This is a genomic window from Mesorhizobium sp. P3_A2 (assembly GCF_056403115.1).
Genome location: NZ_JBFUGC010000002.1, coordinates 224,226 through 278,661, shown reverse-complemented (window position 1 = coordinate 278,661; position 54,436 = coordinate 224,226). Strand labels below are relative to the sequence as shown.

Genomic DNA, 54,436 nt, shown 5'->3' with positions numbered 1-54,436 from the left:
AACTCGCCGTTCTTCCGATGCAGATCTCCGCAGCACCGTCGCTCAATGTGCGTGGTAAGACTGCGACGGCGGAGCCAGCGGAGTCTGATTTGACTATGCCTTCTTCTACCACCAAGCGTGCGCTGATCACGGGGGCGGGTGCTACCGACGGCATCGGCTTTGCGATTGCGAGGCAGCTCGGCCTTGCCGGTCATGCCGTTTTCCTGAACGGTGCCAGCACGCGTGTACTCGATCGCGCCGCCGAGCTTTGCGCCGAAGGCATCAATGCCAAAGCCGCGGTAGCCGATCTCACCATCGCAGCCGAAGTCGCGCAGCTGCGGGCTGATGTCGGCGCTGTCGACATCCTGGTCAACAATGCCGGCATGGGCTCGCTGGCATCGCCCTCGGTTGATAAGGCGTTTCTCGCCATGACCGAGGCCGACTGGGACCAAGGGATCGACGTCAGCCTGAAGACCGCGTTCCTGGTCACCCGCGCCTTTCTGCCGGCGATGGTGGAGGCAGGCTATGGGCGCATCGTCAATGTGGCGTCGGTTACCGGGCCGCTGGTGTCTTTCGAAGGCACATCAGCCTATTCGGCCGCCAAGGCCGGCATGGTCGGCCTGACGCGCACGCTGGCCCTCGAAGTGGCAAGAAGCGGCATCACGGCGAATGCCGTGGCCCCCGGCTGGATCGAAACGGGCTCGTCGAGCCCAATGGAGCGGCAAGCTGCCCTGCACACGCCACCGGCGCGGGCTGGGCGACCGGACGAGGTCGCCGCAGCGGTGGTGTTCCTGGCATCGGAAGGCGCCAGCTACGTCAACGGCGCCCTGCTGGTGGTCGACGGCGGCAACAGCCTTCAGGAGCGCAAGGGCTGAATGCGAAAACGACCGGTCGTTCACGATGGGTTCGCGGGGCTATGCCAAGCACGGCCTGTTGCGCCGGTAGCTCAGCTGGATAGAGCACCAGACTACGAATCGGGCGGTCAGGAGTTCGAATCCCTTCGGGCGCGCCATTTGACTCTAAATCGTCCTGACTTGCGAACGCCATAGACCGCCGTTTCCCGTCATCGAGCGTACCGGCGGTCCCAGCACGACTAGCCGCCTTGCCTGGATGGAACCACCATCGGCTGTGGGAGGCGGCTGATCCGGTGGAATGACCAAAGGAGGAGAGGGCAAAGGAGGAGCGCGGCAGCGCCGAAATCGAGCGCGACGGCCGCGGTGCCGGCCCAGGTTGCAAGTTTGCCGCCGATCGCCGGCCCAGCCAGCATGCCGGCATAGTAGACGGTGTAGAACACTCCCATCCCGATCGACCGCGTCTTCTGATTGAGCACGCGCGTCGGCAAGCTCATGATCGCGCCGGCAGGCAAGCCGCCTGCGATTCCCATGGCGATGATGAGGGCTAGCACTGGTCCGCTTCGCGACAGAAGGAGCATCAGAAATGCAAAGCCTACACAGCCCGTAGCGAGAACCGCGCCGCCGCGCTTGGTGCGATCGGTCAGGAAGCCACCCAGGGGGACCGAAAGCGTGGCCAGCCAAAGCACGACGCTGATCGTCGATCCCGCTGCAGAGTTGGACCACCCGCGCTCGACGAGCATCGACGGACCGAAGCTGAAGACCATTGCGAAGCCGACATTGTAGAGGCACCAGATCAGGCCGGCGGCGATGAGGGCATAGGTTGTCCCGGCCGAAATGCCAGAGCGCTCGACGCCACCGGCGGGCGATACCTCCGGGGCGCGATAGATGAAGATCATCAGGCCGATGCCGACAATGACCAGAACCGAAACGGCAATGCCCACGGCGGTTACCCCGAATGTCGTTCCGATTGCCGGCAGCAGCATGAGAGCGATAGCGATGCCCGCTGGCCACGAGTTGATGTAGATGGCCATGGCCGTTGCGATTTCCCGGCCGGCAAACCAGTCGGCGACCATCTTGGTCATCAGGACGTTCAGGAGAACGCCGCCAGTGCCGCTTATCAATCGGCCGCCGATCTGCAGGCTCCAGAACGGCGCCGCCGCCATCAGCATTTCACCCGCCAGCATCATCAGGAGCCCGGCGAGAACGGTCGCCTTATCACCATAGCGCTGGCCGACGGTCGCGCCAGGCAGGGCCAATGCGACTCCCGGTGCAAGATAGAGGCCGATTAGAATGCCGATGTCGGCCAGGCTCGCACCGACGCTGTCGCTGATAAGAGGCGCGACGGCGCCGACGCTCTGAAACTGAAACGCCATTGCCGCGCGGGCGACAAACAGGACAGCAAGGATCGTCCAGCGGCTGCGCACGGTTCCCCCTGATATTCCGAACTATTCGGGCCTGATATTCTGGTTCAGTCGGAAGAAATTGGTCGGGTCGTATTGCTTCTTGATCGCGGCGAGGCGTGCATAATTGCCACCGTAAGCATCACGCACGCGCTCGTCACCCTCATCACCAAGATTGTTGGCATAGACACCGCCGGTGGAGAATGGCCTGACCGCATTCCACAGGCCGCGCGCCCAGCGGATGTTCACCTCATCATCGACCGGATCGTCCCAGATCGCGATCGGGAAGCAGTCAAGGGCCGCATCGCGATTGGCGTAGGGCGAGTGCGATGCGGGCACGCGAGCGATGGCGCCGCCGACCTGCTGGAAAACCAGCAGCGAGAAGCGATTGGGAGCCCTCGCGTAAGCGTCGAGCAGGGCCTCGATCGCGCCATCGCTGATCTCGCGCATGAACTGCGCTTTCCAGTAATAGCGTCGCCCGCGTGGAAAGAGGCTGTCGCCCGCCGATTGGATCTGAAGATAGGGAATGGCTTGAAGGCGACTGTCGATGGGGGATCCGAATTTCATCAGCGGCGCGATGGCTGGTTCGCCCGCTTCGGGCGACCCGACATAGCAAGCCGAGATGTTGAAGGCACGCTCGCCTGAGGGCAGCGTGACGAGCGCGGCATCGACGCTCACCTCGTCCGGGGCGTCGCGGGAGAATTTATCGTAAAACCGCATGGCCTCGCGCGCATGATTGTAATCGTGAAGCACCGAGCCCACGAGAAGCGCCGGGCCGAGCGGGTGCAGCCGGTATTCGAATGCCGTCACGATGCCGAAATTACCTCCGCCGCCTCGCAAGGCCCAGAACAGATCGGGATGCTCGCTGGCGCTTGCCCGCAACAACCGTCCGTCGGCGGTGACGATTTCAGCCGTGATCAAATTATCGCAGCTCAGGCCGTGCTTTCGCCCGAGCTTGCCGAAGCCTCCGCCCAGCGTGAGGCCGGCAATACCGGTGTCGCCGTTGACCCCCATGGTTGTGGCGAGGCCGTGGGCCTGCGTGGCTGCGTCGAACTCGCCGAGGGTCAGACCAGCTTGGGCCCTTGCAATGCGACGCTCAGGATCGACTTCGATCTTCTTCATGCGGGATAGATCGATCACCACCCCATCGTCGCAGACGGATAGACCGGCGACGTTGTGGCCGCCGCTGCGAACTGCCACGAGACAGCCTTCTGACCTGGCATAGGTCACGGCATGGACGACGTCATCAGGGTCAGCGCAAAAGACAATTGCAGCAGGGTGTTTGTCGATCGCCCCGTTCCAGACCCTGCGCGCCTGGTCGTAGGTAGCGTCCGTCGGCAACACCAGTTCGCCCCGTAAGCCTCGCCGTAGCTGTTCAATCGCCGCACTCGGAGAATGAGATCGGCCCGATAGCGCCTCGGTCTGTCGTGGAATCTCCATCGATATCGCCCTCGGTTCTGGCAAGACTATGTTCTCACAGAGACGCAACCCTCTGCAAAAGCGAAATTCTTAGCTGCTGGATGAGAGGAATTCATCTACACTCCCGGCATGAGAAACTACCCGCCTCTCCGCGCTTTGCACGCCTTCGAGGCCGCCGCTCGGCACGGCAGCTTCAAGGCCGCAGCGGCGGAACTCGGCGTGACGCCGACAGCGATCAGCCACCAAGTCCGCCTGTTGGAAGATATATGCGATCGCAAGCTGTTCCAGCGCCGACCGCGCCCGCTGGTGCTGACGAGCGCGGGAGCGCGACTGTTTCCCATCCTCCGCAACGGCTTTGATCTTCTCTCCGGCTCGCTTGCCGCAGTCGCCGAGCCGGATTTTCAAGCGCCATTGCGGGTGACAAGCCCAAACGCTTTCGCGAGTCGATGGCTGGTGCCTCGATTGCCGAAATGGCGAGAGGCCAACCCGGCCGTACCACTGGATATCATCGGGACGGACGCAGTACTCGATCTACGCGCCGGCGCCGCAGATGTGGCGATCCGCTACACACGTCGCCCGCCTCTGGGCTTTGCCATGCAGGAGATATGTCGCGATTCCTTCTTTCCCATTTGCAGTCCCCGACTATTGGCAAGCGACGAGCGAACGATTGAGCGTGCTGCCGATCTCCTGCGTTATCCCTTGATCCATTTTGACTGGATGAACCGGGATCCGGACGCTCCCACCTGGACCCGGTGGCTAGCAACGGCCCGTTCGATCGATCCAGATCTAATCCCGCACAAAGCTTGGGATTTGAGCTTCCGCGAGGAACTGCATGCGATCGATGCGGTGGTCGCCGGGCAAGGCATTGCGATCTGTAGTGACGTCGTGGTTGGCCGTGAACTGGAAAACGGCTCGCTCGTCAAAGCGCATCAATTATCCTTGCCGGGCTACAGTTTTTATATTGTTTGGATGCCCCACAGTCCGAGATCCGCGGTGATAGAGTCCTTCCTGGCGTGGATGAGAACCGTCGCATGAGACTGTCGAACCTGGGACATCAAGCGCAAATACGCGCTGTTTGCGCCCCTGATATTCCTGAACAAAGGCGCGATCTCTCGCGACCTCCGCTACCTCAAGACCGAGCTCGATCGTGCCTGCCTAGACCTCTTGTTTTTGCGTAGTTTCGGACGGAAAACCGCTTCACACTTTTCCTGGAATTGCTGATTGGATTCCCGCCCTCACCAGAAGCCGGGGACCAATCTGTGCCGCACGCGACGGGAATAATCGTCATATCCGGGAAGTTCGGCCCGCAGCAGCCGGTCTTCCCAAGCGGTGCGCAAGACGAGCAGCGCCGACGCCAGCGCGGCGGGCACCAGGGCCCAGAACGAAGCCAGCGCAAGCGCCATGCCGAAGAACAGAAACAGCGCTGCGATATAGCCAGGATGACGCACGAAACGGTATGGACCGGCATCGATCACGCGCTGATGCCGTTCGGACTGGATGCGGACACCCGGCTCGAAGTATGGGTTCACCGCTTGTGCCCATCCGGTCAACGCGACGCCCGCCAGCACGGCGATGTAGCCGCAGAGCACCGCCCAGACGGGAACAGCCGACCAGTGAAAGCGCCCGGCGTCGAGCGCCGCCACCGGCAGGATCGCCACCATCGCCGGCAGAATGACCGCGAGCAGCGCCTTGTCCCAGCCTTTCGTGCCCGGCTGGAACCGGCTACGCGCGCGGTAGATGATCGGATTGACCCGCGCGATCACCAGCGCCGAGACGCCGAACGCCGAAATCAGAACGGCAAGGAACACCCATCCGGGCCACCAGGCAATCGTGCCGGCCGGGACGAAGATCAATCCCAGCAGCCCCAGCGGCAGGCCGATCGCATAGGCAATGCCTGTGCTGCGCGACATAGCGGGCGGCTCCCGGGGCGTCTTGGTCTGTTCCATGGCGCCACCTCCCTCGGCAGATTTGTCTCCGGACTGGAATGCCGACCGATCATGTCGATCGGGATCGCGGCTTCTTCGCGCGCCACTGCCCCAGCGCTGTCTCCATCGCTTGGCGTATCGCCAGGTAGAACGCCGCCATTTCGTCGAGGCGATCGCGCGCTGCTCCCGACGCGACGGCGTCCGTGCTGTTCTTCATGAGATCGGCGAGCGCGTCGAGCAAGCGGTTCTGTTCGGTCAGCATGCCCTCGCAATTGTCGGACACCGCGTACAAAGCGCGCTTGCTTCCGCGCTCGCCGTGGCGCTGGGCGAGCCTGTAGCCTTCCAGCAACCGCGCCGCGACGCTTGCGCTGCTTTTGCTGATCTCGAGGTCTGCCGTGATGCGGTCGAGGCTGACCGGCTCGGCGCAAAGCATCAGGTAGCCGTAGAGGCGCGCCGCTGTCTGGGGCACGCCCCAGGGGATCAGCAACCTGGCCGCATTCTCGATGAAGCGTTGTTCGGCAGGGCGATTGTTTGACATATTCGGCATATCTCGAATATAATGCCGTTAAGGATGATGGATGACAAGGGCCTGCCCTGGAGCCGGTTATGCTTCCCTATCTTGTGGCTGGGATCGTCATCGTCGGTTTGCCGACGATCTATGCGGCGGTGCGATTCCGCGAGTATCGAAAATTTCTGGCCGGCGCGTTCTTCGTCAGCAGCGGCATGCAGTTCTACTTTTATCTGGCGAAGATTCCGATCCCGCTGATGTGGACAAACGCCATTCAGTCCCCCGAACTCAGTGGCGTGCGCGGGACGATCCATTTTGCGCTTTTCCTGATCTGCCTCTACTTTGGCTGGTTCTTCCGCCGCAATCGTGCCACCGACTGAGTGTTTCGCTCAGGTCTTCAGGACGTTGGCAGCCATCGCACGGCCTCGATTCGCTCGCCGGCGACGTCGCCGCCGTGAAAAGCTGCCTTGGCGGGGTCGGCAGCCCTGCGATCCTGGTCGGACATTCCTATGGCGGCACGCTCATCACGCACGCCAGGGCTGATCCGCGCGTGGCGGGGCTGGTTTACATCGCGGCGCCGGCGCAACGCTGCGCCGGCCGTTGGCTGGCGGAACCCAAGCAAGATCTTTCAATGAATTGGAACAGATGCAGCCGGCTGTCGTTTGCTTTCTTTCGTCCATTGAAAGGAAGTCCAATGGCCAGCCCTGCCGAACTCGAAGCCAGGTTCTGGAAGTCGTTGAAATCCGACATGACAATGATGATCGGCCTCGATGGGTCCAAGGTCATCCCGCGTCCGATGACAGCCCAGATTGAGGATCGGAAGGGGCCGATCTGGTTCTTCACGGCCACAGACACCGAGCTTGTCGAGGGCCTGAAAGATGGCAACGGCGCGACAGCTACCTTCACATCGAAGGGTCACGACCTGTTCGCCACAGTGCAGGGGAAGCTTTTTCTGGACAACAACCCAGTGGTCATCGATCGGCTTTGGAATCGTTTTGTCGCTGCCTGGTTTGAAGGCGGGAAAGACGACCCGAGGCTGGCACTGCTTAGGTTCGACCCGCAGGAAGCTGAGATCTGGCTCGACGGCTCAAGCATGACTGCAGGCATAAAAATGCTGCTCGGGTTCGATCCGAAAGAGGAATACAAGGACAAGATCGCCAAAGTGTCCCTGTGAGGAGCTGCAACTTTTATAGCGATGCGGAGTGTGGGGCTGTTGAGCGATGGACACCAAGTCCTCGTTGATCGATACCGAAGCGGCCAATCGTGCGTTGGCGACGTCTGAAGCCAGCAAGGCCGCCATAAGGGCAGAGGATGGGGACCGTGGTCGCGATGCGGCCTGGCCGTCACAGATTCCTGCACTCGGCTGGAGGGACATCTTCTGGCGGCTCTGGGAAGAGTTCAACAAGGACCGGGTCTTGCTGGTCGCGGCCGGTGCCACCTTCTATCTGCTGCTGGCGCTGTTTCCGGCGCTGGCCGCCTTCATCTCGATCTACGGTTTTGTCGCCGATCCTGTGACAGTCGCGGACCATGTCGCCTATCTCGGCGGATTGCTGCCGTCGGAGGGACTGGATCTCATTCGCGGACAGTTGCAGGCTTTGGCCAGTCAGAAACCGGGAGCGCTCGGAACAGGTTTCTTCGTCGGCCTTGCGATCGCGCTCTGGAGCGCGAACAGCGGAATGAAGGCGCTCTTTGACGCGATGAACATCGCCTATGAGGAAAGCGAGAAGCGCAGCTTCATCACGCTCAATCTGATGTCGATCCTGTTCACGATGGGAGCCCTGGTGATCGGCATCGTGCTGTTGCTGACGGTTGGCGTTGTCCCGGCCTTGTTGCGCTTCTTCTACCTTGACGCCTGGACAGAGACCCTTGTTGCGGTGTCTCGCTGGCCGATCCTGACAGGCTTCATCCTTACAGGCATTTCCCTGCTCTACCGTTTCGGGCCGAGCCGCGAACATGCGAAGTGGCGATGGCTGAGCTGGGGCGCCTTGATGGCGACCGCCGTCTGGATCGCGGCATCGTGGCTGTTCTCGTTCTACCTGCAGCATTTTGCCAACTACAACGCCACCTACGGATCGCTGGGCGCTGTCGTTGGCTTGATGATGTGGACATGGATTTCAGTCATCATCCTCATCGCGGGCGCCGCAATCAATGCCGAGATGGAACATCAGACGGCAATCGACTCGACCACGGGTCCCGCTCTGCCAATGGGAGAGCGTGGCGCGGTGGTTGCCGATACGCTGGGCAAAACAGCTGATTAGGTGCTGGATCGCCTATCCGGCAAAGAACCGACTCGTCGCTCGAGAGCTTCAGGTGCCGGTCTGCCCAATCGGCCGAGCCCCTGCCAGATACCGCTCATTGTCGAACGGCTCGGCCTGGTTGCTGTCCGGGCTCCACATATGGCGGTCAATCTCCGTCAGATCGCCGAGATAGACATGCAGTGCGCCGGAGCGGGCGCTGCCGGTGTTGGCGACCGCGTGCACAGTATCAGGGGTCATGTGCACCACGGCGGGGGCCGCGATGTCCTGCCGTTCCGGTGTATCGATCTCACTGCCGTCGACGGGATAGATGAAGTTGGTCTCGCTGCCCTTGTAGATGCCGATCAGCGCATCCATCAGATGGTTGTGCGCCGGATACTGCAGGCCGGGCGACAGCGTGATGTGGTAGATCGTCAAATCAGGGCTGGCATGCAGCAGCACCTCATCGTCTTCCTCTTCATGGGCAAGCACGCCTGAGGCGTGAAAACGATCGGTGTGCTCGCGCAACACCGCCTTGACCCGATCGAAAGCATCAGGACCTTTGGCTGCGTTGACGATATCGGCGGTTACGGCGTAGAGAGGCGAGTTGGCGGAAAGAGGCATTGTCAGTTATCCCTCTTAAGAAGCTTAATATTCATAACTGAGATGCTCAGGCTAGCGAATGCCGGAACCAGCGTCAACTGCCCAGGAAGACCTGACATGATCGCCCCGAAATCCGCAGCCGCGTCACCCTCGACCGCCGACATATTGCGCAGCGAGGAGGCCTACGAGCAGCTGAAGAGCGACATCGTCGCCTGCGTGCTGCGCCCCGGCGAAAGCCTGACCGAAAAGCAGATCGGCGACCGCTACCAGATCAGGAAGGCGACGATCCGCTCCGCCCTCGCCCGCCTGACGCAGGAAGGGCTGATCAAAAGCGAGCCCAGGCGCGGCTACGTCATCGCACCGCTCAGCCTGCGCGACGTCAGCGAGATTTTCGATGTCCGCGGCCTGATCGAGCCGGAAGTGTTCCGGGTGGCGGCCGCCAACATCACCGAGCGCGGGCTCGACGACATCAGGCTGGCGGCGCAGAAGGTGCTGAAGCCCGAGACGCTGCGCAGCCATGTCGCCTTCCTCGCCGCCGACCGCGCCTTTCGCCTGGCGCTGGCCGAGCTCTCGGGCAATCTGCGGCTGGCGCGCCTGCTCGACCAGATCCTCGACCAGTCGGAGCGCGTTCTCCATCTCGGCTTCAAATCGCGCGACTTCACGCAAGTGATCATTGGCCAGCAGAAGGAGCTCGTCCTTGCCTGTGAGGTGGCCGAGGTCTCCGCCATCGCAAAGCTCGCCCGTTCGCAGTGCCTGTCGCTCAAGAAGCAGGTGCTCGAGGCCCTGCTTGCCGGCTCCAAACTGCAGGACGCCAATTTGCAAAGCTTCGCCTGAGGCCTTCGCTCAGCAGCTGGTGGTACTTATTCGTCGACGAAGCGGATGTCCGCGTCGGCAAGGCAATAGGGCGCGTAGCGGAAATCTCTGATATGGCTGACCTTTCCGTCCTGCCAGTCGACCAGCATGAAGCCACGCACGGCATCGTCTCCCGCTTGCGGGTTGCGGATCAGGATGGCCGGCCTGCCGTCGACGAAGCCGAGCGACAGCGCCCAGTCGCTGACGCGGTCGTAATTGCCGAAATAGTTGGAAACCTGCGCCTTGCCGCGCATGCGGGTGCGGTTGACGACTTCGAGCTGGATGTCCTCGGCAATCAGCGCGCGCACGGCGTCGAAGTCGCGCGCGTTGAACAGGTCGACATAGCGGCGCAGGCGCCGCTCGTCGTCGACGTCGAGCTTTGGGACGGGCGTCCGTTCGTCTTGTACCGCCAACAGCCGCAGCTGCGCCCGTCCGCGATGCAGCGCCGCCTTGGTCGCCGCCAGCGTCGCGCCGGAGACCTCGCAGGTCTCGTGCAGGCTGAGACCAAGCACGTCGACCAGGATCACGGCGCTGCGCTGCGCCGTCGCAAGCTGCATGAAGCTGCGCAGGCTGGCAGCGGTGGCGAGCCTCGCATCGGCGCTGGCGGAGGGGTCTTCGATCGTCGTCATGTCGGTCTCGCTCATGCGCGACTGCTCCCGCTGGCGCCGGCGCAAATGATCCTGCGCGGCATTGTGGGCGATGCGGAACAGCCATTGCTCGGGACGCTCGACAGACGCGCCACCGTCAATGGCCTGCAGCGCCTTGATCAGCGTCTCCTGGACGATGTCCTCGCCATCGATCACCGAGCCGGCCATGCGGGCGCAGTAGCGGTGCAGCTTCGGCCGCAATTCGCCGAGCATCGCCTCCAGGGCCACGCGGTCGAGTCTTGCTATGTTCATCCTGTCCATTCCCAAAATGCCGGTCTTGGCAATCAGGCCGGCACGTCCTCGCCGGCCAGCATGCGATAGTTGCCGACGATCTTTGCCGGCGATCTGGCAAGCGGCGTCGAGCGTCGCCCGGCATGATCGGCGCTGAAAGCCTTGAAGGCGGCGAGCCCGGTCAGGCCGTCGCCCTCCTGGCTGACAAGATGGACGAACTCGCCATTCTCCAGTTCCAGGACGAGGTAGCGCACGGATTGCGGCCTGGTTTCGTCGAGCGCCTCGAACACCTTTGCAACCAGCATACGGTTCTGCGCGATGCTTTCATCCTTCACGCCGTAGCGGATGAGATTGTAGCCCATTGTCGTCTCCTGTTTTTCAGGTCTGCAGGGAGAAGACGTTTCGTGGTGTCGAAAAGATTCTCCGCCGCAGCGAATCTTTTCGATCGTCCATGTCGTCTTTCCCCCGTGGACGGCTGCGCGGCGGCCATCGAGGAGCAGGAGAGACCCATCATGCACATCCAGTTTGCCGAGTTGCCTGTCATCGACCAGGATCGCGCCAAGGCCTTCTACACCGATCATCTTGCCTGCCAGGTGACTGCCGACCAGCCGATGGACGATGGCGGCTGGCGCTGGATCGAGCTGACATTTCCCGGTGCCGTCACCAATTTGCATTTCGTCAAACGCTCCGATGACTCTCCGGGCGCCGAACCAGTTCTGGTGCTCGTCGATGACGATGTCGAGGCGACGATCGCCGCGTTGAAGGCGAGCGGCGTCGAAATCATCACCGAGCCGCAGGAAGCGCCGTGGCAGCCGGGCCGCACCGTCGCCGAGTTCCGCGACAGCGAAGGCAACCGCATGGTTGTCGCCAGCAAATGATCGGGACCAGCGCAAAGCCGAACTTTGACATGAGACCAACAGGAGAGACGGACATGATCCCCCCGATCGTCGACGCTGAAAGTGCCGGGCGCCAGCCTCTATTATGAGACGCGCGGCTCCGGCCCCGTGATCAGACGGCCTCCCAGCCTTCCTTGCCGCCGGCGCGGAAGATGGCGTCGATGACCTTCTGGTTGAGCACGGATTCCTCCAGCGTGAAGACGCGCTCCTTGCCGCCCTTGGCCGCCCTGGCAAAGGTCTCGACCTCGCGGCGGTATTGCTGCGTGCCGGGAAAGCGGAACACCTGCGCCTCGGTGTGGTTCTGGTTGTGCAGTTCGATGCGGTGATGGTCGTAGAGCCCGGCATTGAACGGCGAAAACACCTCGATGAAACCCTTCTCGCCATGAAACACCATCACCTGCCGCGCCGCCATCTGCGTCGACAGATAGAAGGACAATTCGAAATCGCCGAAATCGGCGCGGATCGAGGAGTAGATGTCGGTGCCGAATTTCTTGTCGCGCTCGATGGTCGCCTGCACCCGCAGCGGCTCCTTGTCGGTGCAAAACCGTGTCGACACCGTTGGGTAGACGCCGATGTCGGGCAGCGCGCCGCCGCCGAGATCAAGCTGGTTGCGCATGTTGGTGGGATCGACATTGTAATAGGAGAACGCGCCCTGCACATGGCGCAGCCGACCGATGGCGCCGTTGGCGATGAGGTCGCGAACCTTGATCCATTGCGGGTGGTAGATGACCATGAACGCTTCGCAGACCAGCACCTTCTTCTGGTCGCGCAGCTTGATCAGCGGCAGGATATCCTTGGCGTCAAGCGCCAGCGGCTTTTCCACCAGCACATGTTTTCCCGCTTCGATCGCCTTGGCCGTCCATTCGACATGCTGCGAGGTCGGCAGCGGAATGTAGACGCCGTCGACCTCTTTGGAAGCCAGCAGTTCCTCATAGGAGCCGAAAGCGTGGCGGGCGCCGAAACGCTCGCCCAAGGCCTTGGCCTTCGACAGGTCGCGGCTGGCGATCGCCGACAGCACGCCATTCTCTGCCTCGACGATTGCCGGCAGTAACTGCTCGCGGCCGATCTTGGCCGTCGACAAAACACCCCATCGGAACATCAGGCTTCTCCATTCGATTCAGGCGAGGAGGTTTGCCTGAAATTGGGGGAAAAGCCAATGCGGGGGCGCTGGTCTTGCTAGCCCTTCTTCCCCGTCAGCGTCATGTCGAAGTCGACGATGTTGGAATAGATCGGCGTGCCGACATCCATGCCGTAGCGCGAGCGCAGCACCTTGCCGGTGACGTGGAATTTGATCGTGCCGCCCTTCAGCCCGCCGAGCTCGGCGGTGAACTTTTCCGCAAACGTCTTGCCGCGCGCAGTCAGCCGGCCGCTGACCAGCGCCGTGGTGTCGCTGGTGCGCGTCACGCTGGTCGAGCGGAACTGGATTTCCGGATTGTTGGCGGCGTCGAACACCGCGTCCGAGCGCAGGAAGGCGTCGATGCGGCTCTGCCCGGTACCGACGCTTTCGGGATAGATGGTGAAATTGACCTGCGAACGCCCGACATCGCTGTTGTCGATACGGATCGAGCCCTTGAACCGGCCGAAGGCGCCGTTGAGCCCGCCGCCGCCGACCTTGCCGATGGAAAAGCGGATGCTGGAGCTGGCCGGGTTGACCGTATAGCTGCCGGCTGCGTCGTTAAGGTCGACCGCGGCCAAGACAGGCATGGCAAGGCAAGCGGCCATAGCCGCCAATCCGAAGATGCGCGCATACATAGGTTTTGTCCTTCTGGGCAGGCAAAGTCCTGCGTCTTTCCTCCTTGAACGAATATGCGGCGCGCCCTATTCCATGTCGGGCGCTGACGAAGGCGTGATCATGCGCGTGAGCACGTTGTCGCGCAGCCAGAGATGATGGCGCAGCGCCGCCAGCGCATGCAGCACGACCAGCGCAATGCCGGCATAGGCGAGATACCAGTGTACGGCTGCCCAGAAGTTCTCCGCCGTGTCGGACAGGCCGAGCGGCAGGTTCGGCATCACGAACAGGTTGAACGGCATGCTGGGGATCTCCAGCATCGACACCGAAACCAGCGCCCAGCCGGACAAAGGCAAAGCGAGCTGGAAGGCATAAAGCGCCAGATGCGCCAGCGGCGCGGTGCGACGCTCCAGCGCCCCGGTCGAGGCCGGCAAAGCCGGCGCCACATTGCCGAGCCGCCAGCCGATGCGCAGGATGATGAGGCCGAGCAGCAGAAAGCCGAAGGATTTGTGCAGCTGGATGAGCTCGAAGGCGGTGCGCTGGCTGGTCAGCCGCACCATGACGAAGCCGAGTATGAACTGGCCGATGAAGATGATGCCGATCAGCCAGTGGAGGATGATTGCCACCCAGCCGTAGCGGGTTGGAGAGTTGGTGATTGATGCTTGCATGATAAGAAAACGCTTCCAAATAGCGCTTTCTTCCAGACGACAGCGCTGCCCCTCATTGCCCTGCCGGGCATTTCTCCCCGTAAACGGGGAAGAAAGAAGCAGTACCCGCCAGCGGCGCTCTTCCTGCCACGTTGGTGATTGGCGAAAGCGTCGATGAGAGCGTCCCTCGCCCCGTTTACGGGGAGAGGATGCCGGCAGGCAGGTGAGGGGCAGCGCCGCCGTCAGCAGTCCCGTGCTGAAGCGACCATTTCGCTCCTGCTCGCCCTTACCCACCCACCTTGAAGAAATCAACAAACGCCCGCAGCGCCGGGCGCATTTGCCTGCGACTGGGATAGTAGACGAAGAAGCCGTCGAAGGGCGGGCACCAGTCGTCCAGCACGCGGATCAGCCGGCCGTCGGCGAGCGGCGCGCGTACATAATCATCGAAGACAAAGGCGAGCCCGGCTCCGTCGATCGCCGCCTGGGCGATCAGATGGTCCTCGTCGAGAATCAGCGGTCCTTGCGCGGCGATCTCGATCGCCTCGCCGTCCTTTTCGAACTCCCAGCGGTAGAGGATACCGCTGGAGAAGCGGAAGCGGATGCAGCGATGGTCGGCCAGCTCGCGCGGGTGACGCGGCTTCGGCATTTTTTCGAAATAGGACGGTGCACCGACGACGGCGCCGCGAAGGTCCGGCCCGATGCGCACCGCGATCATGTCGCGTTGCAGGCTCTCGCCGAGCCGCACGCCGGCGTCGAAGCCGCCCTTGACCACATCGGTAAAGCGGTCCTCGATGACGATCTCCAGCACGATGTCGGGATAGGCCGATGCAAAGGCGCCGAGTCTGGGCGTCAGCGTAAGGTGCGCGGCCGTGCGCGGCACGGTCAGCCGCAGGTTGCCGGCCGGTCGGTCGCGCGACTCGACCGCCGTTTCCAGCGCCAGGTCGATCTCCGACAGTGCCGGCCGCAGCCGCTCCAGCAACTGCGCCCCTGCCTGGGTCGGCGCGACGCTGCGCGTGCTGCGCGCCAAGAGCCGCACGCCGAGCCGCGCCTCCAGGCTGGACACCGCATGGCTGACGGCCGAGGGCGCTATGGCCAGTTCCCTGGCGGCGCCGCGAAAGCTGCCGCATTGGGCGACGGTGGCCAGCACCGCCAGTTGCGAAAGATGAGTGCGATTCATTGATCTATCTTTCAGAGCAGCCCGTACGAATAAGAGACGATTATCGAACAGGGTTCAAGGCATTACCTCAGTCGCATCGCAACAAGGAGACACGTCATGCAAACCCGCAAGCTAGGAGCAGAATTGAAGGTCTATCCCGTTGGCCTCGGCTGCATGGGCATGAGCTTCGCCTATGGCGGTCAAGCAGAGGCCGACGCAATCGCCACGCTGCGCCGCGCCGTCGACATCGGCGTCACCTTCTTCGACACGGCCGAAGTCTACGGCCCCTATGAGAACGAGATCCTGCTCGGCAAGGCGCTGAAGCCGGTACGCGACAAGGTCACGATCGCCACCAAATTCGGATTCAAGATCTCCGAGGAAGGCTCAGGCATCGAGCGCATGGTCGGCGTCGACAGCCGCCCCGAACACGTCAAGGCGGTGGCCGAAGCCTCGCTGAAGCGGCTCGATACCGATGTCATCGACCTCTACTACCAGCACCGTGTCGACCCCAACGTGCCGATCGAGGACACGGTCGGCGCCATGGCCGAACTGGTGCGCGAGGGCAAGGTGCGGGCGCTGGGCCTGTCGGAGGTCAGTGCCGCGACCATCCGCCGTGCGCATGCCGTGCATCCGATCGCTGCCGTGCAGAGCGAGTATTCGCTGTGGAGCCGCGACCCCGAAGATGAGGTGTTAGACGTCTGCCGCGAACTCGGCATCGGCTTCGTCCCCTACAGCCCGCTCGGTCGTGGCCTGCTCACCGGCACCATCGCCAAGCCGGATGCCCTGGGCGACGACGACTGGCGTCGCACCTTGCCGCGCTTCCAGGCCGACGCCATGGCAGCCAACGCCAAGGTCATTGCCACGCTGGAAAAGCTGGCAGCGCAGAAAGGCGTCACCTCGGCGCAGCTGGCGCTCGCCTGGGTGCTCCACCAGGGCGACTTCATCGTGCCGATCCCCGGTGCGCGAAAGATCGGCCATCTCGAGCAGAACACGGCGGCAGCCGGGATCGAGCTGAGCGCGGCCGAGGTGGCGGCGATTGGCGATGCGCTGTCGCCGGACAAGGTTGTGGGTAAGCGCTACACGGAGGAATTGCTGACGCTGGTGAACGGGTGAGGGCCTTCACCCTCCCCCTTGTGGGGAGGGTCGGCTCGCGGTCGCAGCGAAGCGGAGATAGCGAGACGGGGTGGGGGTAGCGCCCTACGAGAACCCCCACCCCGATCCGCTATGCGGATCGACCCTCCCCACAAGGGGGGGTAAAGTCTCACCATGCCACCACCTCAATCTCCGTCCAACACTCCTTCGCCCGCGCCCCCTTGGCCTCATGCGTCTGCTGATTGTCCATCACCCGGTTCGGCGTGATGCGAAACGAAAAAACATCATCGAGCCCGAACGGCGCCACCAGCTCGAACTGCCCGTCAGCATCGAACCGCACCCCGACCGCATGCGTCTTCGACGCAAAATGGCTGACGGATTCGCTGGAGCTCGTATAGCGCGGGCACGGCCGCCCGAACTTCTGCGGATACCACAGATGCACCCGCGCCTGGTTGCGCACCTCGACCGGCAGCGCCAGCCCCTCGAAATGCCGCGCGGCCCGGCGGATCACTGCGTCCTCGGCCTCGTAGGACAGGTCGCTGTCATCGAAATAGAAGAGATCGACGTCTTTGATGCCGTAACCCGATGCCCTGCCCGTCAAATGGTTCCAGACGCTGTTGTAGAGCGCGCCGGACACCACCAACCAGTCGGGCAATGCAAGCGCGCGAGCCCGCGCCAGCGCGTCGCGGACCAGCGGGTCGGCCGACACGATAGCGAGGAACGTTTCGCGTTGTGCGTCGAACGGCAGCCCAGAATAGCGCAAATGATCCATCGCCCTTTTGGAGGGCGATTCGGCATCACTCGGCAATCCTCAAAAGGCCAATACGTAGAGCGGCGTTAGCCGCGCTACGCCCTCAGCACGCCGCCCGTCTGCTTGCCGACATTGTCGACGATGCGCTTGGCCAGCGCTTCGAAATCCTCGTCGGTCAGCGTCTTTTCGACCGGCTGGATCGAGACTTCGATGGCGATCGACTTCTTGGCGGCACCGAGCGATGCCCCCTCGAAGACGTCGAACACCGAAACGCCTGACACCAGCTTCTTGTCGGCGGCGAGTGCTGCGCGCACCAGCGTGCCGGCCTCGACCGACTTGTTGACGACGAAAGCGAAGTCGCGCTTCACCGCCTGGAAGGTGGAGAGCTCCAGCTTCGGCTTGGTTTTCGTCGGCTTGGCCTTCGGCTCCGGCACGGCGTCGATATAGACCTCGAAGCCGCAGATCGGTCCGGAAACGTCGAGCGCCTCCAGCGTCTTCGGGTGGAATTCGCCGAACGTGCCGAGCACCGTCTTTGGTCCGAGCTTGATCGTGCCGGAGCGGCCGGGATGATACCAGGCCGGGCCGCCGGGCTCGATCTGCAGCCGGTCGACCGGCGCGCCGCAGGCTTCAAGCGCCGCGATCGCGTCGGCCTTGGCATCGAACACGCCGACAGGGCCGGAATTGCCGGCCCAGCTGCGGCCGGAGCCGTCGAGCTTGGCCGTGCCGCGCCGCACGCCGGCGGCAACGCGCCGCTGCTGGTCGGGGCCGTCGCCCTCATAGGTGCCGGAGACCTCGAACAGCGCCACATCGCCGATGCCCTTGTCGGCGTTGCGCTGTGCGGCCGACATCAGCCCGGGCAGCAGCGAGGGCCGCATATCCGACATGTCGGCGGCAATCGGGTTAGCAAGCTTCAAAGCGGTCTGGCCGCCACCGAACAGTTCGGCATGCCTGGCCGGGATGAACGACCAGGTGACAGCCTCCATCATGCCGCGCACGGCGAGCGAGCGCTTGGCGGTGCGGGTGCGCACCTGCAGCGTCGTCAGGATCTTGGAGTTGACTGCGTCGTGGGCGCCCAGCGGCTGCGGCGCGATGTTGTCGACGCCGTGGATGCGCATGACTTCCTCGACCAGATCGGCTTTGCCATCGACATCCGGGCGCCAGGACGGCACCGCGACATCGACGATTTCGCCCGAACCCTGTGGCTTGAAGCCGAGGCGCGACAGGATGTCGAGGCTTTCCGCCCTGGGCACTTCGATGCCGGTCAGCCGCTTCACTTCCGACAGCGGGAAGGCAATGATCTTCGGTTTGTGCCCGGCGTATCCGACCACCTCGGTTTCCGTCGGTTCGCCGCCGCAGAATTCCAGCACCAGCTTGGTCGCCAGTTCGACGCCCGGCGCCATGAATTCCGGGTCGACGCCGCGCTCGAAGCGGTAGCGCGCATCGGTGATGATGCCGAGCGTGCGGCCGGTGCGCGCCGTGGTGATCGGGTCCCAAAGTGCGGATTCGATCAGCACGTCGGTGGTATTTTCATCGCAGCCGGAATGCTCGCCGCCCATGACGCCGGCGATCGATTCGACGCCATTATCGTCGGCGATGGCGCACATGTCAGGCGTCAGCGTGTATTCGCGTCCGTCCAGTGCCATTACCTTTTCGCCGTCTTTGGCGCGGCGCACGACGAGATTGCCGGCGACCTTTTTCGCATCGAACACATGCAGTGGCCGGCCGCGATCGAAGGTGACGTAATTGGTGATGTCGACTAGCGCGCTGATGGGCCTGAGGCCAATGGCGATCAGCCTTTGCTGCAGCCATTTCGGCGACGGCCCGTTCTTGACGCCACGCACCAGCCGCAGCGCGAAGCCGGGGCAAAGCTCCGGCGCCTCGATCGTCACCTTGATCGGCGTCTCGCCCTTACCCTTGATCGCCTCGACCAGCGCGGTCTTGAGCCGGCCAAGCCCGCTTGCCGCCAGATCGCGGGCAACGCCGTAAATGCTTGTCGCGTCCGGCCGGTTCGGCGTCAGATTGATTTCGATCACCGGATCGTCGAGATGCGCGTAAGCTGCGAAGCTGGTGCCGACTGGCGCATCCTCAGGCAGGTCGATGATGCCATTATGCTCATCCGACAGCTCCAGCTCGCGCTCGGAGCACATCATGCCGTGGCTTTCGACGCCGCGGATCTTGCCAACCGTCAGTGTCACATCGATGCCGGGCACATAGGTGCCGGGTGCTGCGAAAGCGCCGATCAGGCCGGCGCGGGCATTCGGCGCGCCGCACACCACCTGCACAGGCGCCTTGCCGTCACCGGTATCGACGGTCAGCACCCGCAGCCGGTCGGCGTCGGGATGCTGCACAGCGGTCAGCACCCTGGCGATGACGAACGGCTTCAGGCTGGCCTTGTCGTCGACATGCTCGACTTCGAGGCCGATCGAAGTCAGCCGCTCGACGATTTCGGCGAGCGTGGCGTCGGTCTCCAGATGATCCTTGAGCCAGGAAAGGGTGAGTTTCATCACTGTGTTCCGTTTTGTCTGTGCCCGTCCGGTCGGGGCACGCTTGTCTTCAAATGGCGCGGCAAATCGTCGGGCATATGCAGGAAAGGCAGCTGCTCGCGCACATGGGCATGGTGCGTCGGTTTGAAATAGGCCGGCATGTCCATCGACCCGAGCATGAAATAAATGTGATCTTCCAGCCGCTCGTCGACATAGGCGATCGGCGAGCCGCAAATGCCGCAGAATGAGCGCGTCACCGGCCCGTTCTCGTACATCTTCAGCGCCTTGCCGGTGAAAGCCACCTGCTCGGCCATGAAGCCGACAAAGGCCGACACCGGTGTGCCGCTGGCCCGCCGGCAATCGCCGCAATGGCAATAGCTGATGTGGTGCGGTTCGGCCGAGGCCTCGAACCGCACCGCGCCGCAGCGGCAGCCACCGGTGTGCGGCGCCGTCATGCGGAGAGGCCTCCGAACAGCGTCGGCATGTCGAGCGGCCGGAAGCCGTAATGCGACAGCCAGCGCACATCGGCATCGAAGAAGGCGCGCAAATCCGGCATGCCGTATTTCAGCATGGCGATACGGTCGATGCCCATGCCCCAGGCAAAGCCCTGGTACTCGTCGGGATCAAGCCCGCCGGCGCGCAGCACATTGGGATGCACCATGCCGCAGCCGAGGATCTCCATCCAGTCGGAGCCTTCGCCGAAGCGCACTTCACCGGGCCGCGAGCGGTCGCACTGGATGTCGACCTCGAGGCTTGGCTCGGTGAACGGAAAGAAGGACGGGCGGAAGCGCATCTTCACCTGCGGCACCTCGAAGAACGCCTTGCAGAACTCTTCCAGCACCCACTTCATGTTGGCGACATTGGCCGTCTTGTCGATCACCAGCCCCTCGACCTGATGGAACATCGGCGAGTGGGTGGCGTCCGAATCCTGCCGGTAGGTCTTGCCCGGAATGACGATGCGGATCGGCGGCTTTTGCTTCTCCATGGTGCGGATTTGCACGGGCGAGGTATGGGTGCGCAACAGCTTGCGCTCGCCCGTCTCGTCCGGCTGGAAGAAGAAGGTGTCGTGCATTTCGCGCGCCGGATGCCCCTCGGGGAAATTCAGCGCGGTGAAATTGTAATAGTCGCTCTCGACATCAGGCCCTTCGGCAATGGCGAAGCCGAGATCGCCGAAGATCGCCGCGATCTCGTCGATGACCTGGCTGATCGGATGGATGCGGCCGCGCTCGGCCGGCGACTGCCGCACCGGCAGTGTCACGTCGACCGTCTCGGCGGCGAGCCTGGCAGTGACTGCCACATCCTTCAGCTCGGCCTTGCGCGCCGTCAGCGCCTCGGTGACGCGGTTCTTCAGCCCGTTGATCGCCGGGCCATTGACCTGGCGCTCCTCGGCGCTCATCGCGCCCAGCGTCTTCAGCATTTCGGAGACCGAGCCCTTCTTGCCGAGGGCTGCAACGCGCACCGCTTCGATCGACGCCTCGTCGCCGGCCGAAGCGATGTCGGCCATCAGGGAGTTTTCGAGAGTTTCCAAACCAGTAGTTACGTCGTTCACGGTCAAACTCGCTACGTTGGAAGTGAAAATCACTTTCAAGGTGAAGGTTCAGGCATAAGAAAAACCCGCGCCAGCCGTGCCAGCGCGGGTTCCCCAGATCAGAATTGCGAATGCTTGGGAAGCGCTGGTCTTAGGCGACAGCGCTTTCAAAAGCATTCGGCGTGGTGTTCTTCAAATATTCGAGCGCGACCTTGGCCTTGGCGACCAGCGCGGCGAATGCCTGCGGCTCATGGATGGCCATGTCGGACAGGATCTTGCGATCGATCTCAATGCCGGCCTTGTTGAGGCCGTCGATGAAGCGGCCATAGGTCAGGCCATGCTCGTGAGTCGCGGCGTTGATGCGCTGGATCCACAGCGCGCGGAACGAACGCTTGCGGTTCTTGCGGTCGCGGTAAGCGTACTGCAGCGACTTTTCCACCGCCTGCTTGGCGATGCGGATAGTGTTCTTGCGGCGGCCGTAGAAGCCTTTCGCGGCTTTCAGGACCTTCTTGTGCTTGGCGTGCGAGGTGACGCCTCTTTTTACGCGTGCCATGTCATGATCTCCTTAAAACGTGTCCGGACCGAATGCCTTAGAGGCCGTTCGGCAGAAAATTCTTGATGACCTTCTTGCCGTCCGGTTCAGCCAGAACCATCGTGCCGCGGGCATTTCGAATGAACTTGTTGGAACGCTTGATCATGCCGTGACGCTTGCCGGCCGCAGCCGACAGGACTTTACCTGTACCTGTGATCTTGAACCGCTTCTTGGCGGCCGATTTGGTCTTCATCTTGGGCATTTTGCTACTCCGTATTGGTGGCGCACAATCGCGCTTCTTGTTCGCTTCGGGCGGACCAAAAGCCCGAAAAGCAAATGAAACCGCCACGGCATGCCCTGCCGGGCGGTTTTTTGGAACGCGGTCCTATACGTCAAAGCAGGCGCGCGCGCAACACCCGAAGGGCTGCGACGCTCTGTCCGTAATTCATGGCGCAGGCTTGAGGTCGGATAGGTGGGTTGAGATTCGGGTCAGGCCGAGTCGAAAACGACTGATGCCGAGAACCGGAGCGGAGCGTACTTAAGTACGTGAGCACCGGAAGCGCAGGTATCAGCCGTTTGCAGGCCGGCCTCACCTGAATATCAGCCTACCTAGGGCAGCCGGAACAATACCGGCAATATACCCGACTGTTGAGCGCCGTCGATGGTCTCGAACACTGGCAGCGCCACCAGAAACACCAGCCCGTCCAGCAAGGTGGTCAGCAAAAGCCGCGGCTTGAAGCTGCCGGTATCGCCTTCCTGGTAGAGCGACAGTTTGGGAAAGAAGCGCGGCACCCGCTCCAGATAGGCCTGGTAAGGGGCGCCGAGCACTTGCTTGAGATATTTCTCTTCGCGCAGGATGACGATTTGGAAGGCGCCGGCGCACAAAAGCGCAAACAGGATGATGCCGGAGAACGAGCCGATCTGCGCTCCGACGCCGGCTGCCGCGACAGTCGAAAACACATAGAGCGGGTTGCGGGTGATCGAATAGGGCCCGCCGGTCACCACTTCGGACGATTTGCGGCCGCCGATATAAAGTGTCGACCACAAGCGGCCGACAACGCCGAGGAAGATCAACAGCACGCCGAACATCTCGATCGTCTCGTGCACCGTGGTGTCTGGCGGAAAAGTCGACTGGCCGAACAGCAGTGCGGCAAACAGCACCACCACCAGCACGGCAAGCACCATCCTGCGCATGTGTTGGTAGCCGCCCAGCTCCTTGACGGGCGCAGGATTGATTTCATTGGCCATGCCGGGAATCCGATCGTGGAAAAGCTTTGCCGGCGATCGCGGCGTCTGCCAAGAAAACAGGCGTCCCGCCGATCGCTGGGACGCCGTGGGCTATGATTCAGGCGGATTTAGAGCGCGACACCACGCCTGAACAGAACGTGATCCAAAGCAATTCCAGGAAAAGTGCGAAACGGTTTTCCGTCCGGAATTGCTTCAAAACAAAGGGATAGAGCGTTTCGCCGTTTCCATGAAAGGGTGAAGCGCTCTAGCGCGGCGCCAGCACCATCATCATCTGGCGGCCTTCGAGCTTCGGTTCGGCTTCGACCTTGGCGATGGTCGACACTTCCTCGCGCACCTTGTTCAGAAGCTGCATGCCGAGTTCCATATGCGCCATTTCGCGGCCGCGGAAGCGCAGCGTCAGCTTGACCTTGTCGCCTTCCTCGAAGAAGCGCCGCACGGCCTTCATCTTGGTCTCGTAGTCATGGCTGTCGATGTTCGGGCGCATCTTGATCTCCTTGATCTCGATGACCTTCTGGTTCTTGCGCGCCTCGGCCGCCTTCTTCTGGTTGGCGTATTTCAGTTTGCCGAGATCGAGGATTTTTACGACAGGCGGCACCGCGTTGGGCGATATCTCGACCAGATCGAGCCCGGCCTCTTCGGCGAGCAGCAATGCGTCGTTGATGGAGACATCGCCTCGGTTCTGGCCTTCGGCGTCGATGAGCTGGACCCGGGGAACCCGGATATCACGGTTGGAGCGCGGGCCATCCTTGGTGGGCGCCGCTGCTTTGAAAGGTCTGCGAATGGTCGTGGTCTCCTTGGCCGTTTCGTTCAGGGTTTCAAATCTAGAAATATTCAGGACGCGCCAATGTGGTGAGCGCGCGGGCGGAGTCAATAGCACAGCGCTAACGGAAAATCACCCTGAACGCGGGCCTGCACCAAACAAAGGATATAGCGGGGCACTTTCCGCTTCGCCTTTGCCTGTGCCAAAAGACCGGCGAGGAAAATCAGGACTGACAGATCGCCATGACCGCGACCACCCCGACCCTGCTGGATGTCCAGGGAATCAGCATCGCGGTGCGCCATGAGGCGGGCGCGACGCCCGGCATTGTCTGGCTCGGCGGCTACAAATCCGACATGCTTGGTACGAAGGCCGAGACGCTGTCTGATTGGGCAGCCGGCGAAGGCCGAGCTTTCCTGCGTCATGACTATTCCGGCCATGGCGAATCCGGCGGCGCCTTTGCCGACGGCACCATCTCGAAATGGCTCGGCGAGAGCCTCGCCGTCTTCCGGCGTTTCACCAAGGGCAAGCAGATCTTGGTCGGCTCCTCGATGGGTGCCTGGATTGCGTTGCGCATGGTGCAGGAGCTGCGCAAGGCGGGTGACAGCACGATCGTTGGCTTGGTGCTCCTAGCGCCGGCGCCGGATTTCACCAACGAACTGGTCGAGCCGGCGCTGACTGCAGCGCAAAAGCGCGACCTCAAGAAGAAGGGTTTCTTCGAGGAGCCATCGGACTATTCCGCCGAACCTTACATCTACACACGCGCGCTGATCGAGGATGGCAGGGTTAACCGCGTCATGACCGGGCCGATCGACACCCATTGCCCTGTCCACATCCTGCAGGGTCTGGCCGATGCCGACGTGCCGGCAAGCCATGCGCTGAAGCTGGTCTCCCTGCTGCCGGCGGACGACGTGACCTTGTCGCTCATTCCCGATGGCGATCACCGCCTGTCGCGGCCGCAGGACCTCGACATGTTGCTCAGGGTCGTGGGCGACATGGTCCAGCGGGCGGGTTAGGCAAGAATGCGCATTTCCATCCCGATATCCGCCTTTGTCGCGGCAATCGTCGGCTTCGGCGGCACGCTGGCCGTCGTCATTGCCGCCGCCAAGGCGGTTGGCGCCACCCAGGCCGAGACCGCGAGCTGGGTGACGGCGCTGTGCCTGGCGATGGCGATCGAGTGCCTATGGCTGTCCTGGCGCACGAAGATGCCTGTTATCACCGCCTGGTCGACACCGGGTCTGGCGCTGATGGCGGCGTCGAGCGGCTTTACCATGGCCGATGCCGTCGGTGCCTTCATCGTCACCGGCATCCTGTTGATCGCCACCGGCCTGTTCAAGCCGCTGACCCAGCTGATATCGAGGATACCGGCGTCGGTGGCATCCGGCATGCTGGCCGGCATCGTCGTCACCTTCGCGCTCAACGCCGTCAAGACCATTCCCGTCGACCCCTGGCTGATCCTGCCGCTGATTGCGGCCTTCTTTGTCATCCGCCTGTTCAACCCGGCGCTCTCGGTGCTGGCGGTGCTGATCGGCGGCGGCACTGCCGCCTTCCTCACCGGTCGCGTCGGCGGCCTGCCGGCGCCGGAACTGTCGACGCTGACGCTGATTGCGCCGCATTTCAGCGCCGCGGCCATCATCGGCCTGGCGCTGCCACTCTACCTCGTCACCATGGCCTCGCAAAACCTGTCGGGGTTGGCTGTGCTGCGCGCCGCCGGCTATCACCCCGAACCCGGCCCGCTGATCGGTGTCACCGGCTTGTTCTCGCTGCTGTCGGCGCCGTTTGGCGGCTCGACCACCAATCTGGCGGCGATTTCGGCGGCGATCTGCACCGGCCCGGATGTCCATCCCGACCCGGCCGAGCGCTGGAAGACCGGCCCGTTCTATGCGCTCGCCTATCTCATCTTTGCGATTTTCGGCGCCTCGCTGGTGGCGATCTTCGCCGTGCTGCCGCAGAGCCTGATCGTGCTGGTGGCCGGCCTGGCGCTGATGGGTTCGCTCGCCAATGCGCTGTCGATCGCGCTCAAGGACGAGGACCAGCGCATGGCCGCCACGGTCACCTTCGTCGTCACCGCTTCAGGGTTGACCTTGTTCGGCGTCGGCGCCGCCTTCTGGGGCCTGGTCGCCGGACTGGTCGTGCTTTTCCTCGAAGCACTCAAAAAGCGATAATCATTTCAGACCCTTGTTCGGTTTTGGCCGGCATTGTCTTGAATCGCCGTTTTTGTCTTCCCATTTCGATTCGACGCAGCCGTTCTTGGCTGTCTCCAACCGAAGGAATGGGAGAAAATGAACACATCCGCATTGATCCGCCCGGCCTGGACGCCGGCGACCATCGCGCTGATGGTGATCGGCTTCATGGTGTTCTGGCCGCTTGGCTTCGCCATGCTCGCCTATATCATCTGGGGCGACAGGCTTGACGGCTTCAAGCGCGACGTCAACCGCGCCACCGACGGCATCTTCGCCGGCTGCCGCCGCGGTTCCGACAAGGCCGCGCGCTGGGGCCATGGTTCGGCTCGCACCGGCAACGTCGCTTTCGACGACTGGCGCGAGAAGGAACTCGAGCGCCTCGCCGAAGAGCGCCGCAAACTCGACGAGATGCTGAGCGAATTCGACGACTATGCCCGCGAATTGCGTCGCGCCAAGGACCAGGACGAGTTCGACCGCTTCATGGCCAACCGCAACAAGTCGACGGCACCGACGACCACGGGCACGACCGAAGCGACCAAGCCCACGACCCCCAAGCGCAAGGGCCCGAACCTGCTTGACGACTGAGATCCTGCGACAGGTCTCGGCATGACAGACGGCGTCGCGCAAGCGGCGCCGTTTCTTTTTTGTTCTCTTTTTGCGTTCGCTCTACTGGCCGTTTTCCTCGAATCGCGTATCGTTCAGCCATGTCCTTCGGCTTCTTTCGCAACCTGACCAAACCAAAGCCCTCGCCCGTCGAAGAGCGAGAGCATATCGTTGCCGGCCGCACGCTGCCGCTCAGGATCGTCGAGAGCGCCCGGGCACGGCGGCTGACGCTGCGCATCGATTCCGGCGGCCAGGGCCTGCGCATCACCGTGCCGCCGGGTCTGCGCTGCGGCGAGGTGGAGAAATTCCTGCACCGCCACCAGGACTGGCTGGAACAGCGGCTGGCCAAGGTGCCGACACGGCCGCAGGTGCGGCCCGGCATAAAGATCCCGATCCGCGGCGTGGCGCATCGCATCGTCCATGAGCCGTCGAAGCGCGGCACCGTCACCGTGTCGCGCGACGAGCGCGGCCCGCTGCTGATCGTGCATGGCGAGCGCATACATCTGCCGCGCCGCATCGCCGATTTCCTCAAGCGCGAGGCCAAGAAGGAGATCGAGAAGCTGGTGGTCAAGCACACCGAAGCGCTCGGCAAGCGCGCCAAGGCGATCCGCTTCAAGGACACGTCGAGCCGCTGGGGTTCCTGCACCTCCGACGGCAACCTGTCCTTCTCCTGGCGCATCATGATGGCGCCGACGCCTGTCATAAACTACCTCGTCGCGCATGAGGTAGCGCATCTCAAAGAGATGAATCACGGCCCGAAATTCTGGAAACTGTGCGAGCAGCTCTGCCCTGACACCGACCGCTGCAAGGACTGGCTGAAGAGGAATGGTGGCGCGCTGCAGGCGATTGTGTTTGACTGAGCCGTTCGCTTCGTCATCCTAGGGTCTGCGCCGCGTCGCTTCGCTCCTTGCTTCGCCCTAGGATGACGAAGTCGAGGGCGTTCCCGCCGTCGGCGCTAATCGTCATTCGCCGCATTGAGCTCCTCCGGCCGCAACCCTTCATCGCCATGGCGCGGCCACGGCAGGAAGTTTTGCTCGAATGCATCGCTGCCGAAATAATCCAGCGCCCGATGCGCCTCGGCGCCGTCGAAGGCGGCTTTGTCGATCAGATGCGCGATGACATCGCGCGCCTGGGCGATCTTCTGCCTGAGTTCGGCAATGCTCTGGTCGGCCATATCATCTGCTCCCGCCTTGGCTTCTCCTTCAATAGGTAGCGCCTTTGGCGTTGTCGGCAAACAGCATGCTTTTTCTCGACTCTTGGCGCTTTTCGTGCCAATCCCCGCGCCATGGCGCTCGACATCAAGATCTGCGGGTTGAAGACCGATGAGGCAATGGCCGCGGCATTGGCCGGCGGTGCCAGCCATGTCGGCTTCATCTTCTTCGCCAAGAGCCCGCGCTATGTCGAGCCTGCGCAAGCCGGCCGCCTGCGCCAGGCGGCGATCGGCAAGGCCAAGGCGGTCGCCGTGACGGTCGATGCAGACGACGCCTTCCTGGACGAGATCGTCGACAAGATGCGCCCCGACATGCTGCAGCTGCACGGCGCGGAAACGCCTGCGCGAGTAGCCGAGGTGAAAGCCCGCTACGGCCTGCCGGTGGTGAAGGTGTTCTCGGTCAGCGAGGCCGCCGATCTCGATCGGATAAAGCCGTTCATCGGCATTGCCGATCGGTTCATGTTCGATGCCAAGCCACCGAAAGGCTCGCAACTGCCGGGCGGCAATGGCGTCGCCTTCGACTGGCGCATTCTGGCCGGCCTTGACGCCGGGCTCGATTACATGCTTTCCGGTGGGCTCAACGCCGCCAATATCGGCGACGCACTGAGGTCAGCCAATCCGCCCGCAATAGACATTTCGTCGGGCGTGGAAAGCGCTCCGGGTGTCAAGGATCCGGCGCTGATCGAGCAGTTTTTCCGGGCAGTCAGGACCGCGCGGGACGACCGCGCCGCCTGAACAATTCTTTCGAACCAGGAGATCGGCGATGGACCAGCCGGCGACACCCAATTCCTTCCGCACCGGACCCGACGAGCAGGGCATGTTCGGCATTTTCGGCGGCCGCTTCGTCGCCGAGACGCTGATGCCGCTGATCCTCGACCTCGAGCGGCACTGGAACGAGGTCAAGAACGATCCGGACTTCAAGGCTGAGCTGACCGATCTGTCGACCCATTATGCCGGGCGGCCCTCGAAACTCTATTTCGCCGAAGGGCTCACAAAACATCTTCGTGAGGTTTCCTCGGCGAAGGGCCTCGGGGGCGGCGCAAAGGTCTATTTCAAGCGCGAGGACCTGAACCACACCGGTTCGCACAAGATCAACAACTGCCTCGGCCAGATTCTTTTGGCCAAGCGCATGGGCAAGAAGCGCATCATTGCCGAGACGGGCGCCGGCCAGCACGGCGTGGCGGCAGCCACGGTCGCAGCGCGCTTCGGCTTTCCATGCGTCGTCTATATGGGCGCAACCGACGTCGCCCGCCAAAGCCCGAACGTCTTCCGCATGAAGCTGCTCGGTGCCGAAGTACGCCCTGTCACCGCCGGCCACGGCACGCTGAAGGACGCCATGAACGAGGCGCTGCGCGATTGGGTGACCAATGTCGAGGACACCTATTACCTCATCGGCACCGCTGCCGGGCCGCATCCCTATCCGGAGCTGGTGCGCGACTTCCAGTCGGTGATCGGCATCGAGGCGCGCGCCCAGATCCTCGAACAGGAAGGCCGACTGCCTGACACCATCATCGCCGCTGTCGGCGGCGGCTCCAACGCCATCGGTCTGTTCCACCCCTTCCTCGACGACAAGGAAGTCCACATCATCGGCATCGAAGCCGGCGGCCGCGGCCTCGACGGCATCGAGCATTGCGCCTCGATGAATGCCGGCGCGCCCGGCGTGCTTCATGGCAACCGCACCTATCTCTTGCAGAATGCCGACGGCCAGATCCTGGACGGCCATTCGATCTCGGCCGGGCTCGACTATCCCGGCGTCGGCCCGGAGCATTCCTGGCTGCGCGATTCCGGCCGCGTGGACTATGTGCCGATCCTCGATGACGAAGCGCTGGAAGCCTTCAAGCTGACGACGCGCGTCGAAGGCATCATCCCGGCACTGGAATCCGCCCACGCCATCGCCCATGCGGTGAAAATCGTACCTGCTATGGACAAGGACCAGATCGTTATCGTCAATCTGTCCGGCCGTGGCGACAAGGACGTGCACACGGTGGCCTCGATGCTCGGCATGGAGATCTGATCATGGTGACCCGCATCGACCGCCGCATGGCGAAACTGAAAGCCGAGGGCCGCCCAGCGCTCGTCACCTATTTCATGAGCGGCGACCCGGACTATGACACCGCTTTGTCGATCATGAAGGCACTGCCCAAGGCCGGCGCCGACGTCATCGAAATGGGCATGCCGTTTTCCGATCCGATGGCCGACGGTCCGGCGATCCAGGCAGCCGGCCTGCGAGCGCTGAAAGGCGGCCAGACGCTGGTCAAGACGCTGCAGATGGCGGCGGACTTTCGCGCTGGCGACAATGAGACGCCTATCGTGCTGATGGGCTATTACAACCCAATCTACATCTACGGCGTCGACCGTTTTCTCAGGGATGCGATCGCCAGCGGCATTGACGGGCTGATCGTCGTCGACCTGCCACCGGAGATGGACGAGGAGCTTTGCATTCCGGCGTTGAAGGCTGGCATCAACTTCATCCGCCTGGCGACGCCGACCACCGACGACAAGCGCCTGCCCAAGGTGCTGCAGAACACATCGGGCTTCGTCTACTACGTCTCGATGACCGGTATCACCGGCTCGGCTCTGGCCGACACCGGCAAGGTCGCCGCCGCGGTCAAGCGCATCAAGGGGCACACCGATCTGCCTGTCTGTGTCGGCTTCGGCGTCAAGACGGCCGAGCAGGCGCGCATCATCGGCGCTAATGCCGATGGCGTCGTCGTCGGCACCGCGATCGTCAATGCGGTGGCCAATGTGCTGGGGCCGAAGGGCGAAAAGACCGCCGACCCGGCCGAGGCCGTCGCCACTTTGGTCAGCGGCCTGTCGCAAGGCGTGCGTTCGGCCCGCCTTGCTGCTGCCGAATAGTCTTCTTACCTTTTTAGCCAACTCTTCGTCAGGACAGGAGCCGAAGCGATGAACTGGATCACCAATTACGTTCGCCCGAGGATCAACTCGATGCTCGGCCGGCGCACCGACATGCCGGAGAATCTCTGGATCAAGGATCCCGAGACCGGCGAGATGGTGTTCCACAAGGACCTGGAATCGAACCAGTTCGTCATCCCGTCCTCTGGCCACCACATGAAGATCTCGGCCAAGGAGCGGCTGAAATTCTTCTTTGACGACGGCAAATACGAGCAGCTTGAGAACCCCAAGGTCATGCAGGACCCGCTCAAGTTCCGCGACGAGAAGCGCTACACCGACCGCCTCAAGGACGCCAAGGCCAAGACCGGCCTGGAAGACGCCATCGTCAACGCGCTGGGCACGGTCGAAGGCCTGCCGGTGGTGGTAACCGTGCAGGATTTCGCCTTCATGGGCGGCTCGCTCGGCATGGCTGCGGGTGACGCCATCGTGCATGCTTTCGAGGTCGCCCTGCAGCGCAAGCGGCCGCTGATCCTGTTCGCCGCCTCCGGCGGCGCGCGCATGCAGGAGGGCATCCTGTCCCTTATGCAATTGCCGCGCACCACGGTCGGCCTCGATCGGCTGAAGGAAGCCGGCCTGCCCTACATCGTCGTCTTGACCAATCCGACCACCGGCGGCGTCACCGCCTCCTATGCCATGCTGGGCGACGTCCACATCGCCGAGCCCGGCGCGCTTATCGGCTTTGCCGGCCCACGCGTGATCGAGCAGACCATCCGGGAAAAACTGCCGGACGGTTTCCAGCGCTCCGAATATCTGATGGAGCACGGCATGGTCGACATGGTGGTGTCGCGGCTGGAACTGCGCTCAACGATTGCGCGGCTGTTGAAGATGCTGCTCAAGGTTCCCGAGCAAAAGCCGCTGGAGCCGGAAATCCTGCCGTCGGCCGTCATCCCGACGGAAGCCCGGCCGCAGGCCTGACGCGACATTCCTGGCCGCTATCAGTGATTGCGCGCGATGTTTCGCGCGGTATCCTCTTGTTACGCATGATCCTTTCCGAAAACCGATTCGTGTTTTTGGGCCCATGCGGTAGGATTCCCTTATGACCACACTTGCCGCAGACCGCGAAATCGACGCCTTGATGGCACTGCATCCGAAAGGCTTCGATCTTTCGCTCGACCGCATCACCCGGCTGCTCGACCGCCTCGGCAATCCGCAGGACCGGCTGCCGCCGGTCATCCACATTGCCGGCACCAACGGCAAGGGCTCGTGCGCCGCCTTTTCGCGCGCGCTGCTCGAAGCCGGCGGCCACCTCGTCCATGTCCACACCTCGCCGCATCTGGTGAACTGGGCCGAGCGCTACCGGCTGGCGGCCGAAGGCGGCGGCAGGCTGGTCGATGACGAGACCTTAGCCGAGGCCATCGCTCGCGTCGCACGGGCCAATGAAGGCCAGAAGATCACCGTCTTCGAAATCCTCACCGCCGTCACCTTCATCCTGTTTTCTGAGCATCCGGCCGCCGCCGCCATCATCGAGGTCGGCCTTGGCGGCCGCTTCGACGCCACCAATGTCGTGGCCCGGCCGGCGGTGTCGGTGATCATGCCGGTGTCGATGGACCACGAAGCCTATCTCGGCGACCGGGTCGAGCTGATCGCCGCCGAAAAGGCCGGCATCATGAAGCGCGGCTGCCCGGTGGTGATCGGCGCGCAGGAGAGCGAGACGGCGCTGCAGGTGCTGATCGAAACCGCCGAGCGGCTGGATTGCCCGACCTTCGTCTACGGCCAGGATTTCCTCGCCTTCGAGGAAAACGGCCGCATGGTCTACCAGGATGAGGACGGCCTGATGGATCTGCCGCCGCCGCGCCTGCCGGGGCGCCACCAGTTCGCCAATGCCGCTGCTGCCATCGCCGCGGTCAAGGCCGCCGGCTTCGAGATCAGCCACCGCGCCACGGAGAAGGCGATGGCCAAAGTCGCCTGGCCGGGCCGCATGCAGAAGCTGGCCCAGGGCAGACTGGCAGAGTTGGCGCCCGCGGGCGCCGATATCTGGCTCGACGGCGGCCACAATCCGGGCGCCGGCATGGTCATTGCCGAGGCGCTGGCCGAGCAGGAGGAAAAGAACCCGCGACCGCTGTTCCTGATCTCCGGCATGATCAACACCAAGGACCAGAGCGGCTATTTCCACGCCTTCAAGGGCCTGGTCCGCCACGTCTACACGGTTCCGGTGAGCCTAAGCGACGCGGGCGTACCGAATGACGAACTGGCGGTGCGCGCGACGGAGGCGGGTCTCACCGCTGAACCGGTCAGCTCCGTCGCCAGCGCGCTGATGCTGCTGCGCGACACCTGGGACGGGCCGGCGCCGCGCATCCTGATCGGCGGTTCCTTGTATCTGGCCGGCGCGGTGCTGGCAGAAAACGGCACGCCGCCGACCTGAAGTCAATGACAGCAAGGAGTCGCGTATGATCAAGGTGAAGCAGCTCGCTCACGTCTGTATCTTCGCGCATGATCTGGAGGCGACGCGAGCCTTCTACCGCGACGTGCTCGGCCTCGATACGCAGTTCAATTTCCTGCGCGACGGCAAGGTCTTCGGCTTCTACCTCAATTGTGGCGGCCGCAGCCATGTCGAGGTGTTCCAGAAGAACGGCACTGCATACAGCGAGCAGAACCAGATCAACCACTTTTGCCTTGAGGTGGAAGACATCGACGCTGCGATTACCCACATCAAGTCGAACGGCGTCGACGTCACGGCCAAAAAGCACGCCTGCGACGACACGTTTCAGGCCTGGATCCGCGACCCCAACGGCGTGAAGATCGAGCTGTTCGAATACACAGCCAAAAGCGCGCAATTCGCCGGCGGTGACCGCATCGCCGACTGGTGATGTTCTAGAAATCCCAAGGCGAGATCAGCTCAAGGTTGGCCGGGCCGAAGTCGTTCAGATTGCGTGTTGCCAGCCGACCACCATTCACGCGTACGATCGCTGCAATCATGCCATCGGGTGCTGACATACCCCGGCCCTGGCGGATGGCGGTTCCCATAATCTCGCCATAAGCCAGAGCCGCCTCCTCCGTCAGCCCGAAAATGCGGCCCGCAAAGCGATGGCGCCATTGGGAGAGACCTTGCTCCAGGCGATCGGCGCGCTCATCAGGCCGTATCTTTTGGATGCCGAAAGCGATTTCGGCTATCGCCACCGTGGGAAGCGCCAGTTCGGCGTCGTTGCGGACCAGCCACGCCATGACAGCCGCGTCAGGCGTCTTTCTGAGGGTTTCCGAAATCACATTGGTGTCGACGAAAATCAAAGGTCCGGCCCTGTATGGACCTTGCGGCTTTCCCGGATGATTTCTTCCAGATCGATATCGACGCCGATGCTTGCCGTCAGGCGGGAGTAGAAGGCTGATGCCGGTTCTCGCCCGGCCTCACGAATCTCATAAGATTCAAGCGCGCGTTCGACGATATCAGCGATCGAGCGGTTTTCGCGACGAGCGAGACGATGCGCAAGATCTCTTGCTTTTGCGCTGCGGACGGAAAGCTGGGGTTCGGCCATTTCAAAATCCCTTTAGGAGAGATATAGCCCCATCGGTCCTTGCCATCAAGATGGCAGCTGATGGCACGCCATCACTTCAGCTCGATCTCGATGAAAGCGTATTCGCCGTCATTGGCGCTGATAACGTCGTGCTCGACGCCCTCCTTACGGAAATAGGGGGCGCCCTTTTTCATATCGGCGAAGGATTCGCCATCCTTGGTCACCAGCTTCACCTTGCCGTCCATCAGCGGCACCACGACATAGTCGTGGCCATGGCGATGCCAGCCGGTGTTGTCGCCCGGCTGGAAGCGGTATTCGGTGACGATGACGCGCTCATTGTCGATGAAAACGGTGGCCTTGGCGGATCCGGTCATTCTGTCTCTCCTGTCCTGCCTCAAGCAGAGGACATGGAGCCGCGCGGCGCGAGGGCCAGAGATGTCAGGCGATGACGCCAAAGAAAAAGCCCGGCGAGGGCCGGGCTTCGATCTCGGAAATTCAGTCAGATCAGGCGAGGCTGCCGTTGATCCAGTGCGACAGCGCGGTCTTCGGCGCCGCGCCAACCTTCATGTCGGCCACTTCGCCGCCCTTAAAGATCATCAACGTCGGGATCGAGCGCACGCCGAACTGCGCGGCAAGCTCGGGGTTCTCGTCGATGTTCAGCTTGGCAATCTTGATCTTGTCGCCGAGCTCATTGGCGATTTCTTCCAGCGACGGACCGATCATCTTGCACGGGCCGCACCATTCCGCCCAGAAATCCACCACGACGGGCTGCGAGGCGTTGAGCACATCGGCCTGGAAATTGCTCTTGTCGACCTTGACGGTGGCCATACGAAAATCCTTTCGAAATTTATCTCGCACCAAATGTGGTGGTTGAGCAGCCCTTCTTCAAGCAGAACTTGTGTCACGCTCCCGTGAGTCGGGCAAGGGCATCGTCCATCGCTTCGGCCGGCAGTTCGATCAGCCTCGGCGCCTCGGTAAACAGCAGCGCCGCTGTCACCGCGCGGCCGGGATAAAGCGGCTTCAGCAGCGCGCGATAGAGCGCCAGCTGCAGGATATAGGCCGGCGGCACCTGCGCCAGCGTCATTGGCGCCGGCCGGTTGGTCTTGTAGTCGACGATCGAGACCTTTTGCGGCGTCACTGCCAGCCGGTCGATCTTGCCGGAGATCGAACGCAATCTGCCCTTGACCTCGAGGCTGCCCATGACGGCGACTTCGGCGCGGGACGAGGGCGAGAACAGCTCGGCAAAACGCGAATCCCCGAGGATCGCCATCACTGAGGCCAGCGCCTTGCTGCGTTCGGCTTCAGTCCAGTCGGCGCCGGCACGGCTTAGATACTGCCCCGCCGCGCCTTGCCGTTCGCCTTCGACGAAGCCGGGCAACATCTGCAGCAATTTGTGCAGCGCCAGTCCGCGCATCACCGCAAAACCGGGCTCCGCTTCATCGTCCAGCACCGGCGAGCGGGTGTCGACGACAGCTTCCTTGCCCTCGTCGATCAGCGCCGAAGCGCCGGAAGGTGACAGCGGGCGCGGCAGCTCTTCGTAAGGCGGCAAGGGGCGGAACAGGTTTGCCGGCAAGAACGGCAGAAGCGGTTGCGGCAGCCGCTTATCGTCGGCAGCAGCCAGCGGCACCGGCGGCAGCTTGGTCATGACGAAGCGATGAACCGGCTCGCCACTGGCGGGGTGGACGCGCTCCGTGCTTTCCGGCGCACCGGTCAGCGCGCGGCTGACGATCGAATGCCAGGTGCCGCTGCTCGGCGCGCGCTTGCCGTGATAGCCGCAGACGATCAGCCGGTCCTCGGCGCGCGTCATGCCGACATAGAGCAGGCGGCGGTATTCGTCGTCGGCAAGCTCGCGCGCCCGGGCCGAGGCCGCCTTGGAAAAGCCGTTGGCGACATCGCTGGCCGAGCGCCAGAGATAACCCTTGCCGTCAAAATTGCGGCCCGAGCCGTCGAACGGCATCAGTCGTGGCAGATGTTGGTCGCTGAACGGCGCCGACCCGCCATCGACCAGGAAGACAACGGGCGCTTCCAGGCCCTTGGCGGCGTGGACCGTCATGACGCGGACCTCGTCGCGCGTCTGGTCCATCTCGCGCTTGATCTCGGGACCGGTGTTTTCCAGCGTCGCCAGAAAGGCCTCTAGTCCCGGCAGGCCGGTGCGTTCCTCGGCCAGGCAAAAACTCAGGAATTCATCGAGGATGTCGCCGGCCTCCGGTCCGAGCCGAGCGATCATCTTCTTGCGCAGACCGTCGCGCGCCAGCACGCCGGCATAGAATTCGAACACCGGCCGGAACGCCGCCTCATTGGCCCAGCCGTCGAGCCGGGTGACGATAGCGGCCAGTGCGGGACTGTCGCCGGCATGCTGTCGCAGCGCCGTTATCAGCGATGTCGCGGCCGGCCTTCCCGCGCCAAGCGCAAAAAGCGTCTCCTCCGACACGTCGAAGATCGGGCTGCGCAGCACGGCGGCAAGCGAAAGATCATCCTGCGCCTGGATGAGGAAATGGCCGAGCGCGATCAGATCCTTCACCGCAATATGGCCAGGCAGACTCAACCGGTCGGCGCCGGCGACAGGAATGTCACGGTCCTTCAGTGCGCGTGACAGCGCATGCACGAAGCGGTCGCGCTTACGCACCAGCACCAGAATGTCGCCGGCCCGCAGCCTGCGGCCCTTGCCCTCGATGATCTCGCGGTCCTTGAGCCAGGCCTGGATCGTCGCCGCCACATGTTCGGCAACGCGCACCGCCGGTGCGCTGGCGTGGTTGACCGGCAACGTCCAGTCGTCGGGTTCCTCGACCGCACCGGCGCCGAGCGACGGCCAGACCTCGACATAGCCCGGCGCATCGTTGCGGATCGCCTTGTGGTCGAGCGGGTCGGGGTCGTGGCTGATGCCGCGCCGCACGCCCGAATCGGCAAAGACACGGTCGACAGCGGCCAGCACATCGTCGGTCGAACGGAACGACCAGGTCAGCTTGAGGTCGGCAAACGAAGCTTCGGCATCGCGCACGCGCCCGGCAAACAAAAGCCGGCTGTCGGCAAAGGAATCCGGCGCGGCGCCTTGGAACGAATAGATCGATTGCTTTTCGTCGCCGACGGCAAACACCGTGCGATTGGCGCTGCCGCGCTGGCCGCGGCCGGCGAAGAATTCTTCCGACAGGCGCTTCACCACCTCCCACTGGTCGGGGCTGGTGTCCTGCGCCTCGTCGAGCAGGATATGATCGATGCCCTGGTCGAGCTTGTACTGCACCCACGGCCCGGCATCGGGCCGCGCCAGAAGATTGACGGTGCGGGTGATGAGATCGTTGAAGTCGAGGAAGCTGCGGCCGCGCTTCAGGCGCTCGTAACGCACGATCAGCCAGTCGGCGATGGTCAGCGCCGCAACCGTGCCTTCCAGCATCCTGAACAGCGCCAGCCGGTCGGAGACCTCTGTTATCGCCTTGACCGCCGCCAGATAGCGCTCGGGAAGGTCAGGCAGCCGGTCGACCAGCGCTTTCTTGAATGCCTTAGTGGGATCATAGGGATCGCCATCGGCCTTGAGGAAGGCTTTACCCAGCATCTGCAGCCGACGGATTGGATCGGTCTCCAAGAAGGCTGGACGGGCGTAGGGCAGAAGATTGTTGAGCACGATGCGGGCGTCGGCAGCTTCCGCCGCACTGGCGAAGACTGCAAAGAAGTCCGGCAGGAAACCCGGCAGTGGCCAGACCGATGCCGCTATGTCTTCTGCACTCTGCCCGTAGCGAAAATGGAATTCGTCGAACAGCGCCTGAAAGCCGGCGCCATCGCGCCGGACCGCATCGATAAAGCCGCGCAGTCCGTCGCGCTTGCGCACGATTTCGGAAAGCAGCGCGTCGAGCCCGTGTTCGCCGCCGCGTTCCAGCACGGTGGCGAAGGCCTCGGCCAGTCCGGCGTCGCCGGCAGACGTGCCCGAAATCATGTCGCGGCGCGCGGCGGCGAACAGCGAGGCCTCCATCTGCGGATCGAGCATTTCGAAATGCGCCGGGATGTTGGCCTCCAGCGGGAACTGGTGCAGCACCGATTCGCAAAAGGCGTGGATGGTCTGGATTTTCAGCCCGCCCGGCGTCTCCAGCGCCTCGGCAAACAGCCGGCGCGCCCGGCGCATCGTGTCGCGGTCGGGCCGGCGATCGTCCAGCGCGGTGATCTTGGCGGCAAGCTCGGCATCACCAAGCGCCGTCCATTCCGAGAGCGTCGAGAACACCCGGTTCGACATGTTGGCGGCGGCGGCCCGCGTATAGGTCAGGCACAGGATCTTCGACGGATCGGTGCCGTTGAGCAGCAGCCGGATGACGCGCTGGGCCAGCACATGCGTCTTGCCGGAGCCGGCATTGGCCGACACCCAGGCCGAGTTCTTCGGGTCGGAAGCGCGCGCCTGGCTGGCGGCGGTCTCGGCTGGGATGGGATAGGCCTTCTTCATGCCTCCCCCGCCTCGTCGTCACTGTCGCCGCCGGCCGACCATTCGAGGACGCGCGCCAGATGGTCGTAATCGCCGTCGCTCTCGCCCTCGCGGAACGGCAGCGCCCGCGACAGGTAGCCGGTCGCCGGGTCGGCATAATGGACAAGAAGCTTTTCCAGCCGCGCCCAGGCTTCTTCGGCGAGGTCTTCGGCGGTCCTCGGCTGGCGGTTGTAATCGAGGATGGATTCCTCGAACACCTCGCCATCGGGCTTCAGCCGCACGAAGGCAAGTTGCGAGGGTTCGCGCGCGCCAAGCCCCTTGAAAGCGCCGCGCCGCAGAAGCGCGCCTTCGAGCGCCAGCTGCGGCGCCAGCAGCGTGTGCGCTTGCGCCTTGGACGGCGAGGAGCCGGTTTTGTAGTCCAAAATGTCGGCCATGCCGCCGGCCAGCAAATCGACACGGTCGGCATAGCCTGACAGCGTCACCCCGGTACGGCCGACAGCGGTCTTTTCTGCGCGCTCCTCGGCATGCCGCCGCGCGACGGCGGGAGCCCTTCCACGCTCCCATTCGATGATGTTGGCGGCGAGCTTTTCGAAACGCGGCCACCACACGGCCTCGACATCGGCGGGAAGGGCTACCTCTGCAAAGCATCTGCGGCCCGCCGAGATAAGCCTCTCCAGGGCTTCCGGCGCGCGCGGATCGGCAACCTCTGTCGAGAACAGGTGCAGTATGTCGTGAAACAGCGTGCCGCGCTCGGCCGCACCTGGATCGCGAATCACCGGTTCGAGCGGCAGGAGGCCGAGAATACGTCGGGCATAGATCGCATAGGGATCGCGGCGTAGCGTCTCGATCTCGGTCACCGAGAAGTGCTGCGGCCGCATCGCCAGCGGCGGCTTCGGCTGCGGCCGTGGCGCGAAGTGTTGCCGCTCGCCGGCGTCCAGCGCGCGGGCCCAGGCCAGCAATTCATCGCCGCGCTGGCGCAGCGCGGTCGCGGGGTCTTTGCCGATGAAGGTGAGGATGCGCTGCAGCCACCGCGACGGCACGGCAGGTGCGTCGCCTGCGCGGGCGGAGCGCGTCAGCACCACCTTCTTTGCCCCCATCGCCATCTGGAAATCGTGAGCGGCAAGGCCGATGCGCCGCTCCGGCGGCTCAAGGTCGATGCCGGTCTTCATCAGCCGCGACATGAAGCGATCGCTCTCCGGCTTGCGCGGCCACACGCCCTCGTTCAACCCGCCAATGACCAGCGTGTCGACATTCTGCAGCCGCGCTTCCAGTGCGCCCCAGATGGCGATGTTGCGGTCGGTGCCTTGTCCCGGCTTCACCGTCTCGGGCGCGATCAGCGCGTCCATGACATCGGGCCATTCGTCGGCCGGGAAGTCGAATGAGGCCGAGGCCGCGACCACGCCGCGCAGCAGCTCGGCGAGTTTCTCGCCGGCATCACCAGCGTAGAGTTCGGCGAGACTGCCGTCCGCCGTGCGGCCGAGATTTTCTAGCGCGGCGACGCTCTCCTTGGTCAGCGCGACGAGATCGGCATTCTCTTCACCACGAAAAGTGGTTAGCGGCGCCAGCGCCGTCGCAAGCCGGCCCAACAGGTCGCGGGCCTCCTCGATACCGCGCACGCTCAGGCGCGAAAACCAGAAGGGCTGGCGCTTGTCGCCGCTCAGCCCGGCCAGCCGCTCCTCGAACAGCGTCGCCAGCGAGGCGATATCGGGACGCCCGGTGCCGCCGCGCAGCGCCACCAGTTCGATGAGCTCGGCGGCATGGCGCACGCCGGCCCGCTCCAATCCGAGCCCGAGCAGCGGATGCTTGAGCAGCGACAACAGGCCGACCGGATCGCCGGGCCGGAACACAGCCTGCAATGTCAGCCGGAGCAAGCTGGCCGCAGGTGTGTTGGCTAGCGGCGTCCCACCGGAATCGTCGGCGACGACGCCGAAGCGCAGAAGCTCGGCCGAGACGCGCCGCGCCAGCGCCCGGTCGCCGGTGACAAGGGCCGCCCGCTGTCCCGGCTGCTCGACGGCTGTCTTCAGCGCAATGGCGATTGCCACCGCCTCGTCGCGTTCGCTGGCGGCTTCAACCAGCGTCACATCGGCGAAGGCTTCGGCGATGTCGCCGGCATTGAAGGCAATGCGCGTCTCGGCCCACAATTCGGTGGTTTCTGCGGGCCGCAGCGCCTCGCCGACAAGCGCGGCACGAAGGGCCTGCGCCCGCTCGGCGGATACGACCTCCTCGACGTCGCCGCGCAGCACGCCGATCTTGCCGATCAGCTTGGCCATGCCGTATTGCGGATGACCGAGCAAAGCAGGCCGAGCGCCCGGCGCTGCTATCGCGGCAAAGGACGCCTCGTCCAGCATCCGGTCGAGACCGGGCAGCACGACGGCGCCGCTGGGCAGGCCGGCGACCGCGGCAAGCAGTTCGGCCGTGGCCGGGATCGAGCCGGTGGAGCCGGCGGCGATCACCGGGCCTTTCGGCGGATTGCGTTCCAGCCGCTTCGCCTCGCGCCGGATCAGCGCATTGCGGTGCGCGGCCGGGTTGGAGCGGTCGCGCTCCTCCAGCAATTTCGGCCAGGCGTCGGTGACGATGCGGAGGAAATCGAGCGTCACCAGCCACCAGCCGGCAAGATTGCCGGTCACCAGATCGGCAAGCCTGGTCCAGTCCGTGCCTTCTGTTTCGATCTCGTCCATCAGCCGGGCAAGGTCGCGCGCCAGCCAGATCGCATCGGCGGCGGAGGCCGGCACGACGATCTCTTCGTCGAACATGGCCAGGACATGCGCCGGCAAGGTGCGCTTCCACGCCCGCACCAGCGGCGCCAAAAGCAGCAGTCGTTCGATGGCTGCGATCGGCGGCGCCATTTCAAGCTCGGTCGGCGCGCCAGCGTCGAAGGCTGTCTCGTCTTCGTCGAACTCGCCGAGCGGGCGGATGACCGGCAGGATCGCCGAACGGCGGCTCGCTCCCGGTCCGGAAAGCGCGTCGACGAAGGCGCCGCGCAGCGCACGCGCTGCACGCCGTGTCGGCACATAGATGGTGACGTCGGCCAGCGCCAGCGGATCGCCATCGAAACGAAAGTCAGGCACCAGCCGTCCGGCCAGCAAGGCCTCGGCCAGAGTCGGCAGGAATGGCGCTCCGGGCGGGATCGAGAGAACGCGGCGCGAGCCGCTCATACCGCTCCTGCGAGGGCGGCGGCGACCGCCGCTTCCGCTTGCGGAATGGCATCGGGCGTACCGACGGTGATCCAGCTTCCACGCATCTGCATGCCGAACAGGCGGCCAGAGGCGATCGCCTTGTCGAAATAAGCATTGAGCGAATGCGCGCCGGCTGGCGCGTCCTTGAAGATGGCGGGATCAACGATCGCCGCCCCCGCATAGATCAGCCCGGCCGGGTCGCCTTTCGAGCGCCGCAGGCTGCCATCCGGCGCCATCAGGAAATCCGTGCCGACACTGTGGCCGGTCGCCGAGTCGAGATCGGTAAGCATCAGCAGAATATCCATTTTCGCGCCGTCCCATGCAAGGGAAAGGCGCTCAAGGCTGGGCTGGCCGCTATCGATCCAGAACGTGTCGGCATTGATGATGTAGAAGGGTTCGGCACCCAGCAGCGGCAATGCCTTGACGATGCCTCCGGCCGAATTCAGCAGCGCATCGCGCTCGTCGGAAATGACAAGTTTCGGCACCTGCCTGTGGGCGACATGAGCAACGATCTGGTCCGGCAGATAGTGCACGTTGACGACGGCTTTCTCGACGCCAGCCGCCGCCAGGCTGTCCAGCCCCCAGTCCAGCAAGGTCTTGCCGGCGATCCTCACCAGCGGCTTAGGCATGGTGTCGGTGATCGGCCGCATGCGTTTGCCGAGACCAGCTGCCAGCACCATCGCGGTGGTCAAGGTCACGGTGCGGTTTCCTCCAGCAGGCGATGCACCATATAAAATTCCTTCAGCTGGGACAGCGCCGGGTGCGCCAGCGCCCGCCTGAGATAGTCGCGGATGCGCGGCAGGTGTTTCAGATAATAGGGCTTGCCGTCGCGCTTTTCGAGCCGCACGAAAATGCCGAGGATTTTCGAATTGCGCTGCGCCGCCATGATTGCATAGGCCTCGCGGAAAGCGGACTCGTCGAAGCCGCCGGCGGCTTGACGCGCCGCGACATAGGCATCGACGGTGTGTTGCTCGATGTCGGGCGAGACGGTGACGCGGGCATCCATGGCCAGCGATGCCACGTCATAGGCCGCCGGACCGATCAGCGCGTCCTGGACGTCGACGATGCCGAGACGATCGTGGCCGGTGCGCTCGCCGCGCCAGATGATGTTGGGCGAATGGAAGTCGCGCAGCATCAGGGTGTAGTCGCGTTCGTTCAACCGGTCGAGAACCGCGTTCCATTCCTTGTGATAGCCGGCGCGCAAGGCTTCGCTTGCCGCGCTGCCGGTCACCATCGGCACATACCAGTCGACCAGAAGGTCAGCTTCGATCAGCATGGCGTCGCGATCGAAGGGCGGCACCTCGTGGAAAACGCCGGGCACTGCCTCCACGCGCTGCGGCCAGGTCTTGCCGTGCATCATCGCCAGCAGCTCGGCCGCCGCCGCGTAGCGCTCGGCCACTGGCTCGCCCTGTCCGTCGAGAAAGCCTTCCGAGCCCAGATGTTCCAGCAGCAGAAAGCCTTGATCGAGATCCTCGGCGTGAATCTGGGGGACGCTGACACCTTGCGCCAGCAGTGCCTTGTCGATGGCGACAAAGGCCGTCACCGATTGCGCGGTGTGGGCGATCACCGCGTAGGGTTTGCCGTCGCGCACCGGCGGTCCGAGCACCAGCCGCGGCGAGTTCATCAGCACGCGGGGTTCGAGGCCCGTGAGCGAGACGATCTCGTAAGAGCGCGCCGAGGCGTCGCCGACGAAATGGCGCCGCGCGGCCTCGCCCCAGCCGGCCGTTTCGAGGAAGTCGCGCATCGCCAGCGATCGCGCCATGCGTTCGAAGGCTGCACCTTCGCCCGACAAGTTCGCTAATCGGCCTTCGCCATGATGGACGAGTTCGATCCAGGTCGACGTCTTGGGTAAGGCGGCCTCGGCCCGCTCCGGCCATTCAACCAGGGCAGCGCCTTGCAGCAGCGCTTCGTCGAAACCTAGTTCGTCGATCTCGCCGGCTGAGGACAGCCGATAGAGATCGAAATGATGGACGGGAATGCGCGTGTCGTAGCTTTGCACCAAAGTGAAGGTCGGGCTCGGCACGTCGAGGCCGGCATCGTCGGCCAGCGCCCGGATCAGAGCACGCGCCAGCGTCGACTTGCCGGCGCCGAGATCGCCCTTGAGCGCCAGCACATCGCCCGGCCGCAGCGCCATGGCCAGGTCCTCGCCGAGCCTTGCGGTCGCAGCCTCGTCGGCGAGAAAACGCTCCAGCACAGCAACAGTCATCGAGCGCGCTACTCGGCCGCGGCGCGGACGCCCGACGGTGCATCGGGGAAGGTGCAGATGACGGTGGTGCCCTGGTCCTTGCCGGTCTCGATGCGCACGCTGCCGCCATGCAGCTCGACAAAGCTCTTGACGATCGACAGGCCGAGCCCGGCGCCGCGCCGGCGTCCGCCATTGGTACGCGGCTCGAAGCGGCGGAACACCGAATCGAGCAGGTCCGGCGGCATGCCGGGACCGTCATCGTGGACGGAGAATTCGACACCTTGTTCCAAATGGCGGCAGGCCAGCGTGATCGTGCTCGCTTCCGGCGCGTAATTGGCAGCGTTGCTCAACAGATTGTAGAGAATCTGGCGGACCCGGGTCTCGTCGCCATGGAAACTCTTCGGCGCGGCCGCGGCGTCGATCCTGAGCTTGATTGCATGCTCTTCCAGCCGGTCGGCGACCAATTCGGCGGCGGCCTGGATGGTGCGATCGACGCTCACCTCCGAAATGTCGAGCTGCATGATGCCGGCGTCGACGGTGGCGAGGTCGAGTATGTCGTTGACGATGGTGAGCAGCACCGAAGACGACGAGCCGACATGCTCGACATATTCGCGTTGCTTGGGGCTAAGCGGCCCGGTCGTTGGCAGCGACAACAACTCGGTGAAGCCGATGATGTTGGTCAGCGGCGAGCGCAGCTCGTAGGAAACGTGCTGCACGAACTCGTTCTTCAGCTGGTCGGATTTCTGCAGCGCCTCGTTCTTGTCCTTCAGGGCGCGCTCGACATTGACGCTGTCGGTGACGTCAACGAAGGTCATCATCACCTGGCCGTTGGGCAGCGGGATGACGGCGTAGCTTAGCACGGTGCCGTTCCTTAGCTCGGTCTGGCCGTGGCGCTCGCGGCGCTCGTCGTCGAAACCGGTGATGGCGGCGACGAACCCGCCCCACGGGCTGTCGACGGCGCGCTGGTCGCTGAGGTCTCGGATCGCCTGGACATGGACGTTGGGCTTGACCACATCCGGGCTCAGCCCCCACAGCGCGACAAAGGCCGGGTTGGACAGACGCAGCCGCCCATCGGGGCCGAACACCGCAACGCCCTCGGCCAGATTGTCGAGCGTCTCGCCCTGGACCCGCACCGCCGTCTGGTAGCGGCTCTCCAGATCCATCTTCTCGGTCAGGTTTTCGAACACCCAGGTCACGCCGCCCTTGGGCTGCGGGTTGGCGACCACGCGGATGGTCTTGCCGTCGGGCAGATGCCACCAGTGTTCCTGCGATTCCACGGCGCGGTAGGCGCCAAGCAGGCCTTCTTTCCAGCGCCGCCATTCCGGCTGCTCGGCGATCTTGCCTTCGCTGCGCAGCCGGTCGAGCAGCAGCGCATTGTCGGGCGCACTGTGCAAGAAGCCAGAGTCCAGCCCCCACAGTTTCTGGAATGCCTGGTTGAAGAAGCGCAGCTTCTCGTCGGTATCGAAGATTGCCACCGCCGTGTTGAGCTGGTCGAGCGTGTCGGCATGGCTGCGCACCGTGCGTTCATATTCGCCGCGAATGGTTTCTGTGGCGCTTGTGTCGCAGGCAAGGCCCGCCGAGCCGTCGCTGCCGGCGAAATCGGTGACGGCGAAGACGCGGCGGTCGCCCTCGATCACCGTCGACAGCGTCTGTTCGAAGACCGGGTGCGACTTGTGTTGTTCAGCGATCTGTTCGCGCGCCTGGCCGCCGAGGAATTCCTTGGCTTCGCGCACGGCGGTTTCGGCGTTCGGGGCCTCGACCGCACCGGCATAGGCGCGGTTGACCCATTTCAGCCGGCCATCGGTGGCGCGCAGCCATGCCGGCATCGGCAAGGCGTCAAGCAGGCCGATCATGGTGTCGTAGTCGGCGGCCAGCCGCTGGTTCTCGATCTTCAGCCTGGCCTGGCTTCGCTGCGTTTCCGACAGCGAGACGAAGCGCACCAGCACATGGGCGGCGCTCTTGCGGCCATGCACTTCGAGCGGCGCCCCGGCCTGCGATTCGATGACCAGATCGAACGGCCTGGCTTTCTCGCGCAGGCCCGCGACGGCATTTTCGAGCGCTGCCGCCGAGCGTGGCATCAGCCAGCGGCCGAAGGCCAGGAACGCCGCGCGGTCTTCCGGTGCGCCGCTTTCGAGCGGCAAAGTTCCGATCAGCTCGGGCTTCTTGTTCTCCGAAGCCCAGACGATGATGCGCTGGTCGCGCAGATTGAGCAGCGCTTCCGAACGCTGCAGCGCCGCGTTGACGTCGGCGATGCGGGCCCTGAGCTCGACATTCTGCGCCGAGGTGCGGGCTCTTTCGCGGATCAGGAAGATGGCCGAGACCAGAGCGGCGCCCATGACGCCAACGAACATGGCGAGCTGGATGACCTCCACCGCGCTGACCGACAGCCCGGCCTTCTGCGCCATGGATGACTCGGCATGCGCGGCAAACGAAGTGAGCGGACCGGCAAGCGCGGACGTGGCGAGAAAGCCCGCGACGCGGGCGCCGACGCGCTTCTTTCGGCCGCCGCCTGTCTTGGCGGAGCCAGTGATATCGGAATCGTCATGGCCGCCGGAAACGGCCCATCCCGCGCGAGGCGGGTTTTCCCCCGGCATGTCTTGGTCCTCTTCGCCGCCTGAATGCAAGACCGCCCAGATGCGTGCGCCGGCCCTCGTCCCCGGCCCGCGAATCACCACAATAGCGCGTGCTGGAATCGGCGTGAAGAATCATTCCGCGCAAAAAAGAAGCCGGTCGAAATGTCAATCGCCCGGCTTCAATATCTAGTGGTGATTTGCGCTATGCTTAATAGCGGTAGTGTTCCGGCTTGAACGGACCCTGCGGGGTCACGCCGATATAGGCGGCCTGTTCGCCGGATAGTTCGGTCAGGCGGGCGCCAAGCTTGTCGAGATGCAGGCGCGCCACCTTCTCGTCGAGATGCTTGGGCAGCACATAGACCTGGTTCTGGTACTGGCCGGGCTTTGTGTAGAGTTCGATCTGCGCCAGCACCTGGTTGGTGAACGAGGCCGACATCACGAAGCTCGGATGGCCGGTGGCGTTGCCGAGGTTGAGCAGGCGTCCCTCGGACAAAAGGATCATCCGCTTGCCGTCCGGGAAAGTGATCATGTCGACCTGCGGCTTGACGTTGGTCCATTTCAGGTTGCGCAGCGACGCCACCTGAATCTCATTGTCGAAGTGGCCGATGTTGCCGACGATCACCATGTCCTTCATCGAGCGCATGTGGTCGAGGGTGACGACATCCTTGTTGCCGGTCGTGGTGATGACGATGTCGGCGGTCGGGGCCGCATCTTCCAGCGTGACCACCTCAAAGCCATCCATTGCCGCCTGCAGCGCGCAGATCGGATCGACCTCGGTGACCTTGACGCGGGCGCCGGCGCCCTTGAGCGAGGCCGACGACCCCTTGCCGACGTCGCCATAACCGCAGACGACCGCGACCTTGCCGGCCATCATGGTGTCGGTGCCGCGGCGAATGCCGTCGACGAGCGATTCCTTGCAGCCATATTTGTTGTCGAACTTCGACTTGGTGACCGAGTCGTTGACGTTGATCGCCGGGAAGGGCAGCAGGCCCTTCTTCTGCAACTGGTAGAGGCGGTTGACGCCCGTCGTCGTCTCTTCGGTGACGCCGCGGATCGCTTCCTTCTGCTTGGTGAAGAAGCCGGGCGAAGCCTTCAGGCGCTTCTTCACCTGGGCGTAGAAGTACTCCTCTTCCTCGCTGTGCGGGTTGGACAGCACGTCCTCGCCGGCTTCGGCGCGGGCGCCGACCAGGATGTACATGGTGGCGTCGCCGCCATCGTCGAGGATCATGTTGGAGAGGCCACCATCGGCCCACTGGAAGATCTTGTCGGTGTAGTCCCAGTACTCTTCGAGGCTCTCACCCTTGACGGCAAAAACCGGGATACCGGCTTCGGCGATGGCTGCGGCGGCATGGTCCTGGGTCGAGAAGATGTTGCACGAGGCCCAGCGGATGTCGGCGCCGAGCGCCTTCAGCGTCTCGATCAGCACGGCCGTCTGGATAGTCATGTGCAGCGAGCCGGTGATGCGCGCGCCCTTCAGCGGCTTCTTGGCGCCGAATTCCTCGCGGCAGGCCATCAGGCCCGGCATTTCGGTTTCGGCGATATCGAGTTCCTTGCGGCCCCAGCCGGCAAGCGAGATGTCGGCGACCACATAGTCCTTGCTACCTGTCATGGCAGTGCTCCGGTGTGATTTGTCTTCAGATGCGCCTGCGCCACACGGCGCGTCCAAGGGCGCGGGAATGCCGGCCTGACTAGCAGATCGCCGCTCAGACGACAATGGGATATAAAGAAATCTTTATGCGCGTATGTGTTTGCGGAGCGTGATCCCGAACCGAAGGGCCGCGTCAGCGAAAAGTGGAAGCCGGTTTTCTCAGACAAAACGGGAACCGTTTTGTCTGGAGATCATGCTCAAACAAAAAGAGCTTCAGCACTCTTCGCCGAAGCGCGAGGCGACCAGCTGCTCCAGCGCATCCATCACCGCGACGGCCTCAGCGCCGCTGGCGGTGACGCGGATCGAATAGCCGGGGCTCGCCGCCAGCATCATCAGGCCCATGATCGAGGTGCCGCCGACCTTGACGCCGTCCTTCTCGACATGGACGATGGCGTCGAAGCCGCTGGCGACCTGGACGAACTTGGCCGAGGCGCGCGCATGCAGGCCGCGCTGGTTGACGATCGGGAACTCGCGCACGACCTTCTCTTGCTCCGGCGACAACGCGTTCATTTGCTGCTCAAGAGCTGGCTGGCGACGTTGATGTATTTGCGCCCGGCGGCCTGTGCCTCGTCGAGCGCGGCCGCCATGTTGTCACCCTTGCGGATCGACGACAGCTTGATCAGCATCGGCAGGTTCATGCCGGCGATGACCTCGGTGCGGCCGGATTCCATCACCGAAATGGCAAGGTTGGACGGCGTGCCGCCGAACATGTCGGTCAGAACAATGACGCCGGCCCCGGTGTCGACGCGGCCGACAGCGTCGACAATATCGCTCCGCCGCTGCTCCATATCGTCATCGGCGCCGATCGCCACGGTTTCGAAATTGTCTTGTGGCCCCACGACATGTTCCACGGCATGGCGGAACTCGGCGGCCAGTTGACCGTGCGTTACAAGCACGAGTCCGATCATTCTATGGTGGCTCCCGTCATCGCCGCTTCACAGGCGCTTTTTATGCTCGCCGGCCATCCCAGGCGGCGGGAGCGCTATCTTGTCGACGCGCGGCGCGTTGACAAGCCCAAAATTGCGCCTGCCATGGCCATTTTGACGCATTGCAGCAAAAAACCGGGGGCGGATCATACGAAAGGCGCAATCGCCAGCCGCGCCATTACGGCCGGCAAAGCTGTCGCAACGTTGCGCTCGATGAGATCGATCCGCGGCACCGGACAGCCCGCGATCGGCTCGCTGAAGTCTTCCTGAAAGCGGTCCCTCTGATGTTTCGGCACCAACCGGATATGGAGGTCGATCACCCCGCCTGGCTCGAACGACAGCGGCCGTGGCATGAATCCCGGCACTTCCGCGAGGCCGGCAATGGTGGCCGGCACGCGGCAGATCAGCCGCCCGGCGCGAGCGGCTGCAAGCAGCCTGTCGTCCCCGATCAGCCGTGAAAACAGCCCGCGCGCCCGGCAATGGTCGATGAGCACCAGCGCCAGCGTCGTCTTGCCGGCGCCGGACGGTCCGGTGATAAGCACACCGCGTTCGCCGATCAGCAGCGCCGTTCCGTGAATGTTTTCAGCCTGCGGGATCATGCCTCGGCCGGCAGCGTCACCACGAAGCGCGCGCCCTTGATGTCGCCCGGCTTGGTGCCGGGGATGTTCTCGGCCGTCAGCGTGCCGCCATGGGCTTCGACGATCTGCCTAGATATCGACAGGCCAAGCCCGGAATTCTGGCCGAACGCCTCGCCGGCCGGGCGGTCGGTGTAGAAGCGCTCGAAGATGCGGTCGATGGCGTCGGCGCGGATGCCGGGGCCATTGTCGTCGACAGTCACGATGTTGACCTTGCCCGAGCGTGCCAGGGAAATGGCGATATGGCCGTGGTCCTCCGGCACGAAGGAGCGGGCATTCTCGATCAGGTTGGTGATGACCTGGCCGATCCTCAGATCATGGCCGGTGACGAAATAGCCTTTGACGCCTTGCGGCAGCTTGGCGGCCTTGAACTCGATCTCGACCGCCTTCTTGTTGCGCGTCGCCTCGCGCGACACGGCGACGAGATCGGTGATGAATTTCTTCAAATCGACGATTGCCGCATCCTCACGCGCCAGCTCGGCGTCGAGGCGCGAGGCATCGGAAATGTCGGTGATCAGCCGGTCCAGCCGCCGGACATCGTGCTGGATGATCTCCATCAGACGCGCGCGGGAATTATCATTCTTCGCCAAGGGCAGCGTCTCCACCGCGCTGCGCAGCGAGGTCAGCGGATTCTTCAACTCGTGCGAAACGTCGGCGGCAAAGCTTTCGATCGCCTCAATGCGGGCATAGAGCGCATTGGTCATGTCGCGCACCGCGATCGACAGATTGCCGATCTCGTCCTGGCGGTCGGAAAAGTCGGGGATTTCCTCGCGACTCTTGACGCCGCGCCGCACGCGCACCGCCGCCGCCGACAACCGCCGCAGCGGATTGGCGATGGTCGACGCCAGCAGCATCGACAGGATGGCGGTGACCAGTGCCGCGATGCCGAACACGCGCAAAATCGCCTTGCGCTCGGCGGCGACGATCTTGTCGATGTCGCCGCCTTCGGTCGACAGCATCAGCACGCCGAGCACGGCGCGGAAGCGCTGGATCGGCACCGCGACCGAGACGATCTGCTCGCCTTGTTCGCTCACCCGCACGATGGTCGACGGGCTGCCGGTCAGCGCCTTGACCACTTCGGGGAAGGCAGCGCCATTACCGCCGGGCTGCTCGTGATAGACGGGCAGGTCCTTGTTGCGGAAGAAATCGAAGACGAATTTTTGCACCCGCTCCAGCATGTCCGGCTGCTCGTCCTCGACCGGCGGCAGGTCGTAACGCAGGATCTGGCCGCGCGAGTAGAGATGGCGTGAATCGAGCAGCAAATTGGCGTCGCGGTCATAGATGCGGGCGCGCGTGCGTGTCGGCGAGATCAGCCGCCGCAAGACCGGCGCGACGCGCTCGGGATTGATCGGGAAATCGAGATTGTCGAGCTGGTCGGAGCCCGGCCCCAGGCTTTCGCCGGCCTGCAGTTCGAGCAGTTTTTCCGGATCGATGCTGATCGAATCCGTCTCGACCGTCGCCGACGCCGCGATCGCGCCGGCGATGATCTCGCCTTGCGTCATCAGGCTTTCGACGCGGGCGTCGATCAGCCCGTCGCGGAAAGTGTTGAGATAGAGGATGCCGGTGACCAGCACGGCCAGGCCGGCCAGGTTGAGGAACAGGATGCGCCGGGTCAGGCTGGAAAAGATGTGATGGCCGAGGAAGCGGCGCATCGGCACCGTGATCCGAGACAGGAATGCTGGCAGAATCCTCGACGGCCGCCTGCCGGCGCCCGCCCGTCTGCCTCGCTCTACGTCAACTGCCATCGAATAGCAGCTCCCGGTCCGGTCTCAGGCTTCGCGGAACCGGTACCCGACTCCGTAAAGCGTTTCGATCATTTCGAAGTCATCGTCGACGGCCTTGAACTTCTTGCGCAGCCGCTTGATGTGGCTGTCGATGGTTCGGTCGTCGACATAGACCTGCTCATCATAGGCCGAATCCATCAACGCATCACGGCTTTTTACCACGCCGGGGCGCTGCGCCAACGAGTGCAGGATGAGAAATTCGGTGACCGTCAGCGTCACCGGCTCGCCCTTCCAGGTGCAGGTGTGGCGTTCCTGGTCCATGACCAACTGGCCGCGCTCGAGCGAACGGGCCTGCTGGCTAGGCGCCTTTGCCGCAGCCTCGCGGGCACTGGCACGGCGCAGCACGGCGCGCACCCGCTCGACCAGCAGGCGCTGCGAGAACGGCTTGCGGATGAAATCGTCGGCGCCCATCTTGAGGCCGAAAAGCTCATCGATCTCGTCGTCCTTCGAGGTCAGGAAGATCACCGGCAGGTCGGACTTCTGCCGCATCCGGCGCAGCAGTTCCATGCCGTCCATGCGTGGCATCTTGATGTCGAGGATGGCGAGATTCGGCGGACGCGCCGCCAGGCCTTCCAGCGCCGACGCCCCATCCGTGTAGGTCTCGACGCGATACCCCTCGGATTCGAGGGCGATCGAGACCGACGTCAGAATGTTGCGATCGTCATCGACAAGCGCGATTGTTGCCATTTCAAGCGGCTCCCTCATGAGCTGTCCCTTCTGTCTTAGAGAAGGGGCTTTTGCAGGACAAATTAGGTACAAAATGTGGCACAGGCTCCATCCGCTATCGCGGACGGCTTTCCAGCGGCCCCATCGGAACCTCTACACGGATTGGACGAACACTGTGTGCCAATCCTTTGGGCAACCACTGTGATTTTTTGCACATATAAACGATTTAAACAACTTTCAAATTTTTTAAATCGATTAATGATTTGATATCATTCGGGTTTTCTGGTTCTGACCGTCTCAGCCACCTCGCGGGCATGCCGGATATACGCCGGCAAACTGCGGCGAATCCAGAAGAAGGGACCCTTGATGTCGGAAGTCGGCAAACGCAATTCCGCCTGCGCGATCGATCGTATCGGCCTGAAAACCACCGGCACGGTTCATTATAATTTTGGTGCGGCCGCCCTTTACGAGGACGCGATCCGCCGTGGCGAGGCCAGGTTGACCGCCGGCGGCGCCCTGCTTGCCGAGACCGGCCAGCACACCGGCCGCTCGCCCAAGGACAAGTTTGTCGTGCGCGACGGCGCCACCGAGGCCCATATCTGGTGGGACAACAACAAGGCGATTTCGCCGGCCCAGTTCGAGACGCTGTTCGCCGATTTCCTTGTCCACGCCGCGGACAAGGATCTGTATGTGCAGGATCTCGTCGGCGGCGCCGATGCCGATCTGAAGCTGCCGACGCGGGTCATCACCGAATTCGCCTGGCACTCGCTGTTCATCCGCAACCTGCTCATTCGCCCCGATGCGGCCGAGCTCGGTGAGTTCGTGCCGGAGATGACGATCATCGACCTGCCGTCCTTCCGCGCCGATCCGGCCCGCCACGGCAGCCGCACCGAAACGGTGATTGCGGTCGACCTGATCCGCAAGATCGTGCTGATCGGTGGCACCTCCTATGCCGGCGAAATGAAGAAGTCGGTGTTCACCATGCTGAACTACCTCTTGCCGGCCAAGGGCGTCATGCCGATGCACTGTTCGGCCAATGAGGGACCGGCCGGCGATGCGGCGATCTTCTTCGGGCTTTCCGGCACCGGCAAGACGACGCTGTCGGCCGATCCGTCACGTACGCTCATCGGCGACGACGAGCATGGCTGGGGGCCGCACGGCATCTTCAATTTCGAAGGCGGCTGCTACGCCAAGACGATCCGGCTGTCGGCCGAAGCCGAGCCGGAGATCTTTGCCACCACGCAGCGTTTCGGCACGGTGCTGGAAAATGTCGTGCTCGACGCAAACCGCGTGCCGGATTTCAACGACGGCCGGTTGACCGAAAACACGCGCTGCGCCTATCCGCTCGACTTCATCCCCAACGCCTCGAAGACCGGGCGCGCCAGCCACCCGAAAAACATCATCATGCTGACCGCCGATGCTTTCGGGGTCATGCCGCCGATCGCCCGGCTGACCCCGGCGCAGGCGATGTATCATTTCCTCTCCGGCTACACGGCCAAGGTGGCCGGCACCGAAAAGGGCGTGACCGAGCCTGAAGCAACGTTCTCGACCTGTTTCGGCGCGCCGTTCATGCCGCGCCATCCCAAGGAATACGGCAATCTGCTGCGCGAGCTGATCGCCCGCCACGACGCCGATTGCTGGCTGGTCAACACCGGCTGGACCGGTGGCGCCTATGGCACCGGCAAGCGCATGCCGATCAAGGCGACGCGCGCCTTGCTGGCCGCCGCGCTCGACGGTTCGCTGAAGGCGGCCGGCTTCCGCACCGATGCCAATTTCGGCTTCGAGGTGCCGGTGGCCGTTCCGGGCGTCGACAGCGCCATTCTCGACCCGCGTTCGACCTGGGCCGACAAGGCTGCCTATGACCGCCAGGCAGCAAGGCTGGTCGGCATGTTCGCCGTCAACTTCGAGAAATTCGAAAGCCACGTCGATGCCGTCGTGCTCGGCGCCGCGCCGCGTCTGCAGGAGGCTGCGGAGTAATCGCGACGTCGCTCTCGGTATGTCGTTGAAAGGCCCGGTCCCGATCGGGCCTTTTCTTTTTCGGTCCGCCGCGCCATGACTGCGGCATGCCGATCGACGACATCATCATTGCCGACGAAGCCGTGATCCACCAGGGCGACCTGCACGAGGATTTCATCCGCTCGTCCGGCCCCGGCGGCCAGAACGTCAACAAGGTGGCCACCGCCGTGCAGTTGCGCTTCGACGCGGCCAATGCGGCCGGCCTGTCGGAGCGCGTGCGCGCACGCACCATCAAGCTTGCCGGCCAGCGCGCCACCAAGGACGGCGTCATCGTCATCGAAGCCGGGCGCTTCCGCACCCAGGAGCAGAACCGGGCCGATGCCCGGGCAAGGCTGACGGCACTGGTCGCCAAGGCCGCCGAACCACCGCCGCCGCCGCGCAAGAAGACCAGGCCGTCGAAAGGCGCGGTGGAGCGGCGGCTGAAAAGCAAGGCCGGGCGCGGCACGATCAAGAAGCTGCGGGGCCGGGTGGAAAACGAATAGGTTGAAGGGTGTTGGCGGCTTTCGGGTCGCCGTTTTTGTTTGGCGGTGGCATTGTTGGCAGGATCAACCTGGGTCCACTCATGCTCGTTCTGCCCAAAGGTGTCCGCCATATGC

General features: G+C 63.6%; 56 protein-coding genes, 1 tRNA gene and 1 pseudogene (1 of these 58 running past the window's edge). 23 read left to right on the top strand and 35 right to left on the bottom strand.

Translation table 11 applies throughout. The annotated features are described in order from the left end of the window. The first annotated feature begins 95 nt into the window (after positions 1-95). Both AC1DXM_RS05840 and AC1DXM_RS05835 read left to right on the top strand, forming a co-directional pair. Positions 96-854 carry an SDR family NAD(P)-dependent oxidoreductase gene (locus AC1DXM_RS05840; RefSeq protein ID WP_477232195.1) on the top strand — a complete coding sequence of 253 codons (759 nt, stop codon included), beginning with the start codon at positions 96-98 and terminating at the stop codon, positions 852-854. Positions 855-914: 60 nt separating this feature from the next. After that, a tRNA-Arg gene (locus tag AC1DXM_RS05835) sits at positions 915-991 on the top strand. A gap of 81 nt (positions 992-1,072) precedes the next feature. On the opposite strand, the gene AC1DXM_RS05830 is transcribed toward AC1DXM_RS05835, so the two are convergent. Both AC1DXM_RS05830 and AC1DXM_RS05825 read right to left on the bottom strand, forming a co-directional pair. After that, complete coding sequence (locus tag AC1DXM_RS05830) at positions 1,073-2,257, bottom strand: MFS transporter (RefSeq protein WP_477232194.1); 1,185 nt, start codon at positions 2,255-2,257, stop codon at positions 1,073-1,075. 21 nt (positions 2,258-2,278) lie between these two features. Beyond that, positions 2,279-3,577, bottom strand: coding sequence for an FAD-binding oxidoreductase (locus tag AC1DXM_RS05825; protein WP_477232193.1), 1,299 nt, complete (start codon positions 3,575-3,577; stop codon positions 2,279-2,281). Between the two features lie 204 nt (positions 3,578-3,781). Between AC1DXM_RS05825 and AC1DXM_RS05820 the strand changes: the two genes are divergently transcribed. Beyond that, positions 3,782-4,687 (top strand): LysR substrate-binding domain-containing protein, encoded by a 906-nt coding sequence (locus AC1DXM_RS05820; protein ID WP_477232192.1) that lies wholly within the window; start codon positions 3,782-3,784, stop codon positions 4,685-4,687. 200 nt (positions 4,688-4,887) lie between these two features. Here AC1DXM_RS05820 and AC1DXM_RS05815 read toward each other — a convergent pair whose 3' ends face one another. Further along, the gene (locus tag AC1DXM_RS05815) at positions 4,888-5,598 is read right to left on the bottom strand and encodes a methyltransferase family protein (protein WP_477232191.1); all 711 of its coding nucleotides are present in this window, start codon (positions 5,596-5,598) and stop codon (positions 4,888-4,890) included. A 49-nt stretch (positions 5,599-5,647) separates the two neighbouring features. After that, complete coding sequence (locus AC1DXM_RS05810) at positions 5,648-6,064, bottom strand: GbsR/MarR family transcriptional regulator (RefSeq protein ID WP_477232190.1); 417 nt, start codon at positions 6,062-6,064, stop codon at positions 5,648-5,650. Positions 6,065-6,183: 119 nt separating this feature from the next. Here AC1DXM_RS05810 and AC1DXM_RS05805 point away from each other — a divergent pair, with 119 nt between their 5' ends. The 4 genes and pseudogenes from AC1DXM_RS05805 (at position 6,184) to AC1DXM_RS05790 (ending at position 8,343) form a co-directional block, all read left to right on the top strand. After that, on the top strand, positions 6,184-6,465 hold the full coding sequence (locus AC1DXM_RS05805; protein WP_477232189.1) for a hypothetical protein: 282 nt from the start codon (positions 6,184-6,186) through the stop codon (positions 6,463-6,465). Further along, positions 6,417-6,704, top strand: a pseudogene (locus AC1DXM_RS05800) (alpha/beta fold hydrolase); the annotation flags it as partial. The gene AC1DXM_RS05805 and the pseudogene AC1DXM_RS05800, both read left to right, overlap by 49 nt. Before the next feature lie 12 nt (positions 6,705-6,716). Further along, the gene (locus AC1DXM_RS05795; RefSeq protein WP_477232470.1) at positions 6,717-7,259 is read left to right on the top strand and encodes a pyridoxamine 5'-phosphate oxidase family protein; all 543 of its coding nucleotides are present in this window, start codon (positions 6,717-6,719) and stop codon (positions 7,257-7,259) included. Between the two features lie 46 nt (positions 7,260-7,305). Next, on the top strand, positions 7,306-8,343 hold the full coding sequence (locus tag AC1DXM_RS05790) for a YihY/virulence factor BrkB family protein (protein ID WP_477232188.1): 1,038 nt from the start codon (positions 7,306-7,308) through the stop codon (positions 8,341-8,343). A gap of 48 nt (positions 8,344-8,391) precedes the next feature. On the opposite strand, the gene AC1DXM_RS05785 is transcribed toward AC1DXM_RS05790, so the two are convergent. Beyond that, positions 8,392-8,943: an autotransporter gene (locus tag AC1DXM_RS05785; RefSeq protein WP_477232187.1), complete on the bottom strand. Its 552-nt coding sequence runs from the start codon at positions 8,941-8,943 to the stop codon at positions 8,392-8,394. A 96-nt stretch (positions 8,944-9,039) separates the two neighbouring features. Here AC1DXM_RS05785 and AC1DXM_RS05780 point away from each other — a divergent pair, with 96 nt between their 5' ends. After that, a complete protein-coding gene (locus AC1DXM_RS05780) occupies positions 9,040-9,756 on the top strand; it encodes a GntR family transcriptional regulator (protein WP_477232186.1) in 717 nt (238 codons plus the stop codon). A 26-nt stretch (positions 9,757-9,782) separates the two neighbouring features. Here the strand turns inward: AC1DXM_RS05780 and AC1DXM_RS05775 are convergent, their stop codons facing one another. Both AC1DXM_RS05775 and AC1DXM_RS05770 read right to left on the bottom strand, forming a co-directional pair. Continuing rightward, positions 9,783-10,673: a sigma-70 family RNA polymerase sigma factor gene (locus AC1DXM_RS05775; protein ID WP_477232185.1), complete on the bottom strand. Its 891-nt coding sequence runs from the start codon at positions 10,671-10,673 to the stop codon at positions 9,783-9,785. A 32-nt stretch (positions 10,674-10,705) separates the two neighbouring features. Further along, complete coding sequence (locus AC1DXM_RS05770) at positions 10,706-11,014, bottom strand: hypothetical protein (RefSeq protein WP_477232184.1); 309 nt, start codon at positions 11,012-11,014, stop codon at positions 10,706-10,708. A gap of 150 nt (positions 11,015-11,164) precedes the next feature. On the opposite strand from AC1DXM_RS05770, the gene AC1DXM_RS05765 reads away from it, so the two are divergent. Beyond that, positions 11,165-11,530 carry a VOC family protein gene (locus AC1DXM_RS05765; RefSeq protein ID WP_477232183.1) on the top strand — a complete coding sequence of 122 codons (366 nt, stop codon included), beginning with the start codon at positions 11,165-11,167 and terminating at the stop codon, positions 11,528-11,530. Positions 11,531-11,660: 130 nt separating this feature from the next. On the opposite strand, the gene AC1DXM_RS05760 is transcribed toward AC1DXM_RS05765, so the two are convergent. From AC1DXM_RS05760 to AC1DXM_RS05745, 4 genes are all read right to left on the bottom strand, one after another. Then, positions 11,661-12,647 carry a Gfo/Idh/MocA family protein gene (locus AC1DXM_RS05760; RefSeq protein WP_477232182.1) on the bottom strand — a complete coding sequence of 329 codons (987 nt, stop codon included), beginning with the start codon at positions 12,645-12,647 and terminating at the stop codon, positions 11,661-11,663. Positions 12,648-12,724: 77 nt separating this feature from the next. Beyond that, positions 12,725-13,300, bottom strand: coding sequence for a YceI family protein (locus AC1DXM_RS05755; RefSeq protein WP_477232181.1), 576 nt, complete (start codon positions 13,298-13,300; stop codon positions 12,725-12,727). Positions 13,301-13,366: 66 nt separating this feature from the next. Next, entirely contained in the window at positions 13,367-13,945 is a 579-nt protein-coding gene (locus AC1DXM_RS05750; protein WP_477232180.1) for a cytochrome b, read from the bottom strand. Positions 13,946-14,210: 265 nt separating this feature from the next. Further along, positions 14,211-15,101 carry a LysR family transcriptional regulator gene (locus tag AC1DXM_RS05745; protein WP_477232179.1) on the bottom strand — a complete coding sequence of 297 codons (891 nt, stop codon included), beginning with the start codon at positions 15,099-15,101 and terminating at the stop codon, positions 14,211-14,213. A gap of 96 nt (positions 15,102-15,197) precedes the next feature. On the opposite strand from AC1DXM_RS05745, the gene AC1DXM_RS05740 reads away from it, so the two are divergent. Next, positions 15,198-16,193, top strand: a complete 996-nt coding sequence (locus tag AC1DXM_RS05740; protein ID WP_477232178.1) for an aldo/keto reductase — start codon at positions 15,198-15,200, stop codon at positions 16,191-16,193. Between the two features lie 148 nt (positions 16,194-16,341). Here the strand turns inward: AC1DXM_RS05740 and AC1DXM_RS05735 are convergent, their stop codons facing one another. The 8 genes from AC1DXM_RS05735 to infC all read right to left on the bottom strand — a co-directional run bounded on the left by AC1DXM_RS05735 (position 16,342) and on the right by infC (position 23,495). Beyond that, the gene (locus tag AC1DXM_RS05735; protein WP_477232177.1) at positions 16,342-16,944 is read right to left on the bottom strand and encodes a nucleotidyltransferase family protein; all 603 of its coding nucleotides are present in this window, start codon (positions 16,942-16,944) and stop codon (positions 16,342-16,344) included. A 74-nt stretch (positions 16,945-17,018) separates the two neighbouring features. Continuing rightward, on the bottom strand, positions 17,019-19,427 hold the full coding sequence (pheT, locus tag AC1DXM_RS05730; protein ID WP_477232176.1) for a phenylalanine--tRNA ligase subunit beta: 2,409 nt from the start codon (positions 19,425-19,427) through the stop codon (positions 17,019-17,021). Continuing rightward, on the bottom strand, positions 19,427-19,861 hold the full coding sequence (locus AC1DXM_RS05725; protein WP_477232175.1) for a GFA family protein: 435 nt from the start codon (positions 19,859-19,861) through the stop codon (positions 19,427-19,429). Before AC1DXM_RS05725 ends, pheT begins: the two co-directional genes overlap by 1 nt. Beyond that, a complete protein-coding gene (gene pheS / locus AC1DXM_RS05720) occupies positions 19,858-20,910 on the bottom strand; it encodes a phenylalanine--tRNA ligase subunit alpha (protein WP_477232174.1) in 1,053 nt (350 codons plus the stop codon). The genes AC1DXM_RS05725 and pheS overlap by 4 nt, the downstream gene beginning before the upstream one ends. 175 nt (positions 20,911-21,085) lie before the next feature. After that, complete coding sequence (rplT, locus tag AC1DXM_RS05715) at positions 21,086-21,487, bottom strand: 50S ribosomal protein L20 (RefSeq protein ID WP_006201247.1); 402 nt, start codon at positions 21,485-21,487, stop codon at positions 21,086-21,088. A gap of 37 nt (positions 21,488-21,524) precedes the next feature. Then, positions 21,525-21,728: a 50S ribosomal protein L35 gene (rpmI, locus tag AC1DXM_RS05710; RefSeq protein WP_006201248.1), complete on the bottom strand. Its 204-nt coding sequence runs from the start codon at positions 21,726-21,728 to the stop codon at positions 21,525-21,527. Positions 21,729-22,075: 347 nt separating this feature from the next. Next, entirely contained in the window at positions 22,076-22,714 is a 639-nt protein-coding gene (locus tag AC1DXM_RS05705; RefSeq protein WP_477232173.1) for a methyltransferase family protein, read from the bottom strand. A 244-nt stretch (positions 22,715-22,958) separates the two neighbouring features. Then, positions 22,959-23,495 (bottom strand): translation initiation factor IF-3, encoded by a 537-nt coding sequence (gene infC / locus AC1DXM_RS05700; RefSeq protein ID WP_112559872.1) that lies wholly within the window; start codon positions 23,493-23,495, stop codon positions 22,959-22,961. Between the two features lie 221 nt (positions 23,496-23,716). On the opposite strand from infC, the gene AC1DXM_RS05695 reads away from it, so the two are divergent. The 4 genes from AC1DXM_RS05695 (at position 23,717) to AC1DXM_RS05680 (ending at position 27,117) form a co-directional block, all read left to right on the top strand. Then, positions 23,717-24,487, top strand: a complete 771-nt coding sequence (locus AC1DXM_RS05695; protein WP_477232172.1) for an alpha/beta hydrolase — start codon at positions 23,717-23,719, stop codon at positions 24,485-24,487. Positions 24,488-24,493: 6 nt separating this feature from the next. Continuing rightward, positions 24,494-25,636 carry a benzoate/H(+) symporter BenE family transporter gene (locus tag AC1DXM_RS05690; RefSeq protein ID WP_477232171.1) on the top strand — a complete coding sequence of 381 codons (1,143 nt, stop codon included), beginning with the start codon at positions 24,494-24,496 and terminating at the stop codon, positions 25,634-25,636. Positions 25,637-25,753: 117 nt separating this feature from the next. Next, on the top strand, positions 25,754-26,239 hold the full coding sequence (locus tag AC1DXM_RS05685; protein ID WP_477232170.1) for a DUF2852 domain-containing protein: 486 nt from the start codon (positions 25,754-25,756) through the stop codon (positions 26,237-26,239). A gap of 119 nt (positions 26,240-26,358) precedes the next feature. Next, entirely contained in the window at positions 26,359-27,117 is a 759-nt protein-coding gene (locus AC1DXM_RS05680; protein ID WP_477232169.1) for a M48 family metallopeptidase, read from the top strand. Positions 27,118-27,212: 95 nt separating this feature from the next. Here AC1DXM_RS05680 and AC1DXM_RS05675 read toward each other — a convergent pair whose 3' ends face one another. Then, the gene (locus AC1DXM_RS05675) at positions 27,213-27,620 is read right to left on the bottom strand and encodes a hypothetical protein (protein WP_477232477.1); all 408 of its coding nucleotides are present in this window, start codon (positions 27,618-27,620) and stop codon (positions 27,213-27,215) included. Here AC1DXM_RS05675 and AC1DXM_RS05670 point away from each other — a divergent pair. The 6 genes from AC1DXM_RS05670 to AC1DXM_RS05645 all read left to right on the top strand — a co-directional run bounded on the left by AC1DXM_RS05670 (position 27,543) and on the right by AC1DXM_RS05645 (position 33,187). Continuing rightward, complete coding sequence (locus tag AC1DXM_RS05670) at positions 27,543-28,202, top strand: phosphoribosylanthranilate isomerase (protein WP_477232168.1); 660 nt, start codon at positions 27,543-27,545, stop codon at positions 28,200-28,202. The genes AC1DXM_RS05675 and AC1DXM_RS05670 overlap by 78 nt on opposite strands. 28 nt (positions 28,203-28,230) lie before the next feature. After that, positions 28,231-29,481: a tryptophan synthase subunit beta gene (trpB, locus tag AC1DXM_RS05665; RefSeq protein WP_477232167.1), complete on the top strand. Its 1,251-nt coding sequence runs from the start codon at positions 28,231-28,233 to the stop codon at positions 29,479-29,481. 2 nt (positions 29,482-29,483) lie between these two features. Further along, a complete protein-coding gene (gene trpA, locus AC1DXM_RS05660; RefSeq protein WP_142868682.1) occupies positions 29,484-30,323 on the top strand; it encodes a tryptophan synthase subunit alpha in 840 nt (279 codons plus the stop codon). 48 nt (positions 30,324-30,371) lie between these two features. Continuing rightward, a complete protein-coding gene (gene accD / locus AC1DXM_RS05655; RefSeq protein WP_477232166.1) occupies positions 30,372-31,295 on the top strand; it encodes an acetyl-CoA carboxylase, carboxyltransferase subunit beta in 924 nt (307 codons plus the stop codon). Between the two features lie 121 nt (positions 31,296-31,416). Then, positions 31,417-32,742, top strand: coding sequence for a bifunctional folylpolyglutamate synthase/dihydrofolate synthase (locus AC1DXM_RS05650; protein WP_477232165.1), 1,326 nt, complete (start codon positions 31,417-31,419; stop codon positions 32,740-32,742). A 25-nt stretch (positions 32,743-32,767) separates the two neighbouring features. Then, positions 32,768-33,187, top strand: a complete 420-nt coding sequence (locus tag AC1DXM_RS05645) for a VOC family protein (protein ID WP_477232164.1) — start codon at positions 32,768-32,770, stop codon at positions 33,185-33,187. Between the two features lie 4 nt (positions 33,188-33,191). Here the strand turns inward: AC1DXM_RS05645 and AC1DXM_RS05640 are convergent, their stop codons facing one another. From AC1DXM_RS05640 to AC1DXM_RS05570, 15 genes are all read right to left on the bottom strand, one after another. After that, complete coding sequence (locus AC1DXM_RS05640; protein ID WP_477232163.1) at positions 33,192-33,605, bottom strand: PIN domain-containing protein; 414 nt, start codon at positions 33,603-33,605, stop codon at positions 33,192-33,194. After that, a complete protein-coding gene (locus tag AC1DXM_RS05635; RefSeq protein WP_477232162.1) occupies positions 33,602-33,850 on the bottom strand; it encodes a plasmid stabilization protein in 249 nt (82 codons plus the stop codon). Before AC1DXM_RS05635 ends, AC1DXM_RS05640 begins: the two co-directional genes overlap by 4 nt. A gap of 71 nt (positions 33,851-33,921) precedes the next feature. Next, entirely contained in the window at positions 33,922-34,203 is a 282-nt protein-coding gene (locus AC1DXM_RS05630) for a cupin domain-containing protein (protein WP_477232161.1), read from the bottom strand. Between the two features lie 130 nt (positions 34,204-34,333). Continuing rightward, on the bottom strand, positions 34,334-34,657 hold the full coding sequence (trxA, locus tag AC1DXM_RS05625; protein ID WP_023672297.1) for a thioredoxin: 324 nt from the start codon (positions 34,655-34,657) through the stop codon (positions 34,334-34,336). Between the two features lie 73 nt (positions 34,658-34,730). Further along, a complete protein-coding gene (addA, locus tag AC1DXM_RS05620) occupies positions 34,731-38,252 on the bottom strand; it encodes a double-strand break repair helicase AddA (RefSeq protein ID WP_477232160.1) in 3,522 nt (1,173 codons plus the stop codon). Continuing rightward, entirely contained in the window at positions 38,249-41,386 is a 3,138-nt protein-coding gene (addB, locus tag AC1DXM_RS05615) for a double-strand break repair protein AddB (protein ID WP_477232159.1), read from the bottom strand. The genes addA and addB overlap by 4 nt, the downstream gene beginning before the upstream one ends. Then, positions 41,383-42,087, bottom strand: coding sequence for a nucleotidyltransferase family protein (locus AC1DXM_RS05610; RefSeq protein WP_477232469.1), 705 nt, complete (start codon positions 42,085-42,087; stop codon positions 41,383-41,385). Before AC1DXM_RS05610 ends, addB begins: the two co-directional genes overlap by 4 nt. A gap of 14 nt (positions 42,088-42,101) precedes the next feature. After that, positions 42,102-43,613: a tRNA (adenosine(37)-N6)-threonylcarbamoyltransferase complex ATPase subunit type 1 TsaE gene (tsaE, locus tag AC1DXM_RS05605; RefSeq protein WP_477232158.1), complete on the bottom strand. Its 1,512-nt coding sequence runs from the start codon at positions 43,611-43,613 to the stop codon at positions 42,102-42,104. An 8-nt stretch (positions 43,614-43,621) separates the two neighbouring features. Continuing rightward, complete coding sequence (locus AC1DXM_RS05600) at positions 43,622-46,186, bottom strand: sensor histidine kinase (protein WP_477232157.1); 2,565 nt, start codon at positions 46,184-46,186, stop codon at positions 43,622-43,624. 187 nt (positions 46,187-46,373) lie between these two features. Next, on the bottom strand, positions 46,374-47,774 hold the full coding sequence (ahcY, locus tag AC1DXM_RS05595; protein ID WP_192255409.1) for an adenosylhomocysteinase: 1,401 nt from the start codon (positions 47,772-47,774) through the stop codon (positions 46,374-46,376). 252 nt (positions 47,775-48,026) lie between these two features. After that, positions 48,027-48,323, bottom strand: a complete 297-nt coding sequence (locus AC1DXM_RS05590) for an HPr family phosphocarrier protein (protein ID WP_477232156.1) — start codon at positions 48,321-48,323, stop codon at positions 48,027-48,029. After that, positions 48,320-48,721: a PTS sugar transporter subunit IIA gene (locus AC1DXM_RS05585; protein WP_477232155.1), complete on the bottom strand. Its 402-nt coding sequence runs from the start codon at positions 48,719-48,721 to the stop codon at positions 48,320-48,322. Before AC1DXM_RS05585 ends, AC1DXM_RS05590 begins: the two co-directional genes overlap by 4 nt. A 164-nt stretch (positions 48,722-48,885) precedes the next feature. Further along, positions 48,886-49,338, bottom strand: coding sequence for an HPr kinase/phosphorylase (locus tag AC1DXM_RS05580; RefSeq protein ID WP_112559894.1), 453 nt, complete (start codon positions 49,336-49,338; stop codon positions 48,886-48,888). Then, a complete protein-coding gene (locus AC1DXM_RS05575) occupies positions 49,335-51,119 on the bottom strand; it encodes a stimulus-sensing domain-containing protein (protein ID WP_477232154.1) in 1,785 nt (594 codons plus the stop codon). Before AC1DXM_RS05575 ends, AC1DXM_RS05580 begins: the two co-directional genes overlap by 4 nt. A 24-nt stretch (positions 51,120-51,143) precedes the next feature. Beyond that, positions 51,144-51,845 (bottom strand): response regulator transcription factor, encoded by a 702-nt coding sequence (locus AC1DXM_RS05570; protein ID WP_010912942.1) that lies wholly within the window; start codon positions 51,843-51,845, stop codon positions 51,144-51,146. 345 nt (positions 51,846-52,190) lie between these two features. On the opposite strand from AC1DXM_RS05570, the gene AC1DXM_RS05565 reads away from it, so the two are divergent. The 3 genes from AC1DXM_RS05565 to AC1DXM_RS05555 all read left to right on the top strand — a co-directional run. Beyond that, complete coding sequence (locus AC1DXM_RS05565; protein WP_477232153.1) at positions 52,191-53,801, top strand: phosphoenolpyruvate carboxykinase; 1,611 nt, start codon at positions 52,191-52,193, stop codon at positions 53,799-53,801. An 86-nt stretch (positions 53,802-53,887) separates the two neighbouring features. Then, positions 53,888-54,322, top strand: a complete 435-nt coding sequence (gene arfB / locus AC1DXM_RS05560) for an alternative ribosome rescue aminoacyl-tRNA hydrolase ArfB (protein WP_477232152.1) — start codon at positions 53,888-53,890, stop codon at positions 54,320-54,322. An 80-nt stretch (positions 54,323-54,402) separates the two neighbouring features. Then, positions 54,403-54,436: the 5' end (the start) of an alpha-ketoglutarate-dependent dioxygenase AlkB gene (locus AC1DXM_RS05555; RefSeq protein WP_477232151.1), read on the top strand. Its footprint extends 587 nt past the window's final position; the window shows 34 of its 621 coding nt (coding positions 1-34); its start codon is at positions 54,403-54,405; its stop codon lies off the right edge, out of view.

Bases quoted from the DNA above. Each gene is read 5' to 3' on its own strand.
- AC1DXM_RS05590 (WP_477232156.1), bottom strand. From the start codon at position 48,323: ATGAACGCGTTGTCGCCGGAGCAAGAGAAGGTCGTGCGCGAGTTCCCG.
- rplT (WP_006201247.1), bottom strand. From the start codon at position 21,487: ATGGCACGCGTAAAAAGAGGCGTCACCTCGCACGCCAAGCACAAGAAG.
- arfB (WP_477232152.1), top strand. From the start codon at position 53,888: ATGCCGATCGACGACATCATCATTGCCGACGAAGCCGTGATCCACCAG.
- trxA (WP_023672297.1), bottom strand. From the start codon at position 34,657: ATGGCCACCGTCAAGGTCGACAAGAGCAATTTCCAGGCCGATGTGCTC.
- AC1DXM_RS05630 (WP_477232161.1), bottom strand. From the start codon at position 34,203: ATGACCGGATCCGCCAAGGCCACCGTTTTCATCGACAATGAGCGCGTC.
- AC1DXM_RS05840 (WP_477232195.1), top strand. From the start codon at position 96: ATGCCTTCTTCTACCACCAAGCGTGCGCTGATCACGGGGGCGGGTGCT.
- AC1DXM_RS05695 (WP_477232172.1), top strand. From the start codon at position 23,717: ATGACCGCGACCACCCCGACCCTGCTGGATGTCCAGGGAATCAGCATC.
- AC1DXM_RS05805 (WP_477232189.1), top strand. From the start codon at position 6,184: ATGCTTCCCTATCTTGTGGCTGGGATCGTCATCGTCGGTTTGCCGACG.
- AC1DXM_RS05600 (WP_477232157.1), bottom strand. From the start codon at position 46,186: ATGCCGGGGGAAAACCCGCCTCGCGCGGGATGGGCCGTTTCCGGCGGC.
- AC1DXM_RS05775 (WP_477232185.1), bottom strand. From the start codon at position 10,673: ATGAACATAGCAAGACTCGACCGCGTGGCCCTGGAGGCGATGCTCGGC.
- ahcY (WP_192255409.1), bottom strand. From the start codon at position 47,774: ATGACAGGTAGCAAGGACTATGTGGTCGCCGACATCTCGCTTGCCGGC.
- AC1DXM_RS05675 (WP_477232477.1), bottom strand. From the start codon at position 27,620: ATGGCTGGCACCGCCGGCCAATGCCGCGGCCATTGCCTCATCGGTCTT.
- AC1DXM_RS05690 (WP_477232171.1), top strand. From the start codon at position 24,494: ATGCGCATTTCCATCCCGATATCCGCCTTTGTCGCGGCAATCGTCGGC.
- AC1DXM_RS05585 (WP_477232155.1), bottom strand. From the start codon at position 48,721: ATGATCGGACTCGTGCTTGTAACGCACGGTCAACTGGCCGCCGAGTTC.
- pheT (WP_477232176.1), bottom strand. From the start codon at position 19,427: ATGAAACTCACCCTTTCCTGGCTCAAGGATCATCTGGAGACCGACGCC.
- AC1DXM_RS05770 (WP_477232184.1), bottom strand. From the start codon at position 11,014: ATGGGCTACAATCTCATCCGCTACGGCGTGAAGGATGAAAGCATCGCG.
- AC1DXM_RS05750 (WP_477232180.1), bottom strand. From the start codon at position 13,945: ATGCAAGCATCAATCACCAACTCTCCAACCCGCTACGGCTGGGTGGCA.
- AC1DXM_RS05755 (WP_477232181.1), bottom strand. From the start codon at position 13,300: ATGTATGCGCGCATCTTCGGATTGGCGGCTATGGCCGCTTGCCTTGCC.
- AC1DXM_RS05745 (WP_477232179.1), bottom strand. From the start codon at position 15,101: ATGAATCGCACTCATCTTTCGCAACTGGCGGTGCTGGCCACCGTCGCC.
- AC1DXM_RS05765 (WP_477232183.1), top strand. From the start codon at position 11,165: ATGCACATCCAGTTTGCCGAGTTGCCTGTCATCGACCAGGATCGCGCC.
- AC1DXM_RS05575 (WP_477232154.1), bottom strand. From the start codon at position 51,119: ATGGCAGTTGACGTAGAGCGAGGCAGACGGGCGGGCGCCGGCAGGCGG.
- AC1DXM_RS05645 (WP_477232164.1), top strand. From the start codon at position 32,768: ATGATCAAGGTGAAGCAGCTCGCTCACGTCTGTATCTTCGCGCATGAT.
- AC1DXM_RS05785 (WP_477232187.1), bottom strand. From the start codon at position 8,943: ATGCCTCTTTCCGCCAACTCGCCTCTCTACGCCGTAACCGCCGATATC.
- tsaE (WP_477232158.1), bottom strand. From the start codon at position 43,613: ATGACTGTTGCTGTGCTGGAGCGTTTTCTCGCCGACGAGGCTGCGACC.
- AC1DXM_RS05815 (WP_477232191.1), bottom strand. From the start codon at position 5,598: ATGGAACAGACCAAGACGCCCCGGGAGCCGCCCGCTATGTCGCGCAGC.
- AC1DXM_RS05680 (WP_477232169.1), top strand. From the start codon at position 26,359: ATGTCCTTCGGCTTCTTTCGCAACCTGACCAAACCAAAGCCCTCGCCC.
- accD (WP_477232166.1), top strand. From the start codon at position 30,372: ATGAACTGGATCACCAATTACGTTCGCCCGAGGATCAACTCGATGCTC.
- AC1DXM_RS05580 (WP_112559894.1), bottom strand. From the start codon at position 49,338: ATGATCCCGCAGGCTGAAAACATTCACGGAACGGCGCTGCTGATCGGC.
- AC1DXM_RS05760 (WP_477232182.1), bottom strand. From the start codon at position 12,647: ATGTTCCGATGGGGTGTTTTGTCGACGGCCAAGATCGGCCGCGAGCAG.
- AC1DXM_RS05735 (WP_477232177.1), bottom strand. From the start codon at position 16,944: ATGGATCATTTGCGCTATTCTGGGCTGCCGTTCGACGCACAACGCGAA.
- rpmI (WP_006201248.1), bottom strand. From the start codon at position 21,728: ATGCCCAAGATGAAGACCAAATCGGCCGCCAAGAAGCGGTTCAAGATC.
- AC1DXM_RS05790 (WP_477232188.1), top strand. From the start codon at position 7,306: ATGGACACCAAGTCCTCGTTGATCGATACCGAAGCGGCCAATCGTGCG.
- AC1DXM_RS05740 (WP_477232178.1), top strand. From the start codon at position 15,198: ATGCAAACCCGCAAGCTAGGAGCAGAATTGAAGGTCTATCCCGTTGGC.
- trpA (WP_142868682.1), top strand. From the start codon at position 29,484: ATGGTGACCCGCATCGACCGCCGCATGGCGAAACTGAAAGCCGAGGGC.
- AC1DXM_RS05705 (WP_477232173.1), bottom strand. From the start codon at position 22,714: ATGGCCAATGAAATCAATCCTGCGCCCGTCAAGGAGCTGGGCGGCTAC.
- addB (WP_477232159.1), bottom strand. From the start codon at position 41,386: ATGAGCGGCTCGCGCCGCGTTCTCTCGATCCCGCCCGGAGCGCCATTC.
- AC1DXM_RS05820 (WP_477232192.1), top strand. From the start codon at position 3,782: ATGAGAAACTACCCGCCTCTCCGCGCTTTGCACGCCTTCGAGGCCGCC.
- AC1DXM_RS05685 (WP_477232170.1), top strand. From the start codon at position 25,754: ATGAACACATCCGCATTGATCCGCCCGGCCTGGACGCCGGCGACCATC.
- pheS (WP_477232174.1), bottom strand. From the start codon at position 20,910: ATGGCCGACATCGCTTCGGCCGGCGACGAGGCGTCGATCGAAGCGGTG.
- AC1DXM_RS05635 (WP_477232162.1), bottom strand. From the start codon at position 33,850: ATGGCCGAACCCCAGCTTTCCGTCCGCAGCGCAAAAGCAAGAGATCTT.
- AC1DXM_RS05565 (WP_477232153.1), top strand. From the start codon at position 52,191: ATGTCGGAAGTCGGCAAACGCAATTCCGCCTGCGCGATCGATCGTATC.
- AC1DXM_RS05570 (WP_010912942.1), bottom strand. From the start codon at position 51,845: ATGGCAACAATCGCGCTTGTCGATGACGATCGCAACATTCTGACGTCG.
- AC1DXM_RS05795 (WP_477232470.1), top strand. From the start codon at position 6,717: ATGAATTGGAACAGATGCAGCCGGCTGTCGTTTGCTTTCTTTCGTCCA.
- trpB (WP_477232167.1), top strand. From the start codon at position 28,231: ATGGACCAGCCGGCGACACCCAATTCCTTCCGCACCGGACCCGACGAG.
- AC1DXM_RS05650 (WP_477232165.1), top strand. From the start codon at position 31,417: ATGACCACACTTGCCGCAGACCGCGAAATCGACGCCTTGATGGCACTG.
- addA (WP_477232160.1), bottom strand. From the start codon at position 38,252: ATGAAGAAGGCCTATCCCATCCCAGCCGAGACCGCCGCCAGCCAGGCG.
- AC1DXM_RS05670 (WP_477232168.1), top strand. From the start codon at position 27,543: ATGGCGCTCGACATCAAGATCTGCGGGTTGAAGACCGATGAGGCAATG.
- AC1DXM_RS05725 (WP_477232175.1), bottom strand. From the start codon at position 19,861: ATGACGGCGCCGCACACCGGTGGCTGCCGCTGCGGCGCGGTGCGGTTC.
- AC1DXM_RS05610 (WP_477232469.1), bottom strand. From the start codon at position 42,087: ATGGTGCTGGCAGCTGGTCTCGGCAAACGCATGCGGCCGATCACCGAC.
- AC1DXM_RS05780 (WP_477232186.1), top strand. From the start codon at position 9,040: ATGATCGCCCCGAAATCCGCAGCCGCGTCACCCTCGACCGCCGACATA.